Here is a 56196-nt window from a genome sequence, read left to right on the forward strand (position 1 = left end):
ATCCTAAGAGATCCCCGATCGTCGCAGGCCGCACCCCACAAGGGCTCAAAGGGTGATCGCGTTCACTATAATCAGTAAAGTGTTCACTGTAATCAGTACTTTATTCACTGTACCAGGTAGAATGTTCACTGTAAACAGTGCTAATGTTCACTGTAGTCAGAAAACGATCCCTTTCATCCACAGAATGAAGATCCTAAGCCATGGCAGATAAAGACAACGAAAACAAAGCGTTACTTGAACCTTTTCTGTCAGTGACCAAAAACAGTGGTGAAGTTATTCAGCTTCATCCCAACAAGAATAATACCGTTCAACCGGTGGCACTGATGCGTCTTGGACTGTTCGTGCCGACGCTGAAATCAACCGCACGGGGTAAATCCGGTGCAATGGCATCAACGGATGCGACGAAAGAGCTGAAGAATCTGACGCTGGTAAAGGCGGAAGGCTACGAAAAGATTACCATTACCGGTGCACGGCTGGATATGGATAACGATTTTAAAACCTGGGCAGGTATTATTCAGTCTTTTTCGCGCTATCCGACCAAAGGTGATACCGTCACACTGCCGTTTATCGATTTTGTGAAGATGTGTGGTATTCCCTCTGCCAACTCGTCTGCCGCACTGCGTAAGCGTCTTGATGCCTCTCTGCGCCGCATTGCAACTAACACGCTCTCTTTTGAAGGCAACGGCAAGGCGTATCATACCCACCTTGTCCAGTCAGCCTATTACGACCGCGAAAAAGATATTGTGCGGATTCAGGCGGATCCCAAACTGTTTGAACTCTACAACTTCGATCACAAGGTGCTGCTTCAGCTTCGTGCAATATCCCGCCTTAAGCGTAAAGAGTCTGCACAGGCGCTCTATACCTTCCTTGAGAGCCTGCCGACCAATCCGGCACCGATATCGCTGGCACGCCTGCGTATGCGCCTTAATCTCGGCTCTAAGACCACCACGCAGAACCATGTGGTGCGGCGTGCGATGGAGCAACTGAAGGAGATTGGATATCTGGATTATTCAGAAGTGAAGCGTGGCCGCTCAGTCTTTTTCATTATCCATAGCCGCACACCTAAGCTTGATGGCATCGGTAATCTGGAGAGCATCGATTCGCTGGACGAGATCGAGTTTGAGGATTAACCCCTGACGTTCACTGTAATCAGCATTTCTGCGTGGCAGTGTCACTTTTACCGTTGAAAGTGATATTGTGCCCTTCCTCTCACATTCACTGTAATCAGTACTCCACCTCTGTTAACTGCAATCAGTAACGTTCACTGTAATCAGTAAACGGGGCACGTTTTTGAATCATGCCCTCCTCCCCTCTTTTCCTGTCGTGCTATGCTATAAGGCTTATGAAGTAAGTGCGTGCTTACTTACTAACTGGTTAGCCCCTTCCAGGATCGGCTTTGCTGATTATAGTGAACGTTCTGATTAAGGCAGGACAGCGTCTCTTTTTGCTGATTTCCGTTGAGCACTTTACTGATTACAGTGAATGACTGCATTCACGTTCAGCACGGCCGGCGTGCGTATTGTATTGAGGCGCTTTAACTTATCAGTATTGCCAGCGTGACACTGTTACTGATTACAGTGAATGTTTGCCGACTGGCATCGTCTATGTGCTGGCGTGCTGAAGATTCCCCGTCGGTTACTGATTACAGTGAACGTTGTATAGTGGAGCTGTCTTCACCGCGGTGATCCTCAGGAATACTGCTTTGCTGATTACAGTGAATGCTTTGCTGAATACAGTGAATGATAGCTGAAATTTGACGCAACGCTTTGCCGCTTTACTGTTTATAGTGAACATTCGCGGGAAAGTTGTGGTGACATAACTCATGATCAGGCGTTGATGTCTGCTGGCCTGAGCGCTGCCAGAATCGAAGTGATATCTGCGTATCGTGACCTTACTGTCCTCTATTCCCGTCGAACTGAACTGACGCTTCTGCTGATTACAGTGAATGTCTGGCCAGCAAGACTCTTCTTTTACTGACTATAGTGAATGTTCGATATCCCCTCATTACTGATTACAGTGAACGTTATCGGACTGTCTTGTTCATCACTGCCTATCCATTCTGGCTCCCAAATTCTAGTTGCCTGTTATCTCATCAGCTTCCGATGCTTTTATAAACCAGACAGGATTTCTCCTCTCCTCACTGCTGACTACAGTGAACGTTTACTCAGTTCGGCTTCTTGTCCTGCTAGCTATTCAACGAGTTTACTGATTACAGTGAACGTGATTGCTGCCTGGGTATCTGCAATGACATTACTGATTACAGTGAACGTTTGGCGCGTTCAGCGTCAGGCATCAGCCAGGCTTTATCGCGTGGGCTTTCTGAATGCGGTTTTTCTTCTGCACCACCACTTCAAGTTCCTCCGGTAAGAGACCTGATAGAGAGCTGACTTTACTGATTACAGTGAACGTTCAGACTCATCAACGCGCTAAGTCCAATTCATTTCCCCCCTACTCTCTTACTGCGGATCGATTTCTACTGATTACAGTGAATGTTCTGCTGATTACAGTGAACGCTGCTCGCATTTGAACTGCGTAAATTGCCAGGCCAGAAATAATAATGTGATGAACCTCACCAAAACCCGTGGTGTTACATAAAAACGAAGATTATGTTGAAAGGATAATTTATTGCCTCACGTGCAGGATTTCTGTATAAAGTCATAAATCCTACATGTTTGGAGCAACTATGGCTAACGATGACAAGCAGGTGATGAAGGTTGCACAGCGTTCTGAACGCATGCTGCTGAGCCTCACCGACCAGATTCAGGCGCAAAAGCAGGAACTGCATGAAAATACGTACTATCAGGTTTATGCCAAAGCGGCGTTAGCAAAGTTGCCCAAACTGACACGAGCCAGTGTCGATTACGCTGTAAATGAGATGGAAGAGAGCGGTTATCAGTTTGATAAACGTGCGGCCGGTTCTTCCGTTAAATATGCCATGTCGATTCAGAACATTATCGATATTTATCATCATCGTGGTGTGCCGAAATATCGCGACCGCCACAGTGATGCCTATACCATTTTTGTAGGTAATCTGAAGGGCGGTGTCTCAAAAACGGTTTCTACCGTCTCACTGGCTCATGCACTTCGTGCCCATCCTCATCTGCTGTTTGAAGACTTGCGTATTTTGGTGATTGACCTTGATCCACAGTCCTCAGCAACCATGTTTTTAAACCATGAACGTTCAGTAGGGCTGGTGGAAGCGACAGCGGCACAGGCAATGCTGCAGAATGTCACCCGTGATGAGCTGGTGAACGAATTTATCGTTCCATCGATTATTCCGGGTGTCGATGTGCTGCCTGCCTCAATTGATGACGCCTTTATCGCCTCAAGCTGGGACCAGCTTTGCGCAGAGCATCTGCCGCAGCAGAATGTTCATGCCGTGCTGTATGACAATGTCATTGCCAAACTGAAGAAAGATTATGACTTTATCTTTATCGACAGTGGCCCGCATCTTGATGCTTTCCTGAAGAACGCCATTGCGGCCTCTGATCTGCTGATGACGCCGGTACCACCGGCTCAGGTCGACTTTCATTCCACGCTCAAATACCTGACGCGTCTGCCGGAACTGATTGCGATTATCGAGGATTCCGGCGCCACCTGTCGCCTGCAGGGCAACATTGGCTTCATGTCTAAGCTCTCGAATAAAGCCGACCACAAGCTCTGTCATAGTCTGGCAAAAGAGATTTTTGGGGGTGACATGCTTGATGCTGCCCTTCCCCGCCTTGATGGTTTCGAACGTTGCGGCGAATCCTTTGATACGGTCATCTCCGCAAATCCTTCGACATACGTCGGCAGCAGCGAAGCGTTGAAAAATGCAAGATCCGCCGCAGAGGACTTTGCAAAAGCCGTCTTTGACCGTATCGAATTTATTCGCCTGAACTGAGGTTTGTATGAGCGCAAAAAGAATTACGATTGGCAGAACCTTCAGCCAGACTCCACTGGAAAATGATACGCCAGATAGCCAGCACAATCAGACATTCGTTCTGGCTACAGGCAAGCGTGCCCTGTTTCGCTTTGAACGTATTGCCGCCAGTGATGTTGAAAACAAGACATTCGTGACGATGGAAACCAATGGCCGCGATCAGGCGGGCCTGACACCCGATTCACTGCGCGACATTATCCGCACCATTAAGCTTCAGCAGTTCTTCCCGGCCATTGGCGTAATGCGCGATGACCGCATTGAGATTCTTGACGGCTCACGTCGGCGTGCAGCTGCGCTTTACTGTAAGACCGGGCTGGACGTACTGGTCACTGATGCCGCTATTAGCGCCGATGAAGCACGCAGACTGGCGCAGGATATCCAGACGGCCCGCGAACATAACCTGCGGGAAGTGGGAATGCGCCTGCTGGCGTTAAAAGAGGGTGGACTGTCGCAAAAAGAGATCGCTGAGAATCAGGGATTATCTCAGGCGAAGGTCACGCGTGCTCTTCAGGCGGCCAGCGTTCCGTCCGATTTGATTTCACTTTTCCCTAATCACGCTGAGCTGACTTATCCTGATTACAAAGCGCTGTTGCAGGCGGCTGACAAATTGAGTGAATCCGGGCAAAGCGTTGAAGCTCTGATTAATTCTATCTCGCGGGAAATAGATGTGGTTTGTGCGCGAGAAGGGCTTGCCGAGGATGAGCTGAAAAATCACATTCTGCGTCTGATTCGCCAGGGCAGCCAGACGTTGATGAAAGAGCCTGAGAAAGATAAAACACAGGCGACTGCTCTCTGGTCTTTTGCTGATAAAGATCGCTTTGCGCGTAAAAAGGTACGCGGCCGGATGTTCAGCTATGAATTTAACCGGCAGTCGAAAGAGTTGCAGGAAGAGCTGGATAAAGTCATTGCCGAAACCCTGAAGAAATATCTCAATCGTTAATTTACGCGTATTAAAATCAGCCAGCGCAGACGCTGGCTTTTTTATTGCCTTGTTAAGCTGAAAGAGACTTATAAGATGCGTGGAAACCCGAATTTCAGGCTGAAATCGCCAGGTTTTGAAGGGTGATAATCAGGATAACTAACTGAATATATTGATGTTATATTAGAAATTTATCAATCTGATTCCTGTGAAATCGCCATTCCTCCTGACCATTTCGCCAGCTTTCCAGGCAGCCTTTGAATCCCTGAATCGTCTGCAATGGAAAAAGCGGAATCAAATTCTGATATAACTTCCGAAGGGTCCAAATGCTGCCTTTTCGCATTCAGCGGTCGCAAATTGCAAGTAAAGATTTTCGCAAGCTGGTTCATTAGTGACCAGTTACTTCTCACCAGACCTCAGTTCCTGCACAACTAATGCATACCGGCTGATGCTTTCTCTGCAAGTCTTTTTACCGGTATGCTGGCCGCCAGCGAAATTTAACGCTTAAGCGGCTGTTTTTAATTGAAAATATCTGTGAATTTCAGCCTGAAATCGCCACGCTTTCTGCTGGAAATCGTGCTGATTACTGGATATAAGCGCTTCGTTGAGATCATAATTGCAGCGTAACCGCCTAGCAGCAAAGGCATCTTCTCAGAGTGAAAAAAGATACTCAGAAAATATCCCTCACTTATCCACAGAAAAAGTGGATAACTTTATCATCCGACTAAAATTATTTTTCTGATGATGCGAACGACAGGAGCTGGATTGGACTGTGAAGGTGCCAGTGATCTGAAATCGGTTACTTCAGACAGATTCACTGTATTGAGTAAAGCAGATGAAAGGATGTGCTCAACAGCAGAAAACGAGAGCCGGGCTGCTCAGGAAAGGGACATGACTGACAGTAAAACTGTTTACAGTGAATGCGGAGCTAAAGAGGTTAAGCAGCACAGACAATCGGCTGGCGGGCTCATCAGAATCTGTTGATGCGCAGCCAGCGTTGAGCACGGCAATCATCATAGTGCCTAAGGAGTGCGTACGATGGAGGTGATAACAGGATAGTTATCTGGTGCGGCAAATAACGATACAAAACCGGGCCAGGCCCGGTTTTGTTATAAATCAGGCTTCGAGCCAGGCTGTTATTTGCCTGACCATCGCATCGGCAGAGATGCCATAACGGTCATGCAACGTCGGTAAAGCGCCTGCTGCCAGGAATGCATCCGGCAGGGCAATCTGCTTAAAGCGAGGCGTCACATGGTTCCGCATCAGCAGGCCCGCGATTGCCTCGCCTAACCCGCCCGTGATTGAATGATTCTCCGCTGTGATAACCAGCTGGTTATGATGCAGCGCTTCCCCTGCTTCTTGCAGGATTGTCTCTTCATCCAGAGGCTTAATCACAGGAGAGTGCACCACTCCAACCTCAATGCCCAGCTTTTCCAGCATCTCAGCGGCTTCAAGTGCCCGCATGGTCATCAATCCGCTACTGATGATAACCGCATCTTTGCCCGTTCGCAGACGCTGGGCCTTGCCGTGCTGATAGCGATAATCATATTTATCCAGCACCAGCGGAACCTTACCGCGCAGCAGGCGCAGGTAAACCGGCCCCTGATGTTCGGCAATCGCCGGGATGACCTGGCTAATCTCCAGCGCATCGCAGGGATCGATGATTGTCAGGTTTGGCATACCCCGAAAAATTGCCAGATCGTCAGTCGCCTGATGGCTAGGCCCATAACCGGTGGTCAGGCCTGGCAGCGCACAGGCAATTTTGACGTTCAGATTCTCTTCGGCGATGGCCATGCAGATAAAATCATAGGCGCGGCGGGAAGCAAACACGGCATAGGTGGTGACAAAAGGCATAAAGCCCTCGCGCGCCATTCCTGCTGCGGCACTCATCAGTAACTGTTCCGCCATTCCCATCTGATAAAAGCGCTGCGGAAAAGCGTCCGCGAACAGATGCAGGTCGGTGTATTTACTCAAATCTGCCGTCAGACCGACCACATCGGATCGCTGCTCTGCCAGTGACACCAGAGCATGCCCGAACGGAGCCGAAACCGTGGGCTGACCCTCAGCAGCAATCGAGGCGATCATGGCGGAAGTGGTCAGCCGTTTTTTTTGCGGTTGTGAACTCATATCAGACTCCTTGCTCAAGTGCGGTCAGGGCTTTGTCCCACTCATCAGCATCCACACGGATGAAGTGGGTTTTCTCCCGGCTTTCAAGAAACGGCACACCTTTTCCCATTCGGGTATCGCAGATGATGACGCGCGGCTGAGGTTCAGGCCAGCTGCGGGCTGCGTCAAAGGCCTGTTGCAAAGCAGCAATATCATTGCCATCAACGCGCTGGGTATACCAGCCAAAAGCCTGCCAGCGATCCACTATCGGTTCGAACGCGAGAATCTCGCTGCTGTGACCGTCAGCCTGCTGATTGTTGACGTCGATAATGGCGATCAGGTTATCAAGCTGCCAGTGTGAGGCTGACATGGCCGCTTCCCACGTTGAGCCTTCATTCAGCTCGCCATCAGATAGCAGGTTATAGATTCGCGCCTGTGAGCCTTTTTGCTTCAGTCCCAGACAGGCACCCACGGCTATTCCTAATCCATGACCTAATGAACCGCCGGTGATCTCCATGCCTGGGGTATAGGCGGCCATGCCAGACATGGGCAGGCGGCTCTCATCGGTGCCATAGGTTTCCCGTTCTTCTTCTGGTATGACGCCCGCTTCCAGTAGCGCGGCGTAAAGCGCGATGGCGTAGTGCCCAATCGACAGGTAGAAACGATCGCGCTCTTCCCACTCAGGCTCATCTGGACGGTAATTCATGGCGTGAAAATAGCTGACAGCGAGTAAATCAGCTGCACCCAGTGCCTGACCGATATAGCCCTGTCCCTGTATCTGCCCCATTAACAAGGCATGATGGCGAATATTACGGGCACGCTGCGGCAATGAGAGCGTGTGTGAACTGTGATGAGGGTCAGTCATATAACCTCCTGATTAACGATTAACATCCGCAGCCCGAATGCGCAGTACGCATAGCGCACCACCCAGCAGAACGGCAGCGATAAAATACATTCCCGACGCGGGAGAACCGGTTGCGGTAGTGATTGATCCAATCAGCCACGGCGAGAAAAAACCGGCCAGATTGGCAATGCAGTTCACCGCAGCGATGCCTGCGGCAGCAGAGACGCCACCCAGCAGGTTGGTCGGCAGCATCCAGAACAGTGATGAAGCGGAAAGAATGCCCGCAGCGGCAATACAGAGGGCAAACAGTGACAGGGAGACGTTATGGCTGAGCAGCGTCGCCAGCGTCAGTCCGGAGAGGCCGATCAGCATCGGAACAATCAGGTGCCAGCGACGTTCACTATGACGATCGCCACTGCGTCCGGCCAGTAGCATAAAGATAATGGCGCACAGGTACGGCAGACTGGTCAGTAATCCGATATGCAGAGGTTCACTGACGCCTGAATTTCTTACCAGCGTCGGTAGCCAGAACGTTAACGCATACTGTCCCATCACCACGCAAAAGTAGATCAGCGCCAGCAGCCACAGGCGACGGTCAGCAACAAAGGCTTTCACCGTGCCATGACAGGCTTTCTGCTGATTGTCTTCGTCGAGATCGGCACGCACCTGGCGCTTCTCATCCTCATCCAGCCACTCTGCCTGCTCCACCCGATCCTTCAGAACCAGCAGCACTACGAATCCCATAACAAGGGTAGGGATAGCCTCCAGCATAAACATCCATTGCCAGCCCGCCCATCCGTGAAAACCTGCGAAGGTCGCCATGATCCAGCCAGAGAGCGGGCCACCAATCATTCCGGAAAGTGGAATCGCGACAAACCAGAGCACCGTCATGCGAGCGCGACGGTGAGAGGGAAACCAGTAGGTCAGATAGAGCAGTAAACCGGGTGCAAGTCCGGCCTCTGCCACACCAAGCAGAAATCGCAGCAGGTAGAACTGCCATGCGGTTTCTACAAAGGCGAACAGGGCCGAGATTACACCCCAGGTAATCATAATGCGGGCAATCCAGCGGCGCGCACCGACCCGATGCAGGATCAGGTTGCTCGGCACTTCAAAGAAGAAGTAACCGAGGAAAAAGATCCCGGCACCCAGCCCGTACACCGTTTCGCTGAGTGACAAATCATCCATCATCTGTAATTTCGCGAAGCCAACGTTTACACGATCAAGATAGGCACAGAGGTAACAGAGCATCAGCCAGGGCATCAGCCGCCAGGCAATTTTGCGATAGGTGATATCGCGCGCAGCAGAGGCTGCGCTCAGATTAAGCGTGGTCATGGTATTCACTCCCGAAGTTAGCCCGCAAGGCGTGCGGGCAGGGCAGGGCGCTATTTAATGGATCAGCATGCCGCCATTCACATCCAGCGTGATGCCGGTGAGATAACCGGAGAGATCGCTGGCGAGGAACAGCGCCGCGTTAGCGACGTCACTGGCGGTTCCCAGGCGGCCAAGAGGTATGCCGTCGAGAATGGCATGGCGGCGTTCATCCTGTAACAGGCCACCGGTGATATCGGTCTGGATAAGACCGGGCGTCAGGGCATTGATACGAATCTGGTCCGGGCCGAATTCGCGCGCCATGGCTTTTGTCAGGCCCAGCACGCCTGCTTTCGCCGCACTGTAGTGCGGCCCGCCGAAAATGCCGCCGCCACGCTGAGCTGATACCGATGACAGACAGACAATGCTGCCGCTTTTTTGCCGCTGCATCGTCGGGATAACCGCCTGAGACATCAGCAGCGTACCGCGCAGATTGACATCAAGAATGCGGTTGTAATCTTCGATGCCGATTTCCAGTGTTTTAACCGGCTGAGTGATCCCGGCATTGTTGACCAGCACGTCAATACGGCCGTAGTGCTCAAGTACCTGATCGATAGCACGATGAACAGAAAGAGGATCGGTGACATCGGTGGCCAGGCCGAGATGACCGTCGCCACACGACAGCGCGCTGGCCTGAGCTGCCTGCAGATCTAAATCAAGCACCACCACGCGCGCGCCATGCTGAGCAAAGCAGGCCGCTGTGGCTCGTCCAATGCCGCGCTGGGAAGCGGCACCGGTGATAATCGCAACTTTGTTTTCTAGTAACATTGTCCACTCCAGAAGAATAATTATTAGTGGTTCGGTATCGCTACCGGCAGGGTCACGATCAGAATTGATAAAGCGCGTAATATTGGCAATGCAGAAAAATTCATTTGATGCTGAATGAATTTGTTGATTTGATGCAGTTAACAACTTTGCGATTTAAAAATGGGCACACATCACATAATTTCTGTGTGGAGAGGCGGATGGAAAAGCAGTCGGAACACTTACCTTCTATTAAATCACTGCGGGTTTTTGAGCAGGTGGCCCATTTTGGTAATGTCGCGCGGGCGGCTGAGGAATTAAATATTACCCCCTCGGCAGCCAGTCATCAGCTGGCTAAACTGGAGCGGGAACTGGGCTGTATTCTGTTTAATCGTTCGGCAAAAGGCGTAGCGCTCACGCTGTCGGGCGAACATTACCTCAGGGAGATCGGCCCGATACTGCTGGGCCTGGCGCAGGCCACCGCGCGCATCAGTAATGAGAAAGCACGCAGTAACCTCAGGATCCACTGCGCACCCAGCTTCGGTCTGCTCTGGCTATTGCCGCGTATCCATAAATTTCGCGACAGCTATCCAGAGTTTCAGCTTACGCTCTCCTGTTCTTATGAAAATCTCTCCTTCAGCCGCGACAATATTGATATAGCAATACGTCACGGCTTCCCGGACTGGAACGCATTTGAGATTAAAACCATCCGCCATGAAAAGATGTCGGTGCTGGCCTCGCCAGACTATCTGAAACAGCATCCTGTCAGTCAGGCCGCGGATTTAATCCATCACGCGCTGATATTATCGGAGTCACCGCTTATTCAATGGCCGCAATGGTTTGCAGCGCAGCAATTACCTCAGCCGGATAAAGAGTGGTTATTTCGTTTTGACCGCTCTTATATGAGTCTTGAAGCGGCAATGTTAGGCCACGGTCTTATTTTTGAAAGCGAATTGCTGGCGGAGGATTATCTTTGCAGCGGGAAACTGGTCAGGGTATTGACTGAGCAGCATAGCCTGCCCGTCAGCGCGCACCATCTGGTCTTTCCGCGTGGATTTGCCCAGTTCCCCCGTGTTACACATTTCCTGAGCTGGATACAGGAAGAACTCAGAACGTTAATATGATGTTAAAATAACTTCCGTCGCGTCACTATGACGCGGGTTTATTTCTGCTGGTAATTATTCACGCCATAAAAGTCGCATTGCCAAAGCTAACTTTTAAATACCGTCTACACTTCTTTACCCAATCGGTAAATATGTTCCCTTTCTATTCCGTATGAAATTTAATCAAATGGATGTTTAACTTATTAATGGCAGGAATATTATGAGTACAAATACACCAGACGCTGGGGAAGCGGGCGATCACGCGCCTGCGGATACGGTACGCCAGCGCATTTTTTTAGTGGTGCTGGTTGCCACTATGGGCGCGCTGGCTTTTGGCTATGACACCGGGATTATCTCGGGTGCATTACCTTACATGACCTCGCCACCCGATCAGGGTGGTCTTGGACTGAACTCATTCACGGAAGGGCTCGTCGCCTCTTCGCTGGTGTTCGGTGCCGCTATCGGCTCTTTTCTCAGTGGTTTCTTCTCGGACCGTTTTGGCCGACGTATTACGCTTCGCACCCTGGCGGTCATTTTTGTACTGGGTTCGCTTGGTACGGCACTGGCGCCTTCCGTCAATGTGATGGTGGCCATGCGCTTCCTGTTGGGAATTGCTGTCGGCGGTGGCTCTTCAACCGTGCCGGTGTTTATTGCCGAAATTGCCGGGCCACGTCTGCGTGCGCCGCTGGTGAGCCGCAATGAACTGATGATTGTCACCGGCCAGCTCATTGCCTATGTCGCCAGTACGCTACTGAGCTATCTGCTGCATGATGAGCACCTGTGGCGCTACATGCTGGCGATTGCGATGGTGCCCGGTTTCCTGCTGTTTATCGGCACCTTCTTCGTTCCGGCTTCACCACACTGGCTGGTGGCGGAAGGGCGTCTGAAAGAGGCGAAGAAGATTCTGAAGTATCTGCGTGAAACACCGCGTGAGGTGCGTCATGAGATGGCACAGATGAAGAAGCAGGCGAGAGCAGCGGAACGCGGGCCGGATGCGAAAACCCTGATTCGCGAGAAATGGGTTATCCGCCTGATGATCATTGGTGTCGGACTCGGCTTTGTTGCGCAGTTTACCGGCGTTAATGGCTTCATGTATTACACGCCGATCATCCTTAAACAGACCGGACTTGGCACCAGCGCGTCGATTGCCGCGACCATTGGTAACGGCGTGGTTTCTGTTCTGGCGACATTTGTCGGTATCTGGGCGATTAGCCGTTTCCCGCGTCGTACCATGCTTATCACCGGTTTATGTCTGGTGATCACGGCACAGATCCTGCTGGGCAGCGTGATGACCTTTATGAGTTCGAGCCTGATGCAGAGTTATCTTGCCCTGGGCTGTATTCTGCTGTTCCTATTCTGCATGCAGATGTGTATCTCGCCAGTCTACTGGCTGATGATGTCAGAGCTGTTCCCGATGCAGCTGCGTGGCGTGTTAACCGGTGGCGCTGTCTCACTACAGTGGATTTTCAATGCTGTGGTCGCGTTCGGTTTTCCACCGATCATGGAGTATGCCGGCAGCACGACCTTCTTTATCTTTGCCGCGATTAACGTTGGCTCGCTGATATTCGTGATGGCGATGGTACCCGAGACGCGCGGTAAAAGTCTGGAAGAGATTGAGTCACACATGAAAGAGAAGTTTGGTGAAAAGCCGAAGGAGGCTGAAGCCTGCTAGCGTCCCTACCGGATTCGGCCCGCCGGCTGAATCCGGTTTCTCTCCCTTCTCAGCCCCCTTGCGTCGTATCCCTTTCTGTCAGTTAAGCCGTTTCATTCACTGTAATCAGCATGATTTTGCGGGAGAGTTTCCGGACATGCCTGGCGATTTCAGGCTGAAATCGCCAGAATCCGGCGTAACCCTCAGATGCCGCTGACGGTTGAAATTGCCGTTTAAGCGAAGCATGACCGCTGACAAAGATTGGAGCTGGCTCTGCGCTATACTCACTTTTCATCTGCTCCGCATGCTGACCGGAATGCACCATGAATATATCAAACTCTGTGACAATGGCTGCTGCACTGCTGATTGCCACACCACTGCATGCTGAAAATGCGCCGGTTTCATCCTGGTGGAATAATTTCACTGACGATGTTGCACAAACCTGGAACGCGCCTCAGCACACCGATCTCTATCTGCCGTTTATTAGCTGGCACGCCCGCTTAATGTACGACAAAGAAAAAACCGATAACTATAACGAGAATCCCTGGGGCGGCGGTCTGGGTGTTTCCCGCTATAGCGACAGCGGCAACTGGAGTGCGCTTTATGCGATGGCGTTTAAAGATTCGCACAATGAGTGGCAGCCCATTGTCGGTTATGGCTGGGAGAAGGGATGGTATCCGGGCTCCGGTCAGGACTTCCGGCTTGGTGCCGGATTAACAGCGGGTGTCACCGCGCGTGAAGACTTTGGCAACTATATTCCGCTGCCGATTATATTGCCGCTGTTCTCTGCCGGTTATAAAGCGGTGAATGTCCAGTTTACTTACATCCCCGGCACTTACAATAATGGCAACGTGCTGTTCGCGTGGTTTCGCTATGCCTTTTAATTTTTCAGGAAAGGATTTATGACCCGGAAGTTGAAAACTGTTACGCGCAGACTCTGGCGTTCAACGCTTGTCGTGGGTTTGGTGTTACTGCTGCTACTGATCATTCGCATCTATGAGGCGGAACGTGGCCCGGAATTACATCGCTGGCACACCTGGCTCCCGCATGAGCTGACAGTTGAACAGCTCGATAAAGCGGGTTACACCGATTATCTTAATGCTGAAAATCATCTTTTTGATGAGATGAAGCAGCAGGTCACTGACAAACTGGATGCGGATGAGAAAACCCCGCTCAACCGATATTTCTCCGGCAGCCTGATCTATCCGGGTCATTTTGCACAGGACTGGAACCGTTCCTATATTCTGCTTCCGGCGGGCACGCCGCGTGGTGCAGTCGTTTTACTGCATGGTCTGACCGACAGTCCTTACAGCCTGCGTCATATCGCAGAAACCTATCGCCAGCAGGGTTATGTGGCCGTAGCAATCAGGTTACCGGGTCACGGCACGGTGCCTGCGGGCCTGACCGATGTGGACTGGCAGGACTGGATGGCGGCTACACGCCTGGCGGTGCGCGAAGCGACCCGACTTGCGGGAACCCGGACACCGCTGCATCTGGTGGGATTCTCTAACGGCGGGGCGCTGGCGGTAAAATATGCGCTCGACAGCCTGGGCGACGCCACGTTGCGTCGTCCGCAGCAGCTGCTTCTGTTATCACCGATGATCGGTGTCACCCGTTTTGCGCGGTTTGCCGGACTTGCCGGACTGCCCTCTGTTTTTCCGGCCTTCTCGAAAACAGCCTGGCTGAATATCGTGCCGGAGTTTAATCCGTTTAAATATAACTCTTTTCCAGTGCACGCTGCCCGGCAGACCTATCTGCTGACGCAGGCGCTACAGAAAGAGATCCAGCACTACGCGCGTAATCAGCAGTTGTCCGGCTTCCCGCCAGTACTGACCTTTCAGTCCGTCATGGACTCTACTGTCAGCACGCCGTCGGTGATTCGTTCGTTATACAATTATCTGCCAGAAAACGGCAGTGAGCTGGTGCTGTTCGATATCAATCAGGCCGTCAGCGTCAGCCCGTTATTCCGTCATTCCTCATACACGGCAGTGAATCAGCTGTTACCCGCGGCCCGTCGGCATTATTCTTCCGCGGTGATCACCAATGCTGCCGCCACGTCGCTGGAAATGGTGACCAAAAGCGTGCCTGCCGGTGAGATTAAGGAGCGAATCCAGCCACTGGCCATCAACTATCCGGCCGGGCTTTACTCGCTGTCGCATGTGGCGATCCCGTTCCCGGCAGAGGATGGTCTCTACGGCAGTGCACCTGCGACGAAGAATGAGTTTGGTATCAGTTTTGGTACGTTGTCACTGCGAGGCGAGAGTGCGGTGCTGATTGTGGGGCTGGACTCGATTATGCGCGCGACCTCTAACCCGTTTTATCCTTACATGATTAACAGAATCGATCACCACATCGGTTGCAGTAACAAGCCGCAACTGGCGACCTGCCTCAGCAGTTTCTGAATCAACCAGGCCCGCATGATGCGGGCCTGGTTTATATCGCGTTCAGCTTTTCCATTACCTCATCCGACAGCTGCAGGCTGCCACTGGCCAGATTCTCTTTGAGGTGTTCCGGTGAGGACGTGCCGGGAATCAACAGAATATTGGGCGAGCGCCTCAGCAGCCAGGCCAGCGCCACCTGCATCGGCGTCGCATTCAGGGACGCAGCAACGTCATTAAGCTGATCCGACTGTAATGGCGAAAAGCCGCCCAGCGGGAAAAACGGCACGTAAGCGATGCCCTGCTGCGCCAGCTGATCCACCAGCTCATCATCCTGTCGATGCGCCAGGTTATACATATTCTGCACGCAGACAATGGGTGTCATCGCCTGGGCTTCAGCGATCTGCGTGGCGGTGACGTTGCTCAGGCCAATATGCCGAATCAGCCCGCGCGCCTGTAATGACAGCAGCGCCTCCAGCTGGGGTGCCAGAGAGCCCTCTTTCGGCTTCGCCGGATGCAGCATACTGCGCAGGTTCACCACTTCAATCACGTCCAGCCCCAGATTGCGCAGGTTATCTTCCACCGCCTGAGTCAGCGCTTCAGGTTCCATCGCCGCCAGCCAGCCGCCTTTTGCATCGCGGCGGGCACCCACTTTTGTCACAATTGTCAGATTCTGTGGATAGGGATGGAGTGCCTTTTTGATTAACTGATTGGTTTCGTGCGGGCCATAAAAGTCGCTGGTGTCGATATGATTGACGCCCGCCGCGATGGCGTCGCGCAAAACCTGAATTGCCCGGGCTTCATCTTTTACCGGCCCGAATACGCCTGGCCCGGCCAGCTGCATTGCGCCGTAGCCGAGACGGTTAACTTCACGATCGCCTAACGGATAAGTCATGGTGATATCTGACATGAAAACCTCCTGCGTGAATGTAGATCAATTGTAACGGTGATTCAGCTGTGCAACTATCCGGTGAAATCAGGACAGACTGTACGGGGTGATGCACAATGGCGATCGATATGGCGCTGCTGGATGCTGTCGTGGCAGTGGCGAAAGCGGGAGGATTCCGGGAAGCCGCGCGTATTACAGGCAGCAATGCGTCACGCCTGAGCGATGCGGTGCGTCGGGCAGAACAGCAACTGGGTATCCGACTGTTTTACCGGACGACACGCACGGTAGTACTGACTGAAGCGGGCAGGGCGCTGATTGAACGTCTGTTGCCCGCCATGAATGAAGTTAATGCCGCGCTGGATGCGGTGAATCGCTATCGCAACACGCCAGGCGGCACGCTGCGGCTGAATGTTCCGGTCAGTGCCACCCGGCTGGTATTGCCCGGGCTGGTGCCGGAATTTCTGCGGCGCTATCCTGATATCCGGCTGGAAATCGTGGCTGAGAGCAGCGTGCAGGATGTCTTTCGTGACGGCTGCGACGCTGGCATTCGCTATGATGAGCGGCTGGAGCAGGATATGGTGGCGATGCCCATTGGCCCCCGGCAGCAGCGGTTCGCGCTGGCCGCGTCTCCGGCTTATCTTGCGGAATATGGCCGACCCGATCACCCGCGCGATCTGATCCATCATCGCTGTCTGCGTGGCCGTTATGCCAGCGGCATCATGGCTGACTGGACATTCAGCTACGACGGAGAAGAGATAAGCGTTGAAACCTGTGGGCCGCTGGTGGTGACCGTCGGCGGGGCAATGGATCTGGCTGTAGAGGCCGCGATTGCCGGAAGCGGGGTGATCTATCTGTTTGATGAGTGGCTCAGACCGGCCCTGGACAGTGGCCGGCTGGAACCGCTGCTGCAACCCTGGTGGCTGACCTTTTCCGGCCCGTGGCTTTACTACAACGATCGCCGTCTGATTCCGGCTCCGCTTCAGGCGTTTATCGATTTTGTGCGCGAAACAAACGCGCGCGAAAAACCTGTCAGCTATACCAGCTGAATCCCTGCGGCACCCGTGAAAAACCGGCGTGTCGCAACGCATTAAGCAGCGGTGACTGCGACACCGCTTCACCATCTACCGTCTCCAGCGTAAAGCTCGCGGGCTTTTCACGTTTCAGCGCCACGCCCAGCGCCGCGACTGCGGTCTCAAGCTGTTCAGGGTCATCGCTGAATGTCAGCAACTCTTTGCCTCCCGGCGTCAGAAAGAGCATCAGCATGCCGCCTGCAATCACGACCCGCGCGCCCTGACGACGTGTCGGGCGTATGCCGCTGGCATGAACCGGCCAGCTCAGCATCGCGCCAAACGGATTCGCGGGGTCGAGTGCAGCCAGCGTCACCGCTTCAGTGGCATCGGTTGGCGCTTCGGCCAGCGCCCGCAGTTGCTCAATGGTCTGATGGTCAGCAAACTGCGTACCGCCGGACCCGGCGACAAACTGTCCGCGCAGCAGTCGCCCGGCATCTTCCATACTGCGCAGTACGGGCTGCAATGCCGGAAATCCACCGGGGATCTGCTCTGAAACTGCACTGCCTCGCGTAATCACTCCATAACGGTCGAGCAGATTTTCTGCCAGCGAAAGAGCCAGTCGGGCAGGCGCAATCTCTTGCCGGTTAATCTTCGACCAGCGCCCGGCCAGCGTGTTGACCGCTGGACGGCGTGCGGGCAATGCGCCAGGCGTAAAGCGCTGTCCAAAGCGGGTGCGCAGAGTGCGTGCCGGACGTGAACGGGTCAAGCCTGGCGTGGTCAGGAGCCCACGTACCGCAATCCAGCTATCCGCAGTGACACAGCCCTGCCACACCAGTTGCCACAGTGCGTCATAGATGTCGGTGGGTTGTGCCTCCGGCTGCTCCATCTGCGCCATAATCTCATGAACAAACCACGCGCCACCGCGGCTCAGTGCGTCAAGTGTCGCCTGCTGGATCGGCGTAAGAGGGGGAGTGGCGTCAGCCTCCGGCAGCGTCTCAGCGGCGAATTCTGCCAGGTGAAGCGAGATCAGACCATCATTCTGTCCCAGCGCTTTATGTCCGCACCAGATCACCTCGCCACTGGCTAACAGTTCATCGAGCATTGCAGGCTGATAGTCGGCAATCCTGGGGGGCAAGATTTGTGACTCCCACAGCGAGGCGGGTAACGGCACGCCCGCCAGTTGCTCTATCACCCGCAGCAGCCCGCTGACACCATGATGCGCGTGGTTAAGCAGGCCGTGCCGCGTCAGCAGCAGGCTGACCCAGGCGGCGGGTGAAACCGGACGGGTTGCTTCGCGTGCTGATTGCAGTGAACGTAAGCGCAAGCGTTTGAAGATCTCTGAGGAAACCCACTCCGTTTCCGATGTGTCCGCTGCCGCACCTGTGTTCAGCAGGCTGCCCTGTTGATACAGGGATAGTAGCACCGCATTCACGACGGCCACGCCCAGACCGAAATGGGTCGCCAGCTGTCGGGCGGTGAACAGCGCATGGGTGCGGGCGTAGCGGTTCACCAGACCGCGTAGTGGATCGGTCTGCGGCTCCAGAAAGGTGTCGGGCAGATCGTCAGGCAGCTCAGTGCCCAGCGCATCGCGCAGGCGAGACGCGTCTTCAACAACTGCCCAGCGATCTTCACCCGCGAGCTTCACCGGGATTATTCGCCGGGCAGCAGCAAACTGCGACACGGCTTCTGCGATTTGCTGGTCATTGCCACTGAACCGCGCCGAAATACCGACAACGGAGAGCGGGCCGAGGTCACGCAGCAGATCGATGATGCCTTCGGCGTGTTGTGCCTGATAGCGGGAATCAATGCGCTGCAGTTCCTGGCCGACCTGCTCAACGACGTCAGGTGCCAGCAAATCACGCTTGCTGGTCTGGCCTAGCAGTTCACCCAGCAGATTGCTGTCGAGCGCCAGCAGTGAGGCACGTCGTTCGGCCTGTGGTGCATCGCTGGCATAGATAAATTCTGCGACATAGCCAAACAACAGTGGGGCGGCAAAAGGAGAGGGCTGTTCGGTCGTCACCTCGACCAGCTTTACGTTTCCCTGTGCCAGTTGTTCCATCAGCTGGTGCAGGGCGGGCAGATCGTAGACATCCTGCAGGCATTCGCGTGCGGTTTCGATCAGGATGGGAAAATCATCATACTGCCGGGCGACGTCCAGCAACTGACCGGCGCGCAGCCGCTGCTGCCAGAGTGGTGAGCGCTTACCTGGATTGCGCCTCGGCAACAGCAGCGCGCGTGAGGCACACTCCCGGAAGCGGGCGGCGAACAGTGCCGATTGCCCGACACTCTCCGTAACGTCCTGAGTGAGCTGGTCGGCGTCGAACATAAACAGGTCAGCGCCGGGAAGATGCCCTTCGCTGGCGGGAAAGCGGGCTACGATGCCGTCATCACTGGCTGCGACGGAAGCATCAATCCCCATGCGGTGCTGGATCCGGGCAGAAATTGCCAGCGCCCAGGGCGCATTAACCCGTTTTCCCCAGGGCGAGTGCAGGATCACCCGCCAGTCGCCAGTTTCGTCCCGGCAGCGTTCAATCAGCAACGTGCGATCGTCGGGCAGTACGCCAGTCGCGACACGCTGTTCAGCCAGTAAAGCCAGCAGATTTGTCACGGCATGGGTATCCAGCCCCAGCGCGTGCAGCTGTTGTTGCGCATCATCCGGTGAAGCACTGTTCAGTTTACGCAGAAACAAGCCGAGGCTGGAACCTGAATCGGCAGAACGGCCAATGCCCTCACCGCGCCAGAAGGGCAGACGGGCCGGACGGCCTGGCGCGGGAACCACCAGCACCTGATCGTGGGTGATCTGCTGAATACGCCACGACGTTGCACCCAGAGTAATGATGTCGTTGACCCGCGACTCATAGACCATCTCTTCATCCAGTTCGCCGACCCGACGAGATCCCGCCTGCTCTTCGCCTTCGGGCAGGATGACGCTGAACATGCCGCGATCGGGAATGGTGCCGCCGCTGGTCACGGCCAGATTCTGAGCGCCGGGTCGCGCCGTCAGCAGTCCGCTCTGGCGATCCCATACCAGCTGTGGCCGCAGCTGAGCAAAATCATCTGACGGAAACTTACCCGCCAGCATATCAAGTGTGGCATCAAACAGCCGACGCGAGAGAGTGCGGAATGGATCGGCCCGGCAGACCCGCGCATACCAATCGTCGGCCTGCAGAGGATCCATTGCCACGGCCGCCAGCGTCTGTTGCGCCAGAATATCGAGCGGGTTACGGGGTGGAGCCAGCGCATCGAGGTGACCCGCCCGCATCGACTGTAATATCACGGCCGAATCCAACAGATCGCGCCGGGTGCGGGGATACAGGATGCCGGTAGATATGCCGCCAACCTGATGTCCGGCGCGACCCACACGCTGCAGGGCGCTGGCGACTGACAGCGGAGCGCCCACCTGGATCACCAGATCCACCGGCCCCATATCAATGCCCAGTTCCAGACTGGAGGTCGCCACCACGCAGCGCAGACTGCCCTGCTTCAGGGCAGCTTCGATCCCGCCGCGCTGTTCTTTCGAGACGGAACCGTGGTGGGAGCGGGCAATCAGATCGTCGGCGCGCTCTTCATCCTGATTTTCAGCAGGGATCTGCTGCGCCAGATAACGCGCATTGAGCCGCGCCGTCAGCTTTTCTGCCAGACCACGCGAATTCACAAACACCAGCGTGGCACGATGGGCTATTACCTGCTGAAGAACGCGCGCTTCGATATGTGGCCAGATCGATCCGCTTGCAGTACTCGCTTCACCGGTCAGGTCATCGGCGCTGGCAATATCAGTCATATCCTCAACCGGCACTTCTATCGTCAGGTGCAGCGTGCGAGCGGCGGCCGGATTAACCACCTGAACCGGCTGACAGCCGCCGAGAAAGGCCGCGACCCGTTCAACCGGTCGCACCGTGGCGGAAAGCCCGATGCGCTGGGCGGGCTGTGGCAGCAGCGCATCCAGCCGCTCCAGGCTCAGCGCCAGCTGGGAACCGCGCTTTGAACCCGCTACCGCATGCACCTCATCGACAATCACCGTGGTGATGCCCTGAAGCGTGGTGCGTGCTTTGGAGGTCAGCATCAGAAACAGCGATTCAGGCGTGGTAATCAGGATATCGGGCGGACGACGCAACAGCCTGGCGCGCTCTGCGGTGGGGGTATCGCCGGAGCGCATGCCGATATTCAGCGCGATCTCAGGTTCATTCAGCACCTGCCGTTCGGCGTAGACGCCTGCCAGCGGCAGATTCAGGTTGCGCTGCACGTCGGCTGCCAGCGCTTTGACGGGGGAAATGTAGAGAATGCGGGTGGTCGTTTCGCGTGTGGGAGCAGGCTGGTCAGTTCTGACCTGAAACTGCGTGTCGATGGCGGTGAGAAAGGCCGCCAGCGTTTTCCCGGAACCGGTAGGCGCAATGACCAGCGCATGCTCTCCGCTGGCAATCGACTGCCAGGCCGCCTTCTGCACCGGCGTCGGCGCAGCAAAGGCGGCAGAAAACCAGCGTCGGGTGGCGGGTGAAAACCGGGCCAGGACCGTATCAGATTGGGATTTCGACATCATACTCACGGCATCACGCAGTGACTGCACCAGGAATTAATCCGTTGAGTGTAAGTGAAAATCGCCGTTTGTGAATGACGCGGCCGATCTCTGGCCGCATCAGTGGTGTTTAAGAACAGGCCGCGCCAGCTAATGCGCGGCCTCTGATCGCCAGGAGTGACACCAGCGCCAGCACAATAAGGGTCATGCCATAGAACCAGGCGGTCTGGGTCAGCCCGATATGGGGTGCGGCAATACCGGCCGCAATCGCGGGCAGGGCAAAGGCGAGATAGCTTTTGATCAAAAAGGCGGAGAACAACCCGGCGCGCTCATGACTCTCCGCTAACGGCATGATGATCTTCAGCACGCTGGAGAAAATCGATCCAAACCCCTGACCCGCAATGGCGGTGCCGAGATAGAGCAGGGCCACGCTGTGTATAGAAAGGCCTGTCAGCGTAACACCGACACCTGCCATCAGCATCAGCGTACCAATAACTAACGCCCGCGCGGGCGGCAACGGACGAAAGAGTAATACGGCTGCCGTTGCACTTAGCATCAGCGTTGCCACAATCGAGCCGCCGATAAACGGCGATGTCAGGCCGGTTGCATTTGCCACCATCGTGGGCATCAGTGACAGATAAAATCCGCCAAGCATCCATGTTGCGATGTTCACTGGTGTTACCTTCAGCAGCGGGCCCAGTGCGCGTCGCGGAATGCTGACCTGAGGCCGCAGCGCGGCCAGTACACCCGGCTGAGGTGCAATCGTTTCAGGTATCAGGGGCAGAAGCGCCATCGCGACTATCATCAGCACCATCAGCAGCGCGTAAATCGTGACCGTAGGAAACGGCGCAAAGCTGACCAGAATGCCACCTGTCAGCGTGCCGAGCGTCATCCCGAGAAACGCGGTGAACGAATTGAGCAGGGGTCCACGCGTTTTACTGGCGTCAATCAGGCTGGCACCGAAGGTCGGCAGTGCAATACCCGTAGCAAAGCCCTGTACCAGTCGGGCGGCAATCAGGGTCGGGGCCGAACTGGCCACCATAAAAATCACCAGCGCGACCGCGTTAATTGCCAGTGCCAGCAGCATCAGCGGACGTCGGCCAGTATAATCTGACACTTTACCTACCGTCAGCAGCGCGGCCAGCAAGGCGAAAGCATAGGCACCAAAGATCAGTGTCAGCATGGTCGGCGTCAGATGAAATAGGCTGCGATAAAGGGGGTAGAGCGGCGTGGGCGCGCTGCTGGTGGCTGAGATCAGCGCCGCACCGGTAAAGCTAAAAAGCGTGGTGCGGGTAGCCGCCTGCGGTGTCAGGATGGGATTCATAGATGTCACCTTAATGCAAAGTATTAGCTTTAACTAAGGTATACGGTGATTCTGAGCTTAATGCAATATCTTTGCTTTAACGTTTATTGCGGTGTGACTTAGTGTCACCTATGCTAAACTATGTGTTACTAAGTTACACACCGGAGGACTCATGGCATCAACAAAACTTCGTCAGCAGGGCGGAGCTGTCGTGCTGACTATTCCCAGTGAGATTGCTGCCAGAGCAGGCTGGACCGTGGGCATTGAGCTGGACGTGACCGCTGAGGGAGAATCCGTGAACATTGTGCCGGTTACGCGTGTACCACGCGGTCGGCGGACAGTTGCTCAGTTGCTGGCCGGTATTGATCAGCTGGAAATCCAGAGATATAACGACGAGGCCGTCGACGGACTGAATGACGCGCCGCAGGGCAGGGAGCATATCTGATGGTTTCAAGGAGGGTGCCGCAGAAGGGCGAAATCTGGCACGTTAATGGTGATCCGGTTGAAGGGCGTGAGTTTAAAGGGCCGCATTATTATCTTGTTATCTCTCAGCGCGAGTTAGTTGCGGCTCTGGGGACGGCAGTTTGTGTACCGGTGACAAGCGGCGGCGTCGCGTCGCGCTCACAGGGAGTGACTGTGTTTCTGGACGGTAACAGCACAGATACCGGTAAGGTGACCGGCGTGGCGCTGTGCTATCAGGTGCGTTCGCTTGACCTGACAGCGCGCAAGGCAAGCTATGCTGCCAGGGTAGAGCCACATGTTATGGATGAAATATTGTCTCTGGTTGTAGACCTTATCGACCCGCGATAAATAAAAGCTGGCTGCCAGTTATAAATTACAAATTTATTAATTCCGGGAAGGCGTAACACTCTCGCAGGGCTCCGACCGCAGGTGCATGATCATCTGCAGCCCGAAAGTATAAGCACTTCCCTCTTCAGCACGCTGCCTGAAGTGCAACCCGCAGGAGCTTAGTAAAGCGAGTTCTTTAATCGCTCTGGCAGCGCTTTGTCGTAGGCATCGCCATCGATTTCCGCAATCTGTTTCAGAATCGAGCCGGTGCTGGGCAGCGACTGCCGCGCAATCTGCGTTTCAGCGTTCCATAACCCGGAGCGGATAATCGCCCGGCTGCACTGAAAGAAGACGCTTTCCACGTGGATGCGGAGCACGGTTTTTGGCAGCTGATTATTGACAGCGAAGCGTTCAAGCAGCGCCGGGTCGGTGCTGATCGCCGCCGTACCGTTCACGCGTAGCGTCTCACCAATGCCGGGGATGAGAAAAAGCAGCGCAACCCGATTGTCATTTAAAATATTACGCAGGCTGTCGATGCGATTATTGCCGCGTCTGTCAGGCAAGAGCAGGGTTTTATCATCTTCGATTTCGATAAATCCGGCCGGATCGCCGCGCGGTGAAACATCCAGTCCCTCCGGTCCCGATGTTGCCAGCGCCACAAAAGGCGAGGCGGCTATAAACGGACGATAGGCGGGATGAATATGATCGGTCACCTTAGCCACAGAAGGCCGGGCGACAGTGCCATAAAGACGTTCAAGTTCGGTAAGTTCCGTCACTATGCTGCTCTGTTCAGCCATGTTTGCACTTTCCTTTCATTGATCAGATCCTCAGGACACCGACAATAAGACGCCACAGATCCGACGCGCAGGTTTAAGCAGAACTCTAACACCAATCGCTGCAGAGTCAGAGTCACTGCACAAGCCTTTGTGATCACTATTCACGGTGATCCGTCAATCCCGGCTAAACAGGAAGGGATTACCAGGCCCGGCCTGTAAAACCCAGGTGTTGGTATCAGAACAACCTGCTGATATAAAGCATTAACCTGATCAGTACCCATAAGGAGAAAAGGATGGTTTGGGAATCAGAGCGGTTGCTCTACAGATTTACCCTTCGTGAGGATCTTGACGACCTGTTCAGAATTTATGGCGACCCGGAAACGCATAAATTTAACCCGCGAGGCCCGTGGCCTGACAGGGAATATGCTGTTCAGGCAATGGAGCGCATACAGGATAGCTACCGGGATCAGGGGTTCGGCGACTGGACAATATTCGAGAAAGCCCATCCGGAAAAAATCATCGGCTTTGGTGGCGTCTTCAGAAGTCAGTTTGACGGTCGTCAGACCAATAATCTCGGCTACCGTTTTGAGCCAGATGCGTGGGGAAAAGGCTATGCCACTGAGCTTTCACGCAGAGCCATTCGCTACGGATTTGAGGAGGCCGGACTCAGCGTCATCACAGGCGTGGTGCGTGAAAACCATCTGGCGTCGCGCCGGGTGCTGGAAAAAGCAGGCCTGACGTTCCTGAAAAAGGTTAACGATCTCGAAGAGCTGCCTCCCAGCCTGATGTATTCCCTGAGCCGGCGGGAATGGCTTGACGCTGGCAACGCGCTTAACGTCTGATTTTCCACTTTGCGAGTCGGGCGCAGCGTTATCTGCGTCCTCTTACTGTCTTAAACCTCTGAGAAACCCTCTCTTATCCCGCGATTACTTCCCTGCTGACTGGATTACCTTAACCGCCTTACTCTGGGGAGGATTTATGGATATTCGTACGATTTTTATTTCAGCGGTAATGGCAGTCAGTTTGTTGTGGATAGGCGCATCAGATAACCGTTCGTCTCATTTCAGCGGAGAACCGGTCAAAGCGGGCCTGAGTAAACTTCAGCCCTGATTGTCACACGCCCGATCGCACACTTTAGCGCCTGCTCAGCCTGAGATGCGGTACACTGCCGCTATCTGTTAATGCAACATCGTTGCGTTAACCAAAACGTTGACGCGGATAAAAGCAGGAGAACGAGATGGCAAGGGAGATGATTCGTCAGGGCGGGCGCAGCGCCCGTATTCAGGCGGAAGTGCATGACACCGTTAACCGGCTGCTGGAAACACTGGATCGTTCCGCCATTACCGTACCGATGATTGCCGAACAGGCAGGCGTAACGCCGTCCACGATTTATCGACGCTGGGGCGATCTGGCCCAGTTGCTGGCGGATGTGGCCGTGGCGAGGATGCGGCCGATTGCCGATCCGGAAGATACCGGCTCGATGATCGGCGATCTTACCGCGTTTATTCAGCAGTATGCTGAAGAGATGTCTTCAAAAGTGGGCCGTGAGCTGCTTGCCGATGTGATTGGCAGTCATGCTGAAGAGGCCAGCAATAAATGCTGTGGATTCACTTATCAGCATCTTGAAACCCTGAACAATCGGGCCATCGCGCGCGGGGAAGCGGGTTTTGACGTTGATCGTCTCGTCGATGTCGCTGTCGCCCCCGTGATGTTTCACATACTGTTTGGCGATCGCGACGTTTCAGCGGAATACTGCTCGTTACTGATTCAGCAGGCATTTTAATTCAGCACTGAACGTAGGGCAGGGCAGCTTCGGTGATCAGGTGCTGCAACAGCGTACGCGCGGGATCATCACTCTGGTCTGAGCGGGCCAGCGCAATACCCAGATGGCCCGGCTGCGGCAGTCGCTGTGATTCTGTCACCAGCCCCTCCGGCAATCCCGCGCGGGTGCGCAGGGTGATCCCCAGCCCGGCCTGCAGTGCGGCCCAGATGCCACTCAGACTGTGGCTGGTAAACACCACGCGCCACGGAATGCCCGCCTTATCCAGCGCGCCGGTGGCGCGGGATCGCATCACACAGGGCGCATCAAACGCCACCAGCGGCAGCGGCTCGCCACGCTGCAGAATCCCTGCCAGATCAAACGCCGGATGCTGTATCCAGACTAACGGGCATTGTCCAATTAGCAGCGTGCCAGCCTGCTGTTCTGCCTGCCACAGCAGCGCTAAATCCAGCTCATGACGAGCCAGTGCCGTAAATAGCGCCAGATTTCGGTCGACGCGAGCGGTCAGCATCACGTCCGGATGCTGCCGGTTAAACGCGCCGAGAATGGCAGGCATCAGCGCCTCGCCAAAATCCTCCTGCATGCCGATGCGAATTTCGCCCTGCAACGCTTCGCCTTTCACTGCCCGCAAAGTCTCATCGTTCAGTGACAGCAGACGCCTGGCGTAGCTCATCAGCTGCTCGCCACTGCGAGTTAATTGCAGATGCCGCCCTTTTTTCATCACCAGCGCGGTACCGCATTGCTGCTCGAGTTTTTTAAGCTGCGCACTGACGGCTGAGGTTGATCGGCAGAGGTGCTGTGCCGCAAGAGCAAAACTGCCTGCATCAATGCCCGCCACGAAACTGCGCAGCGCATCCATGTCGAGCGATTCCGGTACCTTATTCATTATTGTCCTTAAAATGCGGATAGTAGATGCTGATTAATTTGATTTTCAGGATCAACAGGCTGGGTAACACTCTCTCTGACCAAAGAGGAGTATGCAATGAAAAAATCACTGGATCGGGAAACACTGGCGCAGCGCGCGCCAAAACTGGCTGAACTGACGCAGCAGGTGTTGTTTGATGATATCTGGCAGCGCGGTCTGCTGTCACCGCGTGAGCGCAGCCTGCTGACGCTGGCAACGTTAACTGCGCTGGGGCGTGTCCAGCAGCTGCCATGGCACATTAATTACGCCCGGCAAAATGGACTGACGCAGGATGAACTGGTGGAGAGCTTCACGCATCTGGCGTTTTATGCAGGCTGGCCCGCTGCCGTGACTGCGCTGAGCTATCTGGAGGATAATCACTGATGCCCTTCACCCGGATCACCTTGCGGCAAGGTTACAGCGATGCGGATCTGCATCTGCTCTCCACGCTGCTTCAGCAGGCGCTGGTCGCAGAATTTGATGTGCCCGAGCAGGACTGTTTTCAGGTCATTGAGATGCTGCCCGTCCCTCAGCGTGTGTTTGATCGCCATTATCTCAGCGGCGGACGCAGCGAAAATTTCGTGCTGTTTCAGATAACGGCAGGTCGCCCGCGTTCCCGGCAACAGAAGCAACGCTTTTATCACGCACTTTGCGCGGCACTTCAGACAGAGATGGCAATCGATCCTGATGATGTGATGATCATCATTCAGTTTAACAGCAGCGAAGAGTGGAGCTTTAGCGGCGGCCAGATGCTGGCACAGGAGGCGTTATGATTATCATGCACTATCGCTTTACGCTGCCTGCGGACTACGACATGGGCATCATTGAACAGCGTATCCGACTGAACGGTGCCCGGCTGGATGGCTTTCCGGGGCTGGTGGCAAAAGCGTATCTTTACGCCTGCCGCGAGGATGGGGGACTCAATGAACATCGCTATGCACCGCTCTATTTCTGGCGGGAGGCGAGTGGCATGCAGCGATTCCTGCAAAGCCCGGGTTTTGCGGCGCTGGCGAGGGATTTTGGCTGGCCGATCATCGAAAGCTGGCTGGCATTTGAGGAACAGACTCTCATCACCAATCTGGCTGAAGCCCGTTTTATGACGCTGAACCGCTGGACGATTTCTCCGCATGCGAACCTTGCCGCACTGCCTATGCCAACAGGCTTCAGCGCCTGGGATGTGACCCGCTGGCAGGGATTAACGGTTAACGCATCACAGCAGCGACCGGCGTCCGGCCCGGAGGTCTATCGCATCGGTTATCTGGCGCGAGGCGCTGCCGCTTCAAATCTTCGGCTGTAGCAGCGGTCTTGATGCGGATTGCCATTCAGAGGGCAAAAATGGCCTCAATCTCAATGCGCAGGTCAGCGGAGAACAGGCCGCTTACCTGGACCAGCGAGCTGGCGGGCAGATGTTCACCATAATTGCGATAGAGCACGTCCCGCAGCGCGGCGATTTCTGTGAAAGAGGTGATGAATATCGTGACTTTGAGCAGCGCGGCAAGCGACGTATTTTCAGCAACGGCAACAGTGTTAAGCTGTTCAAAGATGGCTTCAGCCTGTTCAGCCATATTCCCCTGCTGAGCGGCCGTGCCGAAGGCGGTCAGTCCTGAGACATACAGCGTCGTGCCATGTTTAACGGCGTGGACATAAGGCGCGTTGACTTCGCCCAGTTGCGGATAATTTTTGCGTTCTGGCAGGGTCATATTTTTCCTTCATCATGTGAATCATCAGATATTACTCCCCGCCACCACTTAGTCCTTCAGCAGTTGCTGGCAGACCACATTATCCTGCGCGGCGCGCTGCTGCTCATCATTCGTCAGTTGCTCCCAGCGGCCAATCACGCTGCGCCCCAGCCGCGGTTTATAGGCTATTTTCTGCAGCGCATAGTCAGAATTGCCGCCTTCAATAACATTTCGCATCTGCTGGTCGAACGACTGCTGACCGTGGTGATCAATCGCGCAGAAGACCGCGACGTAATACGCTTTGTCTTCCTCACTATCGTGCGGGATAAACCACCAGGTAGCGAGGGCCAGGATCAGCAGCAGGGGAAGGATGAATTTTACTTTGGCCATTATGGTCACCGGTTGTGGGCAGTTAAGTCAGCCGGGTATGGCCAGACGCAGGGCGCGTATCCTGCCACAGATTCTGCTTAGCGTTAACCCCGCTGTTCAGCTTGCGGGCGCTTCGATCAGCGTTTTGCCAATCTGTGCACCTGGCATCATCTGCTGCAATCCCGAGACCAGCTCGTCGCTGGCCTGTTGCAGCGCGGAGAGTGGCATAGCGGGCAGGCTTTCCAGTATAAACCACATCTGCTGCGCACTGGCATCCAGTCGGGTACGCACGCCCTGACGCCAGTTCCAGCGGCGGCAGGTTACGCCCTGATCGTCGCGCCAGATCACTTCTCCCGGTTCCGGCGATTCATAAACGACTTCGCCCTCTTTGACGGTATCGAAACGTTCACTGCCGTCAGCAATCACCAGACGCGGCGCGCCTCTATAAGCCACAATATTCTCGCCGCCGACCGGCAGGGCGTAACGGATGCTGATGGCATTGTAGAGATCGACAACCGGATCAATAGCAGGCAGTGTGCCATCCCGCAGCACCCGTTTACGCAATGCTTCAGCAGAACAGGGCGTGCGCTTCGCTTTGGCACCAAATGCCCGGAACACCTCAGCCCAGGCCGCAAGGTGCGCATCTGCCCATGCGACATCATCCTGTATGACCTGCTGGCATGCGCTTTTCAGTGCGTCGCTGGCGACTTCTGGTCGGGTAATGTATGTGGCTTCCACCGCAATGCTCATGGCTCGAAAGCCTGGGGCGAGTGTGAAAATGGTTGGATCGATTGACGGATGAACGGATAACATCGGATACTCTCTCAGTGACTAATTTATTTCATAGTAATGACCGATGACCAATAAAGTCAATATAACGACCGATGCGGGTGCTGATGTCGCCACGGTCAGTCAGGCAGTTTCAGACCGCATAAAAAGCTGGCGCAAAAGCCAGAAACTCTCGCAGGATGAGTTATCCCGTCGGGCAGGCGTCAGTAAAGGGATGCTGGTTGAAATCGAAAAGGGCGCTGCCAATCCCAGCATCGCCATTCTGTGTAAGGTGGCTGCCGCACTGGGCGTCTCGGTAGCGGATATCGTTAGTATCTCGCATGCACCTGACGCCTGGCTCATTGAAACCAGCGAAATGCCCGTACTGTGGCAGGGTGAGCAGGGCGGGAGTGCGCAACTGCTGGCCGGCACTCGTGGGCCGGATATGATCGAGCTATGGCGCTGGCAGATGTTTGCAGGCGAGATGTTCAGTTCCACCGGCCACTCGTCGGGCACGCTTGAACTGCTGCACGTCGAGCAGGGCACGCTGGCTCTGACCGTGGGTGAGCAGACTCTGGTGATTCAGCAGGGCTGTGCAGCGGTGGCCCGTACCGATATGCCCCATGCCTATGCCAGTGCCGATGACCAGCCCGTTATCTTCACCATGACGGTGGCGGAACTGCAGCGCTGACGGCGTTTTTATTCGGCTGTCGCTTCGCCGGGAAAGGCAAGCAGCAGCGTTTTCAGTAACCCCTCCAGTTCGGTGCGCTCTGATGCGGCCAGCGGTGCCAGCACCGCCTCCTGAATGGCGGTATGTGCACCAAGTGCCTGCTCAATCTGCTGCTGACCGTGCGGCGTCAGCCCTACCAGCATGCTGCGCTTATCATCCGGCGCGGCAACACGTTCAATCAGATGCTGCTGCTCCAGCCGGTTCAGGCGATTTGTCATTGCGCCGGAAGTCACCAGCAGCGACTGGTAGAGCTGCGTGGGTGACAGCCGATAAGGAGATCCCGCCCGTCGCAGTGTCGCCAGCACATCAAATTCACCCTCCTGAAAACCAAACGGCGCCAGTGCCTCACTGCGTGCTTTTGCAAGATGTTTCATCAGCCGCAGCATCCTGCCGAAGATACGCATGGAAGCGGTGTCCAGGTCGGGCATCGCGTTGTCCCACTGGCTGACAACGAAATCAATATGGTCATGCATAAATCACCTGCAAATGTCGGGGTTATGTTGTCGGGTTGTGCTCAGCCTCTTAACAGTGGACGGAATTTATCTTAACGTTAAGATAAATAGTGACAACACGGTGCTGTCATCGTCAATTTCTGGCTGAGCGTACATGATGAAAATTTTCCCCACTCTGTTTGCCGCGATCGTTTTTCTGGTCGGACTCAACCTGCGGCCAATGCTGGCTATTATTGGCCCGCTGTTTCCGGTGTTGCAACAGCAAACCGGGCTGTCGGCGACGGCGTTCAGTCTGCTGACCACTCTGCCGGTAGCGATGATGGGGCTGGCGGCACTCTCCGGACCGTGGCTGATCGCCCGCTTCGGGCCGGTAACCGGCATTGCCATCGGGTTGCTCTGTCTGACGCTCGCCTGCCTGTGGCGCGGCCTTAACCTGACCTCTGATCAACTGATGCTTACCGCGCTGGCCGGTGGCGCAGGCATTGGCGTAATCCAGGCAATGATGCCCGCGCTGATCCGGCAACGTTTTGCTGACGCAGCGGCGACGCTGATGGCGCTGTTCAGCACCGGGATTATGGCGGGCGCAGCGCTGACGGCAGCCAGTGCCGAACCGCTGTTTTCACTGCTGGGTCTGCAACCCGCGCTGGCGCTCTCCGGCGGGTTAACGCTGATAGCGCTGTTAATCTGGCTGATTGCAGTCAGGCAATCGCCGCAGGTGAGCCTGGCGTCTGAGGCAATGACGCTGCCAGCGCCGCGAACACGGCTGCTGACGCTCTTTTTCGGCATTGGCACCGGGGCTTACACGCTGGTTCTGGCCTGGCTGCCGCCATTTTATATTCAGCTGGGCTGGAGTGCGCGCCACAGTGGCTATCTGCTCGCCGCGCTGACGATAACCGAAGTGGTGGCAGGCTTCATCGTCACAGCAACCTTACATCGCTTTCCCGATCGCCGTCCGCTGCTGCTCGGCGTGCTGGCCCTGCTGCTGGCGGGGCTGCTAAGCCTTGTGTTTTACCCGAATACGATGCCGCTGCTCTCTGCATTGTTGCTGGGTACGGGCATCGGCGCACTGTTTCCGCTGTCGTTGATTGTCACGCTGGATCATGCGCGCAGCGCCCGGGAAGCGGCGGTTCTGCTGTCCAGGGTGCAGGGTGGCGGATACCTGATTGCGGCGCTGATGCCGCTGGTCGCGGGCTGGGTGCGTGACAGCGGTGCGTCTCTTAATCAGGCCTGGCTGATCATGAGCGCTGGCGTCGTGTTGCTGATGGCGATGGCCTACCGCTTCAGAGCGTAAAACAGGGCAGCCTGGACAAAGCCGTTGCCGTTCAATGGCGATCTGGCATGCTGGAATAAACCCCCTTGAACCGGAGTGCAGTGTGAAAGTTATTGGTCTGTTAGGCGGCATGTCATGGGAATCTACCGCGCTCTATTACCGCATTCTTAATCAGCAGGTTAAACAGCAACTGGGTGGCCTGCACTCGGCGGAGCTGGTGCTCTGGAGCGTCGACTTCCATCGCATCGAGCAACTTCAGGCTGCGGGCGAATGGCAGCAGGCGGGCGAGATCCTGGCTGACGCGGCACGCAATCTGGAACGGGCTGGCGCGCAGTTCATCGTGCTCTGTACCAACACCATGCATAAAGTGGCGGCGCAAATCAGCGCCGCAACAGGCATACCGCTGCTGCATATTGCCGATGCCACCGGACGCCGCATTCAGCAGGCCGGGATACGTAAGGTCGGATTACTGGCGACGCGCTTCACTATGGAGCAGGATTTTTATCGCGGGCGTCTTCAGCAGCAGTTCGGTCTTGAGGTGATGACGCCCGATGAAGCAGATCGTCTGTTTGTACATGAGGTGATCTACCACGAGCTGTGCCTGGGCGAAATCAATCCCGCCTCGCGTCGTCGCTACAGGGAGATTATGCAGTCACTGGTGGCGCAGGGGGCTGAGGCCATTATTCTGGGCTGCACCGAAATTACCCTGCTGGTGGATGCCACCGATGCCAGCGTGCCGCTGTTTGATACCACGCTGATCCACGCGCAAGAGGCCGTTATCCAGGCGCTGACTTAACATTCATCCTCAATAGGGGAATCGCATGAAAATAGACAATCTGCCGTTTGGCCTGACGCAGTGGGATCAGGTTGAAGAGACGATTCATCCCGGCGAACAGGGGCAGGCGACCTGGCGAACCATGAAATTTAACGACATCCGGGTTCGCATGGTCGACTACTCGCCAGGCTATGTCGCCGACCACTGGTGCACCAAAGGTCATATTCTGCTCTGCATGGCGGGCGAGTTGCACACTGAACTGGCCGATGGCCGCCGTTTCGTGCTGACTCCGGGCGTAAGTTATCAGGTTGCGGATGAGGCTGAACCGCATCGTTCTTTTACAACGACAGGTGCGCAACTCTTTATCGTTGACTGAATTTACCATCCGGCCTGGCAGGGCTTGCCCGGTGGTGGATCATCGCGTCGTTGACACTTTTAAAAGTAAACTGAATCTGCTTTATAAAAATCAGCAAAATTAATGGCTTATTTCATCAGAGTTATCTGGTTCTGACAGGAATAATTTCCATCAGGTTGTATGCTTGAAGCCTTATAAGAACGTTTTGCATTCACCTGATATGGGGAAGCCTGTGCTGATAAAAAAGAAGAAAGTTCGTTCACATACCGAAGACCGACTGCTGGCGCTGGTGCTGGCCACCACCGCTGGCATCCTTAATGCGATGGCGCTGGGCGCGTTCGGATTTTTCCCGTCGCATATGACCGGCAACACCTCGCAGATATCTCAGGAAGTCACTACCAGCGACCTCCATACTATGCTGTTTTTGATGGCGCTGATTGTTGCCTTTGTACTGGGCTGTACCGTAGCCCGGCTGGCGGTAGTGGTGGGTATCAGACATAAGTTACGCACCATTTTCTGTCTGATTATTCTGGCGGAAGGTGCGGCGCTGACGGCGGCGTCGATCTTTGAGATCGTGTTCTACCGGCCAAGCTTTAATGGGGAAGTTCTGATAATGCTGGGCTTTTTGATGGGTATCCACAATGCGACCTCGACGCAGCTCTCCAATGGCCGCGTCAGATCGACCCACATTACCGGCACGCTGACCGATGCGGGCATAGCGCTGGGGTCGTGGATTTTTGCGCATACGTCTCATGCTGTGCATCTGGAAACTGACGATCGTCGCTTCTTCCAGAAGGTTCTGCATACCCATCTGACCACGGTATTCTCCTTCCTGAGCGGTTGTATCGCCGGGCTGCTGCTGTTTAAAACCTATGGGTTTAACGCGATGGTTGGCCTGGGCGTGTTTCTGATGCTGGTAGCTCTGACGGCCATTGCCGTTACCGTGCAGCGAACCCGCAGAAGCCTTTACTGATATTCCGGCCCGCTGCACATCGCGCAGCGGGCCGGTTGCTTACTGCTGCGTGCGGGTTGGCCGCACGACAATCTCGTTTACATCCACCTCTTCGGGCTGCTCAATCGCATAGCGCACGGCGCGGCCAATGGCATCCGGTTGCAGTGCGATAGCGCGATAATGCTGCATCGCCTCGGCAGCTGTCGGGTCAGTAATGGTTGAGGCCAGCTCGCTCTCGACCACACCGGGATGGACACAGGTCACACGTAGCTGACTGTTCTCCTGCCGTAAACCGTCTGAAATCGCCCGCACCGCAAACTTGGTGGCACAGTAAACTGCCGCCGTGGGCGACACGGCCAGCGCACCGATTGATGCGATATTGATGATGTGTCCGCGCTGGTGGCCCAGCATGGTCGGCAACACCGCCGCAATGCCATAGAGCACGCCTTTGATGTTTACATCGATCATCTGATCCCACTCTTCGACCCTGAGCGAAGCCATGGGTGACAGGGGCATAATCCCTGCATTGTTGATCATCACATCAACCCGTCCCCACTTCTCCAGCGCAAACGCCACAAACTGCGCCACATCTTCGCGGCGCGTAACGTCCAGCGCTTTGATCGCCACCTCAGCGCCATTAAACCGCAGCTCCTCAGCCAGCGCGGCCAGACGGCTTTCGCGCCGCGCACCCAGTAATAGAATGGCATCGGTTTTTGCCAGTTCACGTGCGATGCCTGCACCGATACCGCTTGAGGCACCGGTAATTAGAATCACTTTCTGCGTCATTTTGTCTCTCCAGTCAGGTTGTCACTGGCGATCATACGGCGGCTGGATTATAAAGATAATCCACCTGACCCTTTACGGACTGGTAACCAAATCTGACCAATGAATGCGGACAAGAATGCTCTCGAAGTTTTTGTGATTGTGGCGCAGACCCGAAATTTCCGGCTGGCAGCGGAACAGCTTGGCGTGACCCGACCGGCGATCAGCCAGAGCCTGCGGCGTCTGGAAGACCGGCTTAACATCTCACTGATGCAGCGCACCACACGCTCAGTTCAGCTCACAGAAGCCGGACAGCGGCTCTATGCGGAGGTGGCTCCGGCGATCAGCCAGCTTAACCGCGCCGTCACCGATATTGCCGAGCTGGCGGCCGAACCGCGTGGCCAGTTGCGGCTGGCGATCTCCTCGATTGCTGAGCGGATGCTGGGAGGCGAACTGCTGGCGAGCTTTATTACCGCCTACCCGCAGGTAGAGCTGGAGATCACCGTGACCGATGACGAGTTTGATATTGTCGGGCAGGGCTATGACGCAGGCGTGCGGCTGGGCGAGGTGATCGCGCAGGATATGATTGCGGTGCCGGTCTCCACTGCGCAGCGTCAGGTGGCGGTAGCATCACCCTCTTATCTGGCGCGTGCAGGCACGCCACAGCATCCTGAAGAGCTGGTCACTCATCGCTGCATCGGCTGGCGGAAAGGGCCAGGCCTGGCGCCTTATCGCTGGGAGTTTGCTGAGCAGGGACGGGAGTTTGATGTTGCCGTCAATCCGCAGCTGACTACCAACGACATGGGGGTGATGATCCGCACCGCCTGCGCCGGGGGCGGCATCAGCTTTGGCATGGAAGAGACCTTTCAGCCTTATATTGCGCGCGGCGAACTGGTGACGGTACTTGATGAGTGGTTACCCAGCTTTGCCGGTTTTTATCTCTATTTTCCCAGCCGTAAAAATCTGGCCCCCAAGCTGAGGGCGTTGATCGATCACGTCAGGCTGTGAGAAAGGCCTCCGGTTAGTCAGCGCGGATAGGGGTGATCGCTGACCAACCTGAGCCGGTCAACCGAAGAGCCATTCAGAGACTCCGCAATCGCAATGTACGTCATGGTGTTATGCGGGGTTAGGACGTGTCCGTACTTCACGCTGTCATGTTGTATCGGGTGATAATATTGATTTTAGAGTAGGGTGCGGGCGGTTCGGAGGCGGGCAGAAAGCCATGAAACTCCAGCAGTGTTCTGAAAGCGTGTAATGCGTCGAGCTGTAAATTGTGCTCGATCAGCGCATCAATCTTACCCGCCTGCAGCAGGGCACAATTCTCCTGATCGAGATCGTGACCAATACAGGCGTTCACATGCCGCTTTTGTTCGGCAAATGCGCGCAGGATGCCGGGATTACCGCCGCCGACCGTATAGACCGCATCCGTGTCCGGATGGCTCTGCAAAAACTGTGTCACCGACTGATGCATCCGCGCGTCAATGCCATATCCGCCCGCCACCACGCTCACCTGATGCTGAGGCGCAAACTGCTGCATCGCACGCTGAAAACCCTGGATTCTCTCCTGTTCACCGATGAAATCGCGACTGCCGGTCACCGCTACAATATGCGAACGGCTGACCCGCAGCCATTTTGACATCAGAAAAGCCGCCACTTTACCAGCATCAAAGTTATCCATGCCGATATAGCGCAGGCGCGCACTGCCGGGTAAATCGCTCATCATGGTGACCACCGGAACGCGTTGTTTCAGGAGCGATTCAATAGTGGGATTCAGCTCATCGGAGCAGGCCGCTTTCAGAATGACACCGTGACTGTGAAGCGCCTTTTTGTTCAGCAGCGCATTAATGGCCTCCGCTGTAAGATTCGCGCCAAAGTGGAAACGCAACTGAAGTCTGAAAGCAGCAAAGCTGGCGATCTGACTGCTGAGCGCTTCACGTATCAGAGGCTGAAAGCGGTCAGGGGTATGCATGATGACGTCGAAATAAATCGTTCTGCCTTTAGCGAGCCCGGCTTTTTGCATCAGTTCCAGGTCCGCTATCGCCTGCTGAATCCGATGCTGAGTGCGCGCATGAACGTTGCCACGCTGATGCAGGGCACGATCGATAGTGGCAAGGCTAAGCCCCGATTGGGCAGCGATCTGTTTGAGGGTGAATTTAGCCATGCAGGACTCGCGACAGCAGAGGATAACCAGAGTTTTATCATAATACTGGCTAACAGCTTTGCTTCAACTGAAACGCGTTGTTCAAAGCATCGCTGGCTGGCAGCGTGAAAAATGCGGCACCGGGGACAGGAATAACGGATTTTATAAACCCCAATCTTAGGGTTCCGTTAAACGATATAAATGATCGGCTCACTTCCGGTATTTGCAAAGTCAGATTCTGGCAGTGATGACACTCTTTTGGCTATTTACTGGCAGGCACACGGTGCTGACGTAAATAACGTCAGGTCAAATCCTGGGCTGGATGATTTATAACCTGGTTGCCGCTTCGCTTATATTTCCGTTAAGACGGCTTTTTTGTTTTTTGACACCCGATAATGTTAGACTGTATATGCATACACCATCGGGAGGTCGTGTGAAGTACGACAACGATAACGAGATCCGTGCACTGGTTGGCGCGGTCGTCAGTGATTTGATCAAGGCGGGAGAGCCGGTTCATTTTCACGACATTACGGACGCTCTGTTTCGCCTGAGCGAAGAGACGCGTGACAGCAAACTGAAAGCATTATGCCAGGAAGCAATTGGCTTTTTTACCCGCAAAATGCATTAAGGTTGATGGCGCCGATGGCGGGCGCCATCCAGAACCTTCCACTCCAGCCATTACTCCGCAGTGCCGCCTTAACTGAGAATAAGACGCAGTAAACAGAGCTTAAAAATATTCCAGCTGAAGAGTTTTAATATCAGCTTGGTTATATTTCTGTTTTTTAAATTTAGTCAGAATTACCTTTTTTTAGCCTGAAATGACAACGCAGTAATTAACGGCATCGGCCAGAATCTTTATTCAGAATAAATGCTTCGTGAGATTTTAATCTAAGGTATTAATGGAAATATCTGCAATATCAGCGGGCTGAGGCAGCGTTTTCTTCTGCTTTAGTTGTTACTTATACAGTTCTGACTATGTTTGATTTGAGTAATAATTATGACCGGGAGAATATCCTGCGTTGCCGGGCAGACGACGTTCCAGTGCCAGCACGGAATTTACCATCGCTTCTGCCAGCTTCATCACCGCATCTCACACGGGTAACACAACGAGATCAGCTGGCTGCGACATTCCGGGGGATGCGGCAGCCAGCAGAGAACCCATTAATATCCGCTCAGGCGCCACACAGACGGTCCCTTATCCAGTGCAGAACGCCATAAATGATGGCCGTTTGTGTCACCGGTCATCATCGTTCAGACCTTTACGCTCTGTTTCAGCAACGGCTTAGTCATCGGTTGAACGCGTGAGATTCTCCCACCGATCGATTTCCTGACTCATTGCCGCAAGTTTTTGACGTACCAGACTCAGGGCATCACTGCCTAACAACAGATGCGCGGGTGGGTTCGGGCTTTCCAGCAATGCCAGCATAGCCTGAGCAGCCTTTATGGGATTGCCGGGTTGTTTCCCGCTTTTTTCCTCCCGGGCCTGACGAATGGGCCCGAACAGGGTGTCATAGTCCGGAATAGTGCGGGCGCTGCGTACCATCGAACGTCCCGCCCAGTCGGTGCGGAATGAGCCGGGTGCCACGGCGGTGACGTGTATGCCGAACGGAGCCAGTTCTTTGCCCAGCGTTTCTGAAATACCCTCCAGCGCAAACTTGCTGCCGCAGTAGTAGCTGATGCCGGGCAGGGTAATAAAACCACCCATCGAGGTAATATTGATAATGTGGCCCCGACGGCGCTCACGCATACCCGGCAGGACCGCTTTGGTCATTGCCACTGCGCCAAAAACATTCACGTCAAACTGGTGGCGCATTTCTGCCAGGGAGGATTCTTCCATAATGCCCTCATGGCCGTAACCTGCGTTATTCACCAGTACATCAATCTGACCGACTGTGGACTCAACCTCCCTGACAACTTCATCAATGCGCGCGAAGTCCGTGACATCCAGCAGGCGGCCCACGGCGCGCTGTGCATCGAGCGCCTCAAAAGTTTGCAGTGCTTCGTGGTTACGCACGGTACCAATGACCCGATGCCCGGCATGGAGGGCTTCGCGCGCCAGTGCCAGACCAAAGCCACTGCTGACGCCAGTAATTAAGATTGTTTTTAAAGATGACATAAAAGAACTCCCATGAACCGTTGAGATTGCATGGTATTCTCATTGCTGTTGTGTTTTCAGACCGTATCTTCTCGTTTTCTTGCCTGATCTTATGAGGTGCCGTAATGACCGGAATGATTGCCCTGATTAAAGCCCTGGCGCCGCATGAAGGATATAACCTGACGGCCTTACCCGGTGTGCGAATTCTGCGCGCCGACCGTCCTCTTGCCAGAACACCCGTGCTGTATGATCCGGGCATTGTGATTGTCTGTCAGGGCAGCAAACGGGGTTACTTTGGCCAGCAGACCTACTTATATGATGAGCAGCACTACCTGGCGGTCTCGGTTCCTGTGCCGTTTACCATGGAAACCGACGCATCAGCAGAGCACCCCCTGCTGGCTATTTACCTGCATCTGGATTTTCAGCTCGCGGCTGAGCTTATCCTGCAGATCGACCAGCATGATGCTTCGCATCCTCCCGTCGCGCCGCAGAGTATGATGTCGAGTCAGATGGACGACACGGTTAAGGGAGCCGTATTGGGTCTGCTTGAAGCCCTGAACAGTCCGCTAGAAACCGCGATACTCGGACATGCACGACTGCGTGAACTCTACTTCCGTGTACTCACGGGCGAACAGGGCAACGCCATGCGTGCCGCGCTGGCCATGCAGGGGCAGTTCAGCAAAATAGGGAAAGTCGTAAAGCATATCCACGCCACGTATGCAGAGCCGTTGACCCTGACGCAACTGGCAGGGGAATCGGGCATGAGCATCCCGACCTTTCATCTTCACTTTAAAGCCATTATCAGGATGCCGCCGATGCAGTATGTGAAATCGGTGCGCCTGCACCAGGCGCGCATGCTGATGGTACGCCAGCAGATGACCGCTGCCGCGGCAGGTTACGCTGTGGGTTATGAAAGCGCGTCGCAGTTTAATCGTGAATTTAAACGTCTGTTTGGTCTGCCCCCGGCAGAGGAGATAAAGCGCATGCAGCGTCACTTCTCTGTTCCGCCCGTGCAGCAAACGCCGGTATTTGTATCATCGCATTAGTAAGGAGAAAGTGTGATCTGTGGCCATTTTGGAATAACAAAACGAATATCCGCTTTGCCCCAGATGTGAGCATAGCGATTCCAGACATCTGATTTTTATCTGTTGTTAAATGTTAAAGGCTGTTTTAAAACGACCTGTGTGGCAAACCGGTTCTGATCTCAAGTAACAATGATGGCTGTACTATTGCCCCCCAAACACTGAAGTTAAAGTACTGGCAATTAAGTATTTGTGAGCAATGCAAATTATTAGCTATGCAGTGAAGCGGTGCCATCGGGTATGATCCTCAAACTAGAAACTCAGGATGAGTACCACATGAAAAGGTTAGTCAGAATTTTAGTCATCGCCATTACATCTCTGGCAGTGCTCGCATCTGCTGTAATGATTCTCATCATCGTATCTTTCAGACCTTCTGAAGTTAGTGCTGCCCGGACTGAAGCCTGCCGACATTATGATAATCAGACAATCATGACTAAAGTCATTCGGGCTAAAACCGGAGATGAGGCAGAGTGGAAAAGTTTTTCTGACGCTCAGCACGCAGCTGAAAAGAATGGGATTCTTATTGACTATGAGCAGATGACATTCGGGAATGTTATCTGGTTAGTCCCCTTCACTCAGCGTAACCATGGGTCAGCTTCCGGGGAGTTTTTTGCCATGCTTGACTGCACGACAGACAGTGTTGAGTTCAGCCAGAAGTGATTTGTTGCCTGTTACCAGCAAATAAATAACATTCGCGCGGATTATTACCCAGCAGAGTGATACGAGCGTCCTGGGGAAGCTGAGAGGGGGATTTTGCCCGGGAAGGAATGGCTACGCCAGGGCTGTTTATGGCCGCTGCGACCTGCTATACAACTTGCAACTAAGGTTGGGCGTTTAGTACTCACCTGGTGGGATATAGCTCTTCGTCAAAAATTACCTGAAAACCAGAGTATTCATCTCACTGAGCCTGCGTTATCACCGATAACGCAGGAGAGGTAATCAGATATCACTATCGTCAGGTGTGCGGCCAACGACAATTTCCAGCGTTCTGCGCAACACATCCAGTCTGATCACGTCGGACGTGCATTCCAGTTCGGCGATCAGATAAAGAATTATCGCTTTGTTGGTCACACGTCCCTGATCAGCCACGATGTCACGAATTACTGCACCCAGCAGTTCGGTTTCTGGTGCCAGCAAATCGCCTTCACTACGAAAATAGTCAATGATGGATAAATCTGATGAAGAGTGTTGCATGATTTTTCTTTCTCTGAGGAAAATTCGTTATACGCAATGGGTGAAGTCAAAACGAGTGTAGACGCTGTTTTCGTTTTGCCCAGCCAGCCAATAAAAATTTCACTTAAAGGCTGCCGCTTCGCTTATTGCCAGCCGTGTCTGACAGGCCCGCAATACCCTTTATCAGTGCTTTTTAGACCCATCAGGTGGGCCATCGCTGTTCATACGGTGCGCCGTCTTATCACGTTCAGCACCGTCGCCCTGCACACGTTTACGCGCGGCGACCATGCCATTTCGAACTTCAGTGATGGCTTTGCGAATCACAGACACTTTTGAGTCGTCATCGGCACTAGCAGCCATGAGTTCAAGCTGTGCGATTAAGGCGTTACTCGACACCGGTTTGTCTGACTTGAGCAATGTCAGAACGGCTTCGCCGATCATGACATCTGTCAGTTTCTCATCTTCACTTCTGTACATACTGGCTTCTCTGATTACGAATCAATGGCCATGCTGCGGGTCCGTATACGTCAGCGGGTGCAACTTGTTGCACCAGATACGGCTAAGCAGTACTGGGCTTCGTTCCTGTGGGTAAATCTTCCTGAATGTTGGCTAAAAGCAGGCGTCGTGAATACTATCTGACGCCGTGAGCGGACATTAATCTTCGCGACGAAAAAGCATCGCAATCAATTCATGCAGATGGTTCTCTTCTTCTGGCGTTGCAGCCAGTTCAAGGCGGCGCAACAGTTTACTGCAAATTGCTTTACGGCTAAGGCTATGACCTGCGCGCAGAATTTCGACCACTACCGAACCCAGCGTTTCCTGCTGGGAAGGTGAGCTGGCCTGATTGAAGTAACGGGCAATATCGCTGATCGTTTCCGGGCCTTGTCCGTTCTGACGCATGATGATTTCCTCAGATGGTGAAAATGTATAGCATTCCTGATGCGCAACTTATACACCTTTTTAAAACTTGTACAGAATTTTGGATTTTTGGAATAATTTTTTTTGTGCAAAAAGTGCTAGGGCTTTTAAAACAGGGTGTTACGAGGAAGTAGTGACGAGGTGAAAATTGTACCATATTCCTGTACAGGAACAAGTCCTCCGATGTTCCGACCTGATTATTCAGGCCGGCAGAAGGTAAGCAGTTGTGTTAATGCTTAAAGAAAATATCATCAGCAGAAGCGCTGATAGCCGGTTCGATACCCACATTTCTGGATAACCAGTTTGCCGGACCGGTAGTGCGTGAACCAATTGTTTTGAATCCTGTCAGCCATTGACGTGCAGTTTGCATCTGCTCAAGGCGATACTCATTCACTTCTGAGTCAGCCATAACCTGTAACTCTTTAATCAGCAGTTCAACGTTCACTTCCTGACCAGCATTAAACAGGTTCATTGCGGCTTCGCCAATGATGACATTCGCTTTTTCGTCGCTGGAAAAATACAAAATATCCTCCTGGGTGATTGCGGTAAGTAACATTAACTGTAGCAAAAAAATTCATCAGCCTTAATTAATTCGGCCTATCAATAAGATTATTTTAATTGTGAAATTGCTGCGTCTGTTGCGAGAGTGTCATCCGGCAATGCAACCTCCTTTCGTGGATGGCAAAGCGTAGTCGAACGCTTTTTTTATGCCATTACCTCTTTTCTCATTTTGTGTCACTGAATCAGGCAGGAGAAAAACCCGCCTGTCGTGAAGCCATAAGCGGGTTAAATGCCACATGTCATCAGAAACATTCCTATCTAAATCAGAGATTAACTGAGCTGCCTTACAAAAGCTGACACCTGAACCTGAATGCTGAAGAAACTTCACATCTTCCTGCTGTTCGGAAGGTATAGCCTGTGCTATAAAAAATAGCATATGCTAATTATGTTCTGTTTTTAATCACCTCTGGAGCCCGCCTGATGGTCCCGATAAAAAAGCTCACCACGATGTTACTGAGCGCACTGCTCACAACCCTGATCGCGAGCAGCAGCTATGCAGCAGAAAAATTTAAGATAGTGACAACGTTTACGGTGATAGCTGACATGGCTGAGAACGTGGCTGGCGATGCCGCGGAGGTCACCTCTATTACTAAGCCAGGTGCTGAAATACACGAATATCAGCCCACGCCCGGTGACATCCGGCGGGCACAGGGTGCGCAGTTAATTATGGCGAACGGGCTTAATCTGGAACGCTGGTTTCAGCGCTTTTATCAGCATCTGGACGACGTCCCGGAAGTGGTGGTCTCCGCTGGTGTCACGCCGATGGGCATTGGCGAAGGGCCCTATAACGGTAAACCGAATCCGCACGCCTGGATGTCACCGGACAATGCGCTGATCTATGTCGATAACATTCGCGATGCGCTGGTGAAATATGACCCGGTGAACGCAGAGACCTACCGTCAGAACGCTGCCGCCTATAAGCAAAAAATTATTGCGGCACTGGATCCGCTGCGCCAGCAGATTGCCGCTATTCCTGAGCAGAAACGCTGGATGGTGACCAGTGAAGGCGCGTTCTCCTATCTGGCGCGTGACCTGGGCATGAAAGAGCTCTACCTGTGGCCGATCAATGCTGACCAGCAGGGTACGCCGCAGCAGGTGAGACGCGTGATTGACCAGGTGAAAAAAAATGCCATTCCGGCAGTGTTCAGTGAAAGCACCGTGTCAGATAAGCCCGCCCGCCAGGTCGCGCGGGAAACCGGTGCCCATTACGGTGGTGTGCTTTACGTCGACTCCCTGAGTAACGCTGAGGGACCGGTGCCAACCTATCTTGATCTGCTCAAAGTCACCACGGAGACTTTGGTACAGGGCATTAAAGCGGGAGAGAAAGCGCAATGACAGACACCATTGTGGTTTCAGGCGTCACGGTAACCTATCGCAACGGACATACTGCGCTGCATGATGCCAGCTTCAGCGTGCCGGGCGGATCGATCGCCGCGCTGGTGGGCGTTAATGGCTCCGGCAAGTCAACCCTGTTCAAAGCGCTGATGGGATTTGTGCGGCTCGCCAGCGGCAGCATCTCGGTGCTGGGGATGCCGACCCGCCAGGCGCTGCGACAGAGTCTGGTCGCCTACGTGCCGCAGTCGGAAGAGGTGGACTGGTCGTTTCCGGTGCTGGTGGAGGATGTGGTGATGATGGGGCGCTACGGGCACATGGGTCTGCTGCGCCGGCCTAAGTCGCATGACCAGCAGATTGTCAGTGAGGCGCTGGCGCGGGTCGATATGCTGGATTATCGCCATCGTCAGATCGGCGAACTTTCTGGCGGGCAGAAGAAAAGGGTGTTTCTGGCGCGTGCGATTGCGCAGCAGGGCAGCGTGATCCTGCTGGACGAGCCGTTTACCGGCGTAGATGTACAGACCGAGGCCAGAATCATCAGCCTGCTGGGGGAACTGCGCGATGAAGGTAAAACCATGCTGGTTTCCACCCATAATCTGGGCTCGGTTACGGAATTCTGCGATTACACCGTGATGGTAAAAGGCACGGTTCTGGCCAGCGGCCCGACCCGGACTACGTTTACCGCCGCTAATCTTGAGCGCGCGTTTAGCGGGGTATTGCGGCATGTGATGGTGAAGGGGCTGGACGATCAGATCATCACCGATGATGAACGTCCCTTTATTGCACCTCATGCCGCACGGGAAGAGGGGAGCTAACCATGGCGCAGTTACTGGAACCTTTTGGTTATCACTACATGCTTAACGCGATGTGGGTCTCCGCGATGGTAGGCGGACTCTGCGCATTTCTCTCCTGCTATCTGATGCTCAAGGGCTGGTCACTGATAGGTGACGCGCTGTCACACTCTATTGTACCAGGCGTCGCGGGCGCTTACATGCTAGGGCTGCCATTTGCGCTGGGGGCATTTCTTTCCGGCGGGCTGGCAGCGGGCAGTATGCTGTTACTTAATCAGCGCACCCGTTTAAAAGAAGATGCGATTATTGGCCTGATCTTTTCTTCTTTCTTTGGTCTGGGTCTGTTTATGGTGTCGCTAAATCCGACTGCCGTGAACATACAGACCATTGTGCTGGGCAACATACTGGCGATTGCACCAGCCGATATTCTCCAGCTGGCGCTGATTGGCGGGCTGTCGATTATCATTCTGCTGTTTAAGTGGAAAGATCTGATGGTCACCTTCTTCGATGAGAACCACGCGCGCGCCATTGGTCTGCGGCCTGAACGGCTGAAAATCCTCTTCTTTACTCTGCTCGCAGTTTCAACCGTAGCGGCGCTGCAAACTGTTGGCGCGTTTCTGGTGATCTGTTTGGTGGTGACGCCCGGCGCGACCGCCTGGCTTCTCACCGATCGCTTTCCGCGTTTGCTGATGATTGCTGTCGCGATTGGCAGCATCACCAGTTTTCTGGGTGCCTGGGCGAGTTACTACCTGGATGGCGCAACGGGCGGCATTATCGTGGTGGCGCAGACGCTGCTGTTCCTGCTGGCATTTGTTTTTGCACCGAAACATGGCCTGCTGGCTAACCGGCGTCGTGGCCGCCATCACCCTGAGAAGGAGCCTGGCTGATGTGGATACTGGAACCGTTTCAGTTTGCATTTATTAACAGCGCACTGCTGATCGCGCTGGTCGTGGCGATTCCCTGTGCACTGCTGTCGGTATTTCTGGTGCTGAAAGGCTGGGCGCTGATGGGCGATGCCATGAGCCATGCGGTTTTCCCGGGCATCGTGCTTGCGTGGATGGCGGGACTGCCGCTGGCGGTGGGCGCGTTTGTTGCAGGGCTGTTCTGTGCCGTCGCCAGTGGTTTCCTGCAGGACAACAGCCGTATTAAGCAGGACACCGTGCTGGGCATTGTCTTCTCCGGCATGTTTGCAGTGGGGCTAATCCTCTACATCGCCGTGAAACCTGAAGTGCACCTCGATCATATTCTGTTTGGTGACATGCTTGGCATAACCGGCGCAGATATCATTCAGACAGCGATTATCGCGTTGATCATTGTTATGGTGATTGTCGTGAAGTGGCGTGATTTTATGCTGTTCAGCTTCGATCCTCAGCAGGCGCAGGTCTCTGGCTTACCCGCCCGTCTGCTGCATTACGGGCTGCTCTGCATGGTCTCGCTGACCATTGTAGCGACGCTGAAAGCGGTGGGGATCATCCTGTCGATCTCCCTGCTTATCGCGCCCGGCGCTATTGCGGTGCTGCTCACCCGTCGTTTTTCACATGCGCTGCTGATGGCGGTCATGGTGTCGGTGCTGGTGTCGCTGAGCGGCGTTTATCTCTCGTTCTTTATCGACAGCGCGCCTGCGCCGACGATTGTGGTGTTGTTTGCTGTGGTATTTGTCGTAGCGATGGTCATGGCGGGACGGAAAACCCGGCAGCGGGAACGGCTGAAACATCGGTATAACGAAAAGAGCGTCTGCGGTGATAAATCATCCTGAGGCAATAATATGGCGCGGTGAAATTCGGATTTCAGAGTGGAGAGCGTCTAAACAGACTTATTCTCAAGCCTGAAAGTTGATGCTTTAAACGGCGAAGGATTCATCTTGTTGGGTCTGGCAGTGATATCCGCTCTGTGCCCGGAGCGGATAATTTAATCACTCAGTAATTATTAATGGTGGTATCAGCACAGATTTAGATAGTTATGCGAAAAAACTAAAATAGCGCACTCCCTTGGAAATTTATGATTCCGGCAATGTATGCAGCCGGTTGAACAAAGAACATGCTTAGAAATAATTTGTATACGAAATATTTTTTAATACCAATTAATTTACTGAATTTTATTATTTTAAATGTTTATTACCAGAGGGTTATATTTTTTCAGGCGTCATTCTCTATTTCTTATCTCGTCGTTTCTCCCTCATTGTCAATATATCTTTCCTGTCGCGCGGTTATTAATGGCGCGACCAGATAAAGTTTTTCATGGTTTTTTATTCAACCTCACTTCTTAACACCAGAGCAACATAGAAATCTCAAAAACATAACGGAAAATAATATGAAAATAGCCACGCGTCTTGTCGCAGGGTATAGCCTGCTGATCATCCTTTTTCTTCTCTGCACCGGGACGGCACTTCATGCACTCTGGCAGGCAAGGGACGATATGGAAAACGCTGTAAATAATAAAATCTACCGCTATGAACTGATTCAGAACATGCGAAATGCGGCCAGAGACATGGCGGTCGCAGTCAGGAATATTGCATTACTGAATGAACAGAATGACAGACAGCCTGAATGGGACAGGATGGTCGCTCAGAAAGCCATCTACATCTGATCACGCCTGAAGTCAGCCATGCAGGCTTAATGCGATTTATGGCCCGGTTCGAACTGAAAAAGAGTGCCGCAGCCTGAGCTGGGACGCTGAGAAATCTAACTTCCGCGCTAACCATTTTGATCACGCTTCGGGTGGAAGGGCAGATGACAGAATTATGAATGATTCGCTCAGTGCTAAGGCCTGAGCAAAACTGCCTGAACTGTACCCCACGGCACTGCCGGTTAAGCTATTGCATAGAACTTTCGACCTGCCGTTAACGCTGGCAGACCTTGCAAAATGTAAAATAGCACCTAAGTGCCCTGTGCGGGGATGGTCATCGCATCATTTACTGGTGCTAAAAAACCTCACTTCAGAAAACATCTCTCCTTAATGTCGTCATCGTCTCATTTGTCTTTTTCCCGTAAGGCGGATATTTACCAGCCGCAGCAGTTGCTCGCCTGAAACAATTTTCTGACCGGGCAAAAAAGGGCTGATGAGTGACGCACTGCGAAATAACAAAAATAATTAATGTTTTTCAGAAAGCAGCCGATTAAGGAATTTGCCTTAACGGTTCAAAGCTGCGAGCAAAAAGGGGCAAGAGACCCGCGGCTTCGCATGAGCCGTCGCGCAGGCTTTCGCCAGGGCTCCGGGGCCTGGACCCGGCAGGTGAGTATAGAAGCGCAGCAGCCGTGCTACGAAAAGAACGGCGCTGCTGTACAGGGATTACCTTTATGGATATGGAACTGAAATGAAAAAAAGCACCGTTGCAGTGATGATAATGGCGACTCTGTCAGGCGGAGCCTGTGCAGATGCAGGTCGATTTTCACCGAATTTTTCTCCGGAAAGCTTTACTGTGTCGACGTCAGCCGGGATGCTGAGTGGCAAATCTCATGAGATGGTTTACGGCACCGAAACAGGTCGCAAAGTCAGTCAGCTGGACTGGAAAATAAAGAATGTTGCTATTCTCAAGGGCGAGTTATCCTGGGATGCATACTCATTTCTGACGCTGAATGCGCGAGGCTGGACTTCACTGGCTTCTGGTTCGGGTCATATGGACGACTATGACTGGCTCGATGACAACCAGTCTGACTGGACGGACCATTCATCCCATCCCCGCACAGATGTTAATTACGCCAATGAATACGATCTCAATGTCAAAGGCTGGGCGTTACAGGGCGATAACTATAAGGCCGGGCTGACCGCTGGTTATCAGGAAACCCGTTTAAGCTGGACAGCTTTTGGCGGTTCATACAATTACGATAACGGCGCTTCTGTCGGTGATTTCCCAAGAGGCGAGCGCGGTATTGGCTATAGCCAGCGTTTTTCCATGCCGTATATTGGCCTTGCGGGCCAGTATCGTATTAACGATTTTGAATTTAACGCCTTATTTAAATTCAGTGACTGGGTGCGGGCACACGATAATGACGAGCATTACATGCGCGATCTTACCTTCCGTGAGAAAGCGACTCATTCGCGGTACTACGGAACATCAGTAGATGCCGGCTATTATGTCACGCCAAATGCCAAAGTGTTTGCCGAATTCACCTACAGCAAATATGAAGAAGGCAAAGGCAGCACTCAGATTATTGACAGATTCTCCGGTGAATCAGCATCTATTGGTGGCGATGCGGCTGGTATATCTAATAAAAACTATACCATCACAGCTGGTCTGCAATACCGGTTCTGATTCGATTCTGTACGCCAGATGATAATGTAACGTAAAGCCCCTTTGGGGCTTTTTAATGTTTTCAGCAAAACGATAAAAATATTAATTGCGTATGTAATTAAAAATCAAATCAACAAGCTGATTTATTTAAATAAACTTTCAGCCCATTAGTTCTGCATGTTTAGTTAAAGTAATGGTAAACCTAATTTAGTCGATAAATATCGTTAAATGTCATTCCCGTTTGCTGATAGCGTCCAGCATAACGCATCTTAGGAAGAGAAAATAAATGCATGTCATCCCGAAAATCATGAGAATTGCTGCGTTTTTCCCCGTTATTTTCCTCAATGGCTGTTCCACGCTTTTACCTCTTAATTACACAGATTACGAAGGTAAAGATGCAGCGACGGTGGTGGCTATCAATCCAGAGGGATTTGTGGGTACATTTTATCTTTCGGTCTATGAGAAGAAAGGCACCTGTTATGACAGGGTTGATCGTCATCAGCTGGAGTCAAATCTTATCCCCTCCGCGGGGCGCGTGATGACAGCAAAGGTAAAGCCTGGCAGGCTCATGGCTTTTCAGCAGCTCAACACGATAATGAGCGATTACGACACACAAGGAAAAAAAACAAGATTCCCGGAAAGCTATTTACTCTCACAGTGGGTTCCATTTATTCCACAAGCGGGCAAACGCTACTTTATTGATACTAAATATGGTGCTCAGGAGATTTCGTTGGATTATGCCATTACTGTTTATTCAGACCCTGCCAGAATTGCGTCTGATTTTAAAACGCTTCCCCGGGATAACTGGGACGCCAGAAATCGTTGTCAGCATCTTATAGGCGGCAGCTAATCACGATTCACCTGTCGCTGTAGCATCCTCACAGTGAAGGAATGATAAGCAACCGGCCAGTATCGTTGACACCGGAAGGGATTGAGCATTTCTGCCATTTTCGCAGAGGATAGGGATAGCCCCTGAAAATTCCGGTGTATGACTTCGCCAGGGCCACATTTTTGGCCAGACTGATCATCTGAGGCGTGTCTGATTAAACACGCCTGAACGCGCCTGTTCTTATGCCAGGGGTTGGCGCTATCAGGGTGACCTGCCTTTTCACTCCGCCTGGTATCAGGTCTGCCACTGCGACTGGCAGATGATGTCTGGGCTGCAATTTGTGGAAAAATTAGTGAAGCGGCTGCATCAATCGCTGTAAGCGATGCTGGCTGAAATGATCCAGGAATATATCAAATAAAATCAATAATATGAAATCGCTATATTATATACTATATAACGTTTTGCATTCCTTTTTTCCTCAGATAACGCTGACTTTTTCCTGACATACCCGCCAGATTGCCAAAAAGCTGCTAAACCTTAAGACAGAGATACGCGCGTAAAGATTAGGGTTATCACGATTTTCCCCGATTTAACTCCCGTCAGAAATAAACCTATAAAAATTTCATCTTTTAGCCCCCAACAATGGGAAGCAGACAATGTCGGAAAAAATATCGCTAACAATGCAGGTCAATGGTCAGTCGCAGCAGATGCAGGTCGATCCGCGAGTCACTCTGCTGGATGCGCTGCGTGAGCATCTTAACCTGACCGGCACCAAAAAAGGGTGCGATCAGGGACAATGCGGTGCCTGCACCGTGCTGATAAATGGTCAGCGGGTGCTGAGCTGCCTGACGCTGGCGGCCCAGGCGGATGGCGCTGACGTCACCAGCATTGAAGGGCTGGCCTCCAACGAGGGTGAACTGCATCCGGTGCAGCGCTGCTTTATGGAGAATGATGCCTTCCAGTGCGGTTATTGCACGCCGGGTCAGATCATGTCTGCTGTTGCCTGCATCAAAGAAGGTCATGCCGGTTCAGACGATGAGATCCGTGAATACATGAGCGGCAATCTCTGCCGTTGCGGGGCTTATCCGCACATCGTCGATGCGATTAAACAGGCCGCTGCTGAGATGGCGAAGGAGTCCGCATGAATGAATTCAGCTGGAAAGTTGCGCAGTCACCTGAAGAGGCTGCCACTCTGAAACAGCAGTCGGGCAGTCAGTTGCTGGCGGGCGGCACGACGCAGCTCGATCTGATGAAGTGTGGTGTCTTCACGCCACCACAATTAATTGGCATCAGCGGCTTAACGGCGCTGAAAAACCTGCAGTTTGATGACGATAAGATCACCGCTGGTGCACTGGTCACCATGAGCCAGTTGGCCGATCATCCCGCCTGCCAGCAGAGCGCGCCAGCCATCTATGGCAGCCTGTGGCAGGCTGCCTCACCGCAGATTCGTAATATGGCGTCGCTGGGCGGGAATTTACGTCAGCGCACCCGTTGTAACTACTACCGTGACCCGGCAACGTTCCCGGCCTGCAACAAACGCAATCCTGGTTCCGGCTGCGCCGCCCTGGATGGCGTGAACAGCAATCACGCGATTCTGGGCGCGAGCGACAGTTGCATTGCCGTCTATCCCGGCGATCTTGCGGTTGCGCTGGTGGCGTTTGACGCCATCGTCGTTCTGCAGAATCAGCAGGGCGAAACCCGCCGCATCGCAATTGATGACTTCTTCCTGCTGCCGGGTGATACGCCTGACCGTGAGCACGATCTGCGCGATGACGAGATCATTGTGGCCATTGACGTGCCGCAAACTGAGTCACTCCGCCACTCACACTACCTTAAAGTCCGCGACCGCAGCTCCTATGAGTTTGCAGCAGCCAGCGCGGCCGCAGGCTTCACGCTGGAAAACGGCGTGATGCGTGACGTGCATATTGCCCTGGGCGGTGTCGCCACTAAACCCTGGCGCGTCCGATCGGTCGAGCAGGCGCTGGAAGGCCAGCCGTTTGATGAAGAGACGGTGTTCCAGGCGGCAGAACGCATTACTCAGGAGACGCAGGCGCTGACCCACAACGCCTATAAAGTAAAACTGGCGCCGCGAGTGATTGCACGCGCGCTGATGGCAGCAGGAGAAACCGCATGAGTGAAGAAAACGATAAAGCGCGTCCGGATGTGATCAACGCGAACTCAGCGGCAGACATCCGGATTGAAGGCCTGGGCGCTGCCCGCTCGCGTGGCGATGGTAAAGTGAAAGTCACCGGTGAGGCCCGTTATGCGTTAGAACATCAGCCGGAAAATCCACTCTACGGCGTGGTGATCCAGTCTGTGATTGCCAGCGGCCGCATCAGCCACATGGCGACGGAAAAAGCGCAGCAGGCCGCAGGCGTTCTGGCGGTCTATACCCATCTGAACACGCTGAAGATCAACAAGCCCACGGCGATTGCCGATGGCGGCGCGGCGCAGTCAACCTACACCCCGATTCAGGACGATGTGATTATTCACAACGGTCAGAACATTGGGCTGGTCGTCGCCGAAACGTTTGAGCAGGCGACCTATGCTGCCTCGCTGGTGGAGATCGAGTATGAAACCTCTGACGCACTGATTTTTGCCACCGATGAGGGCGTCGAGCCGAAACCGCTCCCGAAGCAGGATATCGATATGGGCGATGCCCAGTCGGCGATGAACCAGGCCGAGGTGCGCCTGAGCCAGCGTTATACCACCCCGCGTGAATACAACATGCCAATGGAGCCGCACGCCTGTGTGGCGGAGTGGCAGGATGGGCGCATTACCGTCTGGGAGCCGAGCCAGTGGGTAGCTGGCGCGCAGGTAGAGATTGCCGAGTGGATGGGCATTGAGGTGGAAAACGTGCGGATCATCTCGCCGTATGTCGGCGGTGGATTTGGCTCTAAGCCGGTGCCTTACACCCATGTTGCGCTGGCGACGGCGGCATCGCGTGCGCTGAAGCGCCCGGTCAAAGTGTCGCTGACCCGTCCGCAGACTTTTACCGGTCTTGGCGGGCGTCCGGCGACCTCGCAGCAGCTGGAGCTGGGCGCATCCCGCGACGGCAAAATCCAGGCAATTATCCAGCGCAGCTTCAGTGAAACGTCACTCATTGATGTGTTCGCCGAGAACTGCAGCAAAGTCACTGCGCGCATGTATGCGGTAGGCAACGTTTCCGCGCAGCATCAGGTCAGGCCGATTAATACGGTGACGCCAGGCTGGATGCGCGCGCCAGGTGAAAACCCAAGCGCCTTTGGACTGGAAGTGGCGATGGATGAGATGGCTTATGCCCTGAACATCGACCCGCTGGAGCTGCGTCTGCGCAACTGGGCAGATAAAGATTATCAGCTCGACCTGCCGTGGAGTTCTCGCCGTCTGAAAGAAGCCTATCAGAAAGGCGCAGAAGCCTTTGGCTGGGACAAGCGCATCATGACGCCGCGCTCAATGCGCGAAGGGCGTGAACTGATTGGCTGGGGCATGGCCTCCGGCACCTATCCGGTCAACAAACTCCCTGCCGAAGCGAAAATTATCCTGACGCCGCAGGGAACATTTGTTGTCCAGTGTGGCGGTGCGGATATCGGCACCGGAACCTATACCATTCTGGCGCAGACCGCTGCCGATATTCTGGGCGTCGCCTCCACCACCATTGAGGTGCAGCTGGGTGATACCGAGCTGCCGCGCGCGGGTGTAGCGGGCGGATCGCAGCTGGCAGGCAACGTGACCGCGGCGGTGAACGACACAGCCAAACGGATGCGCGACCAGCTGCTGAAGCTGGCCAGCGAACTGTCACAGTCGCCACTGAAAGGCACGCCTGCGTCTCAGCTCATGCTGAAAGGCGACGGGGTGCAGCACAATCAGCGCAGCGATCTCGCCGTTTCCTTTGCTCAGCTGGCGACGCTGGCCCCGGCAGAGAGTCTGACGGTGAAAGGCGGCACCTTCCCGGACGATATGTCAGAGAGCGAACGCGACAAGATGGTGCGTAATCTTAATGACGGCACCCGCCCCGAAAAATTCTCTGCCCACAGCTGGAGTGCGCAATTTATTGAGGTCCGGGTCGATGAAGATTTCGGAACCATCCGAGTCAAACGGATGGTGGCAGCGCTCGACAGCGGTCGCCTCTATAACCCGAAACTGGCGCGCAGCCAGTGGATTGGCGGCATGATCATGGGTGTGGGTCAGGCGCTGATGGAGGAGGGCATCATCGATCCGCGTAACGGTCGGGTAATCAACAATAACCTCGCAGATTACTTAGTGCCGGTAAATGGTGACATCCCGAGCATTACTACCATCAACGTAGGCGAGCCCGATTTTGAGGCGACCACCATGGGCGGTAAACCGGTGGGTGAACTGGGTATCGTCGGTGTTGCGGCAGCGATCAGTAATGCAGTCTTCCATGCCACCGGCAAGCGCGTACGCGATCTGCCGATTACGCTCGACAAGCTTATCTGAACCGGTTCCTGACCTGCTGCCAGCAGGCCGGACTGTGGTTATGCGGGCGCGGGCTAAGCCTGCGCCCGTTTTTCACGCATAGCGGAGAAAGAGAGTGAAGATTGCGCTGATTGTACTGGCCGCCGGGCTGAGTCAACGTTTTCGCCAGCAGGCGGGCGGGCATAAGCTGCTGGCTGACCTTGAAGGCAAAGCGGTATTGCAGCGCACGCTGGAGCAGGCCGCTGCCAGCGGGCTTGACCTGTTCGTGGTGACCCGTCCCGACGCACTGGCAATCCAGTCGCTCTGCTCGCGGGCGACTGTCGTGCTGTGCGACAGCGGCGGGCTGGGCGAGTCCATCACGGCGGGCGTGAATGCCAGCCGTGACTACGACGGCTGGCTGATTGCGCTGGGCGATATGCCGTTTGTGACGCCCGAAAGTTACCGCGCCGTCAGTGCCGCGCTGGCGCATGCGCCGATTGTCAGGCCATTTATTGAGGGCAAGCCGGGCCATCCGGTGGGCTTTCAGAATCACTATTTCCCAGTACTAAGCACGTTACAGGGCGATGCCGGACCCCAGGCGATAGTGAAGTCACAGGCCGTCCCGCTGGCGCTTCACGATCGCGGTTGCCTCTGTGATATCGATTTTCCTGCCGATCTGCAGCTGATAAAGGAATTTTCATGATAACGCTGGATCAACGCGTGATTAATGCGGCACTGAGCAGTTGCCAGGCGGGCCAGCAGGTCTGGCTCTGCACCGTGCTGCGCACCTATGGCTCTTCGCCGCGCGCACCCGGGACACTCATGACGGTTAATGAAACCGGCGCGTATTGCGGATCGCTGTCAGGCGGTTGCATCGAAGAGGACTTTCTGGCGCAGCTGGCGGCGGGAGCGTATCGCGCCAGCAGTCAGCGGGTACGCTACGGTGAGGGCGGGATGCGTCCTGACGTCAGCCTGCCGTGCGGCGGCAGTCTGGAAATCGTCATTGAGTTTCTGCCGCCCGATGATGCCACGCTGGCGCTGCTGACGGCGATGCAGCGTGCGCTGAGCGGGCAACAGCCGCTGGTAAAAATAATACGGCCAGGCGAGCGCGCGCAGTGGGAGGCGATAGCCGCCGACAGGAGGCTGCCCGCACTGGATGCCAGCGAGCAGCAAATGTTATTGCCGGTTGGCGCGATTCCGGAACTCCTGATCGCGGGCTACTCCAGTGTGGCACATGAGTGCATCCGGCTGGGACAGATGCTGGGCTTTCACGTGCGGGTCTGTGAGCACCGACCGGAAATGCGGACGGAGCTGGAAAGTCACTTCAGCGACGCAGACAACGTGACGCTCGTATCACAGCATCCTGCGCGCTGGCTGGAACTGAATGGAGCGCACGCCGCGGTGGCGATTGTGGCACTGACCCACGATCCGCGCATTGATGACCTGACGATGATGGAGGCGATTGCAACCCCCGCGTTCTACATCGGCATTATGGGGTCGGCGAAAAACAGTGAGAAACGACGGGCACGTCTGCA

At 54.3% G+C, this 56196-nt stretch carries 56 protein-coding genes (1 of these 56 only partly in view); 36 read left to right on the forward strand and 20 right to left on the reverse strand.

Going from position 1 to position 56196, the window contains the following annotated elements; translation table 11 throughout:
* Nucleotides 1-200 precede the first annotated feature (200 nt).
* From AC6I8C_RS18735 to AC6I8C_RS18745, 3 genes are all read left to right on the forward strand, one after another.
* Nucleotides 201-1130 (forward strand): RepB family plasmid replication initiator protein, encoded by a 930-nt coding sequence (locus AC6I8C_RS18735; RefSeq protein ID WP_003855845.1) that lies wholly within the window; start codon nt 201-203, stop codon nt 1128-1130.
* 1553 nt (nt 1131-2683) lie between these two features.
* Nucleotides 2684-3883 carry an AAA family ATPase gene (locus tag AC6I8C_RS18740; protein ID WP_033735792.1) on the forward strand — a complete coding sequence of 400 codons (1200 nt, stop codon included), beginning with the start codon at nt 2684-2686 and terminating at the stop codon, nt 3881-3883.
* A 7-nt stretch (nt 3884-3890) separates the two neighbouring features.
* Nucleotides 3891-4862 (forward strand): ParB family protein, encoded by a 972-nt coding sequence (locus AC6I8C_RS18745; RefSeq protein WP_033784879.1) that lies wholly within the window; start codon nt 3891-3893, stop codon nt 4860-4862.
* A gap of 1095 nt (nt 4863-5957) precedes the next feature.
* Here the strand turns inward: AC6I8C_RS18745 and AC6I8C_RS18750 are convergent.
* The 4 genes from AC6I8C_RS18750 to AC6I8C_RS18765 are packed head-to-tail and all read right to left on the reverse strand — an operon-like array spanning nt 5958 to nt 9927.
* Nucleotides 5958-6968, reverse strand: a complete 1011-nt coding sequence (locus tag AC6I8C_RS18750) for a transketolase family protein (RefSeq protein ID WP_497823366.1) — start codon at nt 6966-6968, stop codon at nt 5958-5960.
* 1 nt (nt 6969) lies between these two features.
* Nucleotides 6970-7812: a transketolase gene (locus tag AC6I8C_RS18755; RefSeq protein ID WP_497823367.1), complete on the reverse strand. Its 843-nt coding sequence runs from the start codon at nt 7810-7812 to the stop codon at nt 6970-6972.
* A 12-nt stretch (nt 7813-7824) separates the two neighbouring features.
* Nucleotides 7825-9123 (reverse strand): MFS transporter, encoded by a 1299-nt coding sequence (locus AC6I8C_RS18760; RefSeq protein WP_497823368.1) that lies wholly within the window; start codon nt 9121-9123, stop codon nt 7825-7827.
* 54 nt (nt 9124-9177) lie between these two features.
* Nucleotides 9178-9927, reverse strand: a complete 750-nt coding sequence (locus AC6I8C_RS18765; protein ID WP_033735387.1) for an SDR family NAD(P)-dependent oxidoreductase — start codon at nt 9925-9927, stop codon at nt 9178-9180.
* Nucleotides 9928-10124: 197 nt separating this feature from the next.
* Here AC6I8C_RS18765 and AC6I8C_RS18770 point away from each other — a divergent pair, with 197 nt between their 5' ends.
* The 4 genes from AC6I8C_RS18770 to AC6I8C_RS18785 all read left to right on the forward strand — a co-directional run bounded on the left by AC6I8C_RS18770 (nt 10125) and on the right by AC6I8C_RS18785 (nt 15059).
* Nucleotides 10125-11027, forward strand: coding sequence for a LysR substrate-binding domain-containing protein (locus AC6I8C_RS18770; RefSeq protein WP_497823369.1), 903 nt, complete (start codon nt 10125-10127; stop codon nt 11025-11027).
* 199 nt (nt 11028-11226) lie between these two features.
* Nucleotides 11227-12678: a sugar porter family MFS transporter gene (locus tag AC6I8C_RS18775; RefSeq protein ID WP_497823370.1), complete on the forward strand. Its 1452-nt coding sequence runs from the start codon at nt 11227-11229 to the stop codon at nt 12676-12678.
* Between the two features lie 326 nt (nt 12679-13004).
* A complete protein-coding gene (gene pagP / locus AC6I8C_RS18780) occupies nt 13005-13541 on the forward strand; it encodes a lipid IV(A) palmitoyltransferase PagP (RefSeq protein ID WP_497823749.1) in 537 nt (178 codons plus the stop codon).
* 18 nt (nt 13542-13559) lie between these two features.
* A complete protein-coding gene (locus AC6I8C_RS18785; RefSeq protein WP_497823371.1) occupies nt 13560-15059 on the forward strand; it encodes an alpha/beta hydrolase in 1500 nt (499 codons plus the stop codon).
* Nucleotides 15060-15090: 31 nt separating this feature from the next.
* Here AC6I8C_RS18785 and AC6I8C_RS18790 read toward each other — a convergent pair whose 3' ends face one another.
* The gene (locus AC6I8C_RS18790; protein WP_497823372.1) at nt 15091-15945 is read right to left on the reverse strand and encodes an aldo/keto reductase family oxidoreductase; all 855 of its coding nucleotides are present in this window, start codon (nt 15943-15945) and stop codon (nt 15091-15093) included.
* Between the two features lie 95 nt (nt 15946-16040).
* Between AC6I8C_RS18790 and AC6I8C_RS18795 the strand changes: the two genes are divergently transcribed.
* Nucleotides 16041-16970 (forward strand): LysR family transcriptional regulator, encoded by a 930-nt coding sequence (locus AC6I8C_RS18795; protein ID WP_497823373.1) that lies wholly within the window; start codon nt 16041-16043, stop codon nt 16968-16970.
* Here AC6I8C_RS18795 and AC6I8C_RS18800 read toward each other — a convergent pair.
* Both AC6I8C_RS18800 and AC6I8C_RS18805 read right to left on the reverse strand, forming a co-directional pair.
* Complete coding sequence (locus AC6I8C_RS18800; protein WP_497823374.1) at nt 16954-21471, reverse strand: ATP-dependent helicase; 4518 nt, start codon at nt 21469-21471, stop codon at nt 16954-16956. The genes AC6I8C_RS18795 and AC6I8C_RS18800 overlap by 17 nt on opposite strands.
* A 106-nt stretch (nt 21472-21577) precedes the next feature.
* Complete coding sequence (locus AC6I8C_RS18805) at nt 21578-22771, reverse strand: MFS transporter (protein ID WP_497823375.1); 1194 nt, start codon at nt 22769-22771, stop codon at nt 21578-21580.
* 151 nt (nt 22772-22922) lie between these two features.
* Between AC6I8C_RS18805 and AC6I8C_RS18810 the strand changes: the two genes are divergently transcribed.
* The gene (locus AC6I8C_RS18810) at nt 22923-23195 is read left to right on the forward strand and encodes an AbrB/MazE/SpoVT family DNA-binding domain-containing protein (RefSeq protein ID WP_497823376.1); all 273 of its coding nucleotides are present in this window, start codon (nt 22923-22925) and stop codon (nt 23193-23195) included.
* Entirely contained in the window at nt 23195-23560 is a 366-nt protein-coding gene (locus AC6I8C_RS18815) for a type II toxin-antitoxin system PemK/MazF family toxin (RefSeq protein ID WP_033735363.1), read from the forward strand. Before AC6I8C_RS18810 ends, AC6I8C_RS18815 begins: the two co-directional genes overlap by 1 nt.
* A 158-nt stretch (nt 23561-23718) precedes the next feature.
* Here AC6I8C_RS18815 and AC6I8C_RS18820 read toward each other — a convergent pair whose 3' ends face one another.
* On the reverse strand, nt 23719-24336 hold the full coding sequence (locus AC6I8C_RS18820; RefSeq protein WP_497823377.1) for a pyridoxamine 5'-phosphate oxidase family protein: 618 nt from the start codon (nt 24334-24336) through the stop codon (nt 23719-23721).
* A gap of 272 nt (nt 24337-24608) precedes the next feature.
* Between AC6I8C_RS18820 and AC6I8C_RS18825 the strand changes: the two genes are divergently transcribed.
* Together AC6I8C_RS18825 and AC6I8C_RS18830 are read left to right on the forward strand one after the other, a co-directional pair.
* On the forward strand, nt 24609-25157 hold the full coding sequence (locus AC6I8C_RS18825) for a GNAT family N-acetyltransferase (protein WP_497823378.1): 549 nt from the start codon (nt 24609-24611) through the stop codon (nt 25155-25157).
* A gap of 395 nt (nt 25158-25552) precedes the next feature.
* The gene (locus AC6I8C_RS18830; RefSeq protein ID WP_497823379.1) at nt 25553-26098 is read left to right on the forward strand and encodes a TetR/AcrR family transcriptional regulator; all 546 of its coding nucleotides are present in this window, start codon (nt 25553-25555) and stop codon (nt 26096-26098) included.
* A gap of 1 nt (nt 26099) precedes the next feature.
* Here the strand turns inward: AC6I8C_RS18830 and AC6I8C_RS18835 are convergent, their stop codons facing one another.
* Nucleotides 26100-26981, reverse strand: coding sequence for a LysR substrate-binding domain-containing protein (locus AC6I8C_RS18835; RefSeq protein WP_497823380.1), 882 nt, complete (start codon nt 26979-26981; stop codon nt 26100-26102).
* A 96-nt stretch (nt 26982-27077) separates the two neighbouring features.
* Between AC6I8C_RS18835 and AC6I8C_RS18840 the strand changes: the two genes are divergently transcribed.
* Genes AC6I8C_RS18840 through AC6I8C_RS18850 form a run of 3 tightly spaced genes read left to right on the forward strand, consistent with a single transcriptional unit; the run spans nt 27078 to nt 28296 of the window.
* On the forward strand, nt 27078-27383 hold the full coding sequence (locus tag AC6I8C_RS18840; protein ID WP_110332103.1) for a carboxymuconolactone decarboxylase family protein: 306 nt from the start codon (nt 27078-27080) through the stop codon (nt 27381-27383).
* Entirely contained in the window at nt 27383-27772 is a 390-nt protein-coding gene (locus AC6I8C_RS18845) for a tautomerase family protein (protein ID WP_497823381.1), read from the forward strand. The genes AC6I8C_RS18840 and AC6I8C_RS18845 overlap by 1 nt, the downstream gene beginning before the upstream one ends.
* On the forward strand, nt 27769-28296 hold the full coding sequence (locus AC6I8C_RS18850) for a DUF4865 family protein (RefSeq protein ID WP_497823382.1): 528 nt from the start codon (nt 27769-27771) through the stop codon (nt 28294-28296). The genes AC6I8C_RS18845 and AC6I8C_RS18850 overlap by 4 nt, the downstream gene beginning before the upstream one ends.
* 25 nt (nt 28297-28321) lie before the next feature.
* Here AC6I8C_RS18850 and AC6I8C_RS18855 read toward each other — a convergent pair whose 3' ends face one another.
* The 3 genes from AC6I8C_RS18855 to AC6I8C_RS18865 form a co-directional block, all read right to left on the reverse strand.
* Nucleotides 28322-28699 (reverse strand): RidA family protein, encoded by a 378-nt coding sequence (locus AC6I8C_RS18855; protein ID WP_497823383.1) that lies wholly within the window; start codon nt 28697-28699, stop codon nt 28322-28324.
* A 48-nt stretch (nt 28700-28747) separates the two neighbouring features.
* Complete coding sequence (locus AC6I8C_RS18860; RefSeq protein WP_497823384.1) at nt 28748-29068, reverse strand: hypothetical protein; 321 nt, start codon at nt 29066-29068, stop codon at nt 28748-28750.
* Between the two features lie 96 nt (nt 29069-29164).
* A complete protein-coding gene (locus AC6I8C_RS18865) occupies nt 29165-29860 on the reverse strand; it encodes a B3/B4 domain-containing protein (RefSeq protein WP_497823385.1) in 696 nt (231 codons plus the stop codon).
* 43 nt (nt 29861-29903) lie between these two features.
* Here AC6I8C_RS18865 and AC6I8C_RS18870 point away from each other — a divergent pair, with 43 nt between their 5' ends.
* Complete coding sequence (locus tag AC6I8C_RS18870) at nt 29904-30506, forward strand: helix-turn-helix domain-containing protein (protein ID WP_497823386.1); 603 nt, start codon at nt 29904-29906, stop codon at nt 30504-30506.
* An 8-nt stretch (nt 30507-30514) separates the two neighbouring features.
* Here AC6I8C_RS18870 and AC6I8C_RS18875 read toward each other — a convergent pair whose 3' ends face one another.
* Nucleotides 30515-31018 (reverse strand): MarR family winged helix-turn-helix transcriptional regulator, encoded by a 504-nt coding sequence (locus AC6I8C_RS18875; RefSeq protein ID WP_497823387.1) that lies wholly within the window; start codon nt 31016-31018, stop codon nt 30515-30517.
* Between the two features lie 133 nt (nt 31019-31151).
* Here AC6I8C_RS18875 and AC6I8C_RS18880 point away from each other — a divergent pair, with 133 nt between their 5' ends.
* The 4 genes from AC6I8C_RS18880 (at nt 31152) to AC6I8C_RS18895 (ending at nt 34370) form a co-directional block, all read left to right on the forward strand.
* Entirely contained in the window at nt 31152-32288 is a 1137-nt protein-coding gene (locus AC6I8C_RS18880) for an MFS transporter (protein WP_497823388.1), read from the forward strand.
* An 82-nt stretch (nt 32289-32370) separates the two neighbouring features.
* Nucleotides 32371-33063 carry an aspartate/glutamate racemase family protein gene (locus tag AC6I8C_RS18885; protein WP_497823389.1) on the forward strand — a complete coding sequence of 231 codons (693 nt, stop codon included), beginning with the start codon at nt 32371-32373 and terminating at the stop codon, nt 33061-33063.
* A gap of 25 nt (nt 33064-33088) precedes the next feature.
* Nucleotides 33089-33418: a DHCW motif cupin fold protein gene (locus tag AC6I8C_RS18890; RefSeq protein ID WP_135911024.1), complete on the forward strand. Its 330-nt coding sequence runs from the start codon at nt 33089-33091 to the stop codon at nt 33416-33418.
* Between the two features lie 211 nt (nt 33419-33629).
* Nucleotides 33630-34370, forward strand: coding sequence for a YoaK family protein (locus tag AC6I8C_RS18895; RefSeq protein ID WP_013196467.1), 741 nt, complete (start codon nt 33630-33632; stop codon nt 34368-34370).
* 39 nt (nt 34371-34409) lie between these two features.
* Here the strand turns inward: AC6I8C_RS18895 and AC6I8C_RS18900 are convergent, their stop codons facing one another.
* The gene (locus AC6I8C_RS18900; RefSeq protein ID WP_278498226.1) at nt 34410-35135 is read right to left on the reverse strand and encodes an SDR family oxidoreductase; all 726 of its coding nucleotides are present in this window, start codon (nt 35133-35135) and stop codon (nt 34410-34412) included.
* Nucleotides 35136-35234: 99 nt separating this feature from the next.
* Between AC6I8C_RS18900 and AC6I8C_RS18905 the strand changes: the two genes are divergently transcribed.
* Nucleotides 35235-36119, forward strand: coding sequence for a LysR family transcriptional regulator (locus AC6I8C_RS18905; protein ID WP_497823390.1), 885 nt, complete (start codon nt 35235-35237; stop codon nt 36117-36119).
* 136 nt (nt 36120-36255) lie between these two features.
* Here AC6I8C_RS18905 and AC6I8C_RS18910 read toward each other — a convergent pair whose 3' ends face one another.
* A complete protein-coding gene (locus tag AC6I8C_RS18910; protein WP_497823391.1) occupies nt 36256-37272 on the reverse strand; it encodes a substrate-binding domain-containing protein in 1017 nt (338 codons plus the stop codon).
* 412 nt (nt 37273-37684) lie between these two features.
* Between AC6I8C_RS18910 and AC6I8C_RS18915 the strand changes: the two genes are divergently transcribed.
* On the forward strand, nt 37685-37879 hold the full coding sequence (locus AC6I8C_RS18915; RefSeq protein ID WP_033735335.1) for a hypothetical protein: 195 nt from the start codon (nt 37685-37687) through the stop codon (nt 37877-37879).
* A gap of 654 nt (nt 37880-38533) precedes the next feature.
* Here AC6I8C_RS18915 and AC6I8C_RS18920 read toward each other — a convergent pair.
* On the reverse strand, nt 38534-39367 hold the full coding sequence (locus AC6I8C_RS18920; protein WP_497823392.1) for an oxidoreductase: 834 nt from the start codon (nt 39365-39367) through the stop codon (nt 38534-38536).
* 104 nt (nt 39368-39471) lie between these two features.
* Here AC6I8C_RS18920 and AC6I8C_RS18925 point away from each other — a divergent pair, with 104 nt between their 5' ends.
* Together AC6I8C_RS18925 and AC6I8C_RS18930 are read left to right on the forward strand one after the other, a co-directional pair.
* Complete coding sequence (locus tag AC6I8C_RS18925; protein WP_497823393.1) at nt 39472-40392, forward strand: AraC family transcriptional regulator; 921 nt, start codon at nt 39472-39474, stop codon at nt 40390-40392.
* A 312-nt stretch (nt 40393-40704) separates the two neighbouring features.
* Nucleotides 40705-41088, forward strand: a complete 384-nt coding sequence (locus AC6I8C_RS18930) for a hypothetical protein (RefSeq protein WP_497823394.1) — start codon at nt 40705-40707, stop codon at nt 41086-41088.
* A 279-nt stretch (nt 41089-41367) separates the two neighbouring features.
* Here AC6I8C_RS18930 and AC6I8C_RS18935 read toward each other — a convergent pair whose 3' ends face one another.
* From AC6I8C_RS18935 to AC6I8C_RS18950, 4 genes are all read right to left on the reverse strand, one after another.
* On the reverse strand, nt 41368-41622 hold the full coding sequence (locus AC6I8C_RS18935; RefSeq protein WP_013196459.1) for a biofilm/acid-resistance regulator YmgB/AriR: 255 nt from the start codon (nt 41620-41622) through the stop codon (nt 41368-41370).
* Between the two features lie 162 nt (nt 41623-41784).
* Nucleotides 41785-42078 (reverse strand): hypothetical protein, encoded by a 294-nt coding sequence (locus AC6I8C_RS18940; protein WP_497823395.1) that lies wholly within the window; start codon nt 42076-42078, stop codon nt 41785-41787.
* Nucleotides 42079-42255: 177 nt separating this feature from the next.
* A complete protein-coding gene (gene ycgZ / locus AC6I8C_RS18945; protein WP_497823396.1) occupies nt 42256-42501 on the reverse strand; it encodes a regulatory protein YcgZ in 246 nt (81 codons plus the stop codon).
* Nucleotides 42502-42748: 247 nt separating this feature from the next.
* Complete coding sequence (locus AC6I8C_RS18950) at nt 42749-43042, reverse strand: hypothetical protein (protein WP_497823397.1); 294 nt, start codon at nt 43040-43042, stop codon at nt 42749-42751.
* Between the two features lie 458 nt (nt 43043-43500).
* On the opposite strand from AC6I8C_RS18950, the gene AC6I8C_RS18955 reads away from it, so the two are divergent.
* The 12 genes from AC6I8C_RS18955 to AC6I8C_RS19010 form a co-directional block, all read left to right on the forward strand.
* A complete protein-coding gene (locus tag AC6I8C_RS18955; protein ID WP_497823398.1) occupies nt 43501-44415 on the forward strand; it encodes a metal ABC transporter substrate-binding protein in 915 nt (304 codons plus the stop codon).
* Nucleotides 44412-45227, forward strand: a complete 816-nt coding sequence (locus tag AC6I8C_RS18960; RefSeq protein ID WP_135910619.1) for a manganese/iron ABC transporter ATP-binding protein — start codon at nt 44412-44414, stop codon at nt 45225-45227. The genes AC6I8C_RS18955 and AC6I8C_RS18960 overlap by 4 nt, the downstream gene beginning before the upstream one ends.
* Before the next feature lie 2 nt (nt 45228-45229).
* A complete protein-coding gene (gene sitC / locus AC6I8C_RS18965) occupies nt 45230-46090 on the forward strand; it encodes an iron/manganese ABC transporter permease subunit SitC (RefSeq protein ID WP_497823399.1) in 861 nt (286 codons plus the stop codon).
* A complete protein-coding gene (locus tag AC6I8C_RS18970; protein WP_497823400.1) occupies nt 46090-46959 on the forward strand; it encodes a metal ABC transporter permease in 870 nt (289 codons plus the stop codon). The genes sitC and AC6I8C_RS18970 overlap by 1 nt, the downstream gene beginning before the upstream one ends.
* Before the next feature lie 554 nt (nt 46960-47513).
* Nucleotides 47514-47789: a Tar ligand binding domain-containing protein gene (locus AC6I8C_RS18975; protein WP_497823401.1), complete on the forward strand. Its 276-nt coding sequence runs from the start codon at nt 47514-47516 to the stop codon at nt 47787-47789.
* A 727-nt stretch (nt 47790-48516) separates the two neighbouring features.
* Complete coding sequence (locus AC6I8C_RS18980) at nt 48517-49455, forward strand: omptin family outer membrane protease (protein WP_497823402.1); 939 nt, start codon at nt 48517-48519, stop codon at nt 49453-49455.
* A gap of 265 nt (nt 49456-49720) precedes the next feature.
* The gene (locus AC6I8C_RS18985) at nt 49721-50284 is read left to right on the forward strand and encodes a hypothetical protein (RefSeq protein ID WP_497823403.1); all 564 of its coding nucleotides are present in this window, start codon (nt 49721-49723) and stop codon (nt 50282-50284) included.
* A 635-nt stretch (nt 50285-50919) separates the two neighbouring features.
* Nucleotides 50920-51408, forward strand: coding sequence for a (2Fe-2S)-binding protein (locus AC6I8C_RS18990; RefSeq protein ID WP_497823404.1), 489 nt, complete (start codon nt 50920-50922; stop codon nt 51406-51408).
* A complete protein-coding gene (locus tag AC6I8C_RS18995) occupies nt 51405-52397 on the forward strand; it encodes an FAD binding domain-containing protein (protein ID WP_497823405.1) in 993 nt (330 codons plus the stop codon). The genes AC6I8C_RS18990 and AC6I8C_RS18995 overlap by 4 nt, the downstream gene beginning before the upstream one ends.
* Nucleotides 52394-54703, forward strand: coding sequence for a xanthine dehydrogenase family protein molybdopterin-binding subunit (locus AC6I8C_RS19000; protein ID WP_497823406.1), 2310 nt, complete (start codon nt 52394-52396; stop codon nt 54701-54703). The genes AC6I8C_RS18995 and AC6I8C_RS19000 overlap by 4 nt, the downstream gene beginning before the upstream one ends.
* A gap of 94 nt (nt 54704-54797) precedes the next feature.
* Nucleotides 54798-55364: a nucleotidyltransferase family protein gene (locus AC6I8C_RS19005; protein WP_497823407.1), complete on the forward strand. Its 567-nt coding sequence runs from the start codon at nt 54798-54800 to the stop codon at nt 55362-55364.
* Nucleotides 55361-56196, forward strand: partial view of an XdhC family protein gene (locus tag AC6I8C_RS19010; RefSeq protein WP_497823408.1) — the 5' portion only. Its footprint extends 148 nt past the window's final position; only the first 836 of its 984 coding nucleotides appear in the window; the start codon lies at nt 55361-55363; its stop codon lies beyond the right edge, outside the window. Before AC6I8C_RS19005 ends, AC6I8C_RS19010 begins: the two co-directional genes overlap by 4 nt.

This window comes from Pantoea sp. X-Soil-YNGN-844, assembly GCF_059730595.1.

Bases quoted from the DNA above. Each gene is read 5' to 3' on its own strand.
- AC6I8C_RS18735 (WP_003855845.1), top strand. From the start codon at position 201: ATGGCAGATAAAGACAACGAAAACAAAGCGTTACTTGAACCTTTTCTG.
- AC6I8C_RS18740 (WP_033735792.1), top strand. From the start codon at position 2,684: ATGGCTAACGATGACAAGCAGGTGATGAAGGTTGCACAGCGTTCTGAA.
- AC6I8C_RS18745 (WP_033784879.1), top strand. From the start codon at position 3,891: ATGAGCGCAAAAAGAATTACGATTGGCAGAACCTTCAGCCAGACTCCA.
- AC6I8C_RS18750 (WP_497823366.1), bottom strand. From the start codon at position 6,968: ATGAGTTCACAACCGCAAAAAAAACGGCTGACCACTTCCGCCATGATC.
- AC6I8C_RS18755 (WP_497823367.1), bottom strand. From the start codon at position 7,812: ATGACTGACCCTCATCACAGTTCACACACGCTCTCATTGCCGCAGCGT.
- AC6I8C_RS18760 (WP_497823368.1), bottom strand. From the start codon at position 9,123: ATGACCACGCTTAATCTGAGCGCAGCCTCTGCTGCGCGCGATATCACC.
- AC6I8C_RS18765 (WP_033735387.1), bottom strand. From the start codon at position 9,927: ATGTTACTAGAAAACAAAGTTGCGATTATCACCGGTGCCGCTTCCCAG.
- AC6I8C_RS18770 (WP_497823369.1), top strand. From the start codon at position 10,125: ATGGAAAAGCAGTCGGAACACTTACCTTCTATTAAATCACTGCGGGTT.
- AC6I8C_RS18775 (WP_497823370.1), top strand. From the start codon at position 11,227: ATGAGTACAAATACACCAGACGCTGGGGAAGCGGGCGATCACGCGCCT.
- pagP (WP_497823749.1), top strand. From the start codon at position 13,005: ATGGCTGCTGCACTGCTGATTGCCACACCACTGCATGCTGAAAATGCG.
- AC6I8C_RS18785 (WP_497823371.1), top strand. From the start codon at position 13,560: ATGACCCGGAAGTTGAAAACTGTTACGCGCAGACTCTGGCGTTCAACG.
- AC6I8C_RS18790 (WP_497823372.1), bottom strand. From the start codon at position 15,945: ATGTCAGATATCACCATGACTTATCCGTTAGGCGATCGTGAAGTTAAC.
- AC6I8C_RS18795 (WP_497823373.1), top strand. From the start codon at position 16,041: ATGGCGATCGATATGGCGCTGCTGGATGCTGTCGTGGCAGTGGCGAAA.
- AC6I8C_RS18800 (WP_497823374.1), bottom strand. From the start codon at position 21,471: ATGATGTCGAAATCCCAATCTGATACGGTCCTGGCCCGGTTTTCACCC.
- AC6I8C_RS18805 (WP_497823375.1), bottom strand. From the start codon at position 22,771: ATGAATCCCATCCTGACACCGCAGGCGGCTACCCGCACCACGCTTTTT.
- AC6I8C_RS18810 (WP_497823376.1), top strand. From the start codon at position 22,923: ATGGCATCAACAAAACTTCGTCAGCAGGGCGGAGCTGTCGTGCTGACT.
- AC6I8C_RS18815 (WP_033735363.1), top strand. From the start codon at position 23,195: ATGGTTTCAAGGAGGGTGCCGCAGAAGGGCGAAATCTGGCACGTTAAT.
- AC6I8C_RS18820 (WP_497823377.1), bottom strand. From the start codon at position 24,336: ATGGCTGAACAGAGCAGCATAGTGACGGAACTTACCGAACTTGAACGT.
- AC6I8C_RS18825 (WP_497823378.1), top strand. From the start codon at position 24,609: ATGGTTTGGGAATCAGAGCGGTTGCTCTACAGATTTACCCTTCGTGAG.
- AC6I8C_RS18830 (WP_497823379.1), top strand. From the start codon at position 25,553: ATGGCAAGGGAGATGATTCGTCAGGGCGGGCGCAGCGCCCGTATTCAG.
- AC6I8C_RS18835 (WP_497823380.1), bottom strand. From the start codon at position 26,981: ATGAATAAGGTACCGGAATCGCTCGACATGGATGCGCTGCGCAGTTTC.
- AC6I8C_RS18840 (WP_110332103.1), top strand. From the start codon at position 27,078: ATGAAAAAATCACTGGATCGGGAAACACTGGCGCAGCGCGCGCCAAAA.
- AC6I8C_RS18845 (WP_497823381.1), top strand. From the start codon at position 27,383: ATGCCCTTCACCCGGATCACCTTGCGGCAAGGTTACAGCGATGCGGAT.
- AC6I8C_RS18850 (WP_497823382.1), top strand. From the start codon at position 27,769: ATGATTATCATGCACTATCGCTTTACGCTGCCTGCGGACTACGACATG.
- AC6I8C_RS18855 (WP_497823383.1), bottom strand. From the start codon at position 28,699: ATGACCCTGCCAGAACGCAAAAATTATCCGCAACTGGGCGAAGTCAAC.
- AC6I8C_RS18860 (WP_497823384.1), bottom strand. From the start codon at position 29,068: ATGGCCAAAGTAAAATTCATCCTTCCCCTGCTGCTGATCCTGGCCCTC.
- AC6I8C_RS18865 (WP_497823385.1), bottom strand. From the start codon at position 29,860: ATGTTATCCGTTCATCCGTCAATCGATCCAACCATTTTCACACTCGCC.
- AC6I8C_RS18870 (WP_497823386.1), top strand. From the start codon at position 29,904: ATGACCAATAAAGTCAATATAACGACCGATGCGGGTGCTGATGTCGCC.
- AC6I8C_RS18875 (WP_497823387.1), bottom strand. From the start codon at position 31,018: ATGCATGACCATATTGATTTCGTTGTCAGCCAGTGGGACAACGCGATG.
- AC6I8C_RS18880 (WP_497823388.1), top strand. From the start codon at position 31,152: ATGATGAAAATTTTCCCCACTCTGTTTGCCGCGATCGTTTTTCTGGTC.
- AC6I8C_RS18890 (WP_135911024.1), top strand. From the start codon at position 33,089: ATGAAAATAGACAATCTGCCGTTTGGCCTGACGCAGTGGGATCAGGTT.
- AC6I8C_RS18900 (WP_278498226.1), bottom strand. From the start codon at position 35,135: ATGACGCAGAAAGTGATTCTAATTACCGGTGCCTCAAGCGGTATCGGT.
- AC6I8C_RS18905 (WP_497823390.1), top strand. From the start codon at position 35,235: ATGAATGCGGACAAGAATGCTCTCGAAGTTTTTGTGATTGTGGCGCAG.
- AC6I8C_RS18910 (WP_497823391.1), bottom strand. From the start codon at position 37,272: ATGGCTAAATTCACCCTCAAACAGATCGCTGCCCAATCGGGGCTTAGC.
- AC6I8C_RS18920 (WP_497823392.1), bottom strand. From the start codon at position 39,367: ATGTCATCTTTAAAAACAATCTTAATTACTGGCGTCAGCAGTGGCTTT.
- AC6I8C_RS18925 (WP_497823393.1), top strand. From the start codon at position 39,472: ATGACCGGAATGATTGCCCTGATTAAAGCCCTGGCGCCGCATGAAGGA.
- AC6I8C_RS18930 (WP_497823394.1), top strand. From the start codon at position 40,705: ATGAAAAGGTTAGTCAGAATTTTAGTCATCGCCATTACATCTCTGGCA.
- AC6I8C_RS18935 (WP_013196459.1), bottom strand. From the start codon at position 41,622: ATGCAACACTCTTCATCAGATTTATCCATCATTGACTATTTTCGTAGT.
- AC6I8C_RS18940 (WP_497823395.1), bottom strand. From the start codon at position 42,078: ATGTACAGAAGTGAAGATGAGAAACTGACAGATGTCATGATCGGCGAA.
- ycgZ (WP_497823396.1), bottom strand. From the start codon at position 42,501: ATGCGTCAGAACGGACAAGGCCCGGAAACGATCAGCGATATTGCCCGT.
- AC6I8C_RS18955 (WP_497823398.1), top strand. From the start codon at position 43,501: ATGGTCCCGATAAAAAAGCTCACCACGATGTTACTGAGCGCACTGCTC.
- AC6I8C_RS18960 (WP_135910619.1), top strand. From the start codon at position 44,412: ATGACAGACACCATTGTGGTTTCAGGCGTCACGGTAACCTATCGCAAC.
- sitC (WP_497823399.1), top strand. From the start codon at position 45,230: ATGGCGCAGTTACTGGAACCTTTTGGTTATCACTACATGCTTAACGCG.
- AC6I8C_RS18970 (WP_497823400.1), top strand. From the start codon at position 46,090: ATGTGGATACTGGAACCGTTTCAGTTTGCATTTATTAACAGCGCACTG.
- AC6I8C_RS18975 (WP_497823401.1), top strand. From the start codon at position 47,514: ATGAAAATAGCCACGCGTCTTGTCGCAGGGTATAGCCTGCTGATCATC.
- AC6I8C_RS18980 (WP_497823402.1), top strand. From the start codon at position 48,517: ATGAAAAAAAGCACCGTTGCAGTGATGATAATGGCGACTCTGTCAGGC.
- AC6I8C_RS18985 (WP_497823403.1), top strand. From the start codon at position 49,721: ATGCATGTCATCCCGAAAATCATGAGAATTGCTGCGTTTTTCCCCGTT.
- AC6I8C_RS18990 (WP_497823404.1), top strand. From the start codon at position 50,920: ATGTCGGAAAAAATATCGCTAACAATGCAGGTCAATGGTCAGTCGCAG.
- AC6I8C_RS18995 (WP_497823405.1), top strand. From the start codon at position 51,405: ATGAATGAATTCAGCTGGAAAGTTGCGCAGTCACCTGAAGAGGCTGCC.
- AC6I8C_RS19000 (WP_497823406.1), top strand. From the start codon at position 52,394: ATGAGTGAAGAAAACGATAAAGCGCGTCCGGATGTGATCAACGCGAAC.